We start from the raw sequence: 56,340 nt of genomic DNA on the forward strand, positions 1-56,340 counted from the left end.
GAGAAGCCCTCGACACCCATCAGTTCCTCGGCGTACAGGCCCCCGTCGGGCTTGCGGAACGCCGTGTGGCGCTTGTGCGGGATCTCGCCTACCTGCCGGTAGTAAGGCATCGGAATCTCCCCGGAACGTGTCCGTTGTGCGAACGATTTTGTCCTGATGTCGTACGCTACTAGCGTGTCAGTCGTGTCAAGCGCTGTGGAACTCACGCCACCCGGCCCCCGAGGAATCCCTCCCCTGTTCGCGCGGCTCGTCGACGACTCGGCGTTGTTCCCGCCCGGTGAGGCGTCCATGCCCGAAGCGCTGCGTGCGCACTTCGCGTCGAGGGCCGGTGAACACTCCGGCGTCCTCGGTGTGTTCCTGTGCCAGGCGTCGAGGCTGCCCGAGCTCATCACCGAACTCATCAAGATCAAACCCAAGGAACCGCTGCCGCTGTCGCTGATCATCGACACCGGCCTCGGCGGGGTCCCGAAGGCGATCTCGATCGTCGAATCGCGCAGCGAGATCCTCAGCCTGCGCATGGTGGAGATGCCGGCGCCGTCGGACGTCGACGAGGTCTGGCTGGAGCGCGTCTCCGAGTTCGTGCCCGAGGACGTCATCCGCGTGGTCGAGCCGCGGCGCGGCGTCGGCTGGCTGGACGGCGTGCGGAAGGTGATCGAGCACGGCAGCTGGCCGAAGATCCGCTGCGGCGGCAAGGCGGGCGAGAACTTCCCCAGCGTCGACGAGGTCGCGGACTTCCTCGCCGTGGTCAGCGGCTCGACCGGGGCGTCGTTCAAGGCGACGAACAGCCTGCACCGCGCCGTCCGGCACACCGAGGAGTCGAGCGGCTTCACCCACCACGGGTTCTTGAACCTGATCGTGGCGTCCGCACGCTGCCTCTCCGGCGGCGACGTGCGCGCCGCCCTCGAATCGACCGACGGCGCCGCGCTGGCCGCCGAGGCCAAGGGGATGTCGGAGCCCGCCGCGAAGGCGGTTCGCGGGCTCTTCGCGTCCTACGCGGCGGCCTCGTTCGACGAGCCGGTCGCCGACCTCGGGGAACTCGGGCTCTTGTGACTCGTGAAGGGTCGCTGACCCTGGACAGAGGCCTCGCGCTGCTGCAAGCGGTCGCGGACGCCGGTGGCGAGGCGGCGACGATCTCCGAACTCGCCGTCACCATCGGCGCGAGCCGGGCCGCCGTCTACCGGCTGCTCGTCCCGCTGTCCGAACGCGGTCTGGTGTGGCGCGACGGCAACAAGGTGCGGCTGGGGGTCGGCCTGCTCCGGCTCGCCGGGCAGGTCCTCCCGCAGCTGCGCGAGGCCGCGCGGCCGGTGCTGCGCGAACTGGCGGAGAAGGTCGGCGCGACGGCGCATCTGTCGGTCGCGCAGGGGGATCAGGCGCAGGCCGTCGCGGTCGTCGAACCGTCGTGGACGAGCTTCCACGTCGCCTACCGCGTCGGCACCCGGCATCCGCTGTCCGCCGGCGCGGCGGGCAAGGCGATGACGCTGCGTCCTGGCGGCGGCGAAGGCTGGGTCACCTCGTCGGGTGAGCTGGAGGCGGGCGCCTCCGGGGTCGCCGCGCCCGTGCGCGGAGTGCCCGGACTGAAGGCCAGCGTCGGCGTCGTGTCCCTCGAGCCGCTCGATGCCTCCGTGGTGGGCCCGGCGGTCGTGGCGGCCGCCGTCCGGCTGGCCGAGGTGCTGAAGCAGCCCGAGTAGCGCTCAGCGGTGGCTGAGCAGCGGGCGGACCATCGTCGCCAGCAGCGTGAGGTCGACCGCGAACAGCAGCCGCTCGAACAGGCCGAGCGTGACCTCCTGGTGCGACGGGCCGGTGAGCATCGTCCAGACGAAGCCGCCGAGCACGATCACCACCGCGGCGAAGCTGGCCACCGAAAGCCGCCGGATCGTCGTGCGGCGCGGCTCCCACGGGCAGCGCGCGCGGCCCGGGCGGGTCAGCACCCAGGCGGCGGCCGGCAGCGCGAGGAAGGCCGCCAGCGCGGCGTAGTTGTGGATCTGGCCCGCCAGCGACCGGGCCTGGCCCTCGGGGTCGACGGGCACGAGCGCGAGGACGAACAGCCCGGCGCACCAGACGCCGAGCAGGACCAGAACGGACTCGTAGCCCTTGCGGTGCGCCTTCGCGATCCCGCCGAGCAGCGCGAGCGAACCGAACCCCAGCGCCAGGCACATCGCGCCGAACAACGGGGCCGCCGTCGAACCGGGCGAGAGGTAGCCGTAGACGTACTCCGACAGCGTCTGCCAGATCGGGCTGACCTGGCTGGAGAGCCTCAGGTGCAGGTCGATCGAGATGGCGACGGCGACGGCCATGCCGAAGACCGCGAGCCTGCCGTGCACAGGGGAGACGGCGAGTGTCTTCGGCGAGGTCACGACCGGTTTCTCCAGGCACGTCGGGGCGGGTGTTCACCTTTTCGTTCCCGAAAGGTTACCCGGCGAACCTGTGAAAACCCCGTGCGCCTCAGAAGGCGAGCTGGGCCAGCGCGAACAGCGAGAAACCGGCGAAGACGAAGCCCGCGACGCGCTGGATGAGCTTCGGGCGGATCCGGCTACGGACCTTCGCGCCGATGAAGACGGCCAGACCGGCGACGGCGACCAGTGCGCAGAAGGAGCCGAGGCCGACCGCGAACGGGTTGCCGAAGCGGGCCGTGAGGCTGGCCGTCGCGAGCTGGGACGCGTCGCCCCACTCGGCGGCGAAGAGCACGCCGAACGACGTCAGCGCGGAGCGGAGGAAGGTCGCGGGGCCGGGGCCGGAACGCGAGGCGTCCTCTCCGCCGTCCTTGGCGGGACTGAACCCTTCGCGAAGAAGCATGTACGCGCCGACACCGAACATCGCGGCGACGATCGTGGTCACCAGCGCCTCCGGCAGCAATGTGAGCACACTGCCGAACGTGGCCGCGATCGCGGATTGCACGGCGAATGCGGCGGTGACGCCGACGAATACCGGCCACGCGCGGAAACGAGTGGTGAGAACCAAAGTGGCGACGAGGGTCTTGTCCGGCAGCTCCACGGCCAGTACCAGGCCGAACGCGCTGATCAGCGCCAGCATCGAGCTAGACATGATGGTTCTTCACCCCTTTCACTGCAACGATAAAGGGGCGATTCAGAGAAAGGCAAGCTGATGGCTTTTCCGAATCGGTCGGCATGCGCGGGCGAATTGTATTCCTCGGCCGGGCGGAATTGAGTTTTCGGCAAACCGAATTCTTTTTTCAGGCTTCGCTGGTAGCGTCGCCGGGCATGGACGAGAGAGCGCGGATCGACGACGTGTGCAGGCGCCTGCAGGACCACTACGTGTTCCCCGACGTCGCCGAGAAGCTGACGGTGTTGCTACGGGCGAGGCTGAGTGACGGCGCGTACGCGGGGCTCGACGATCAGGCGTTCGCCGTCGCGGTCACCGGAGACCTGCAGTCGGTCAACGGGGACAAACATCTGCGGCTGCGGCACCACGTCGACCCGCTGCCCGAGGTGGAGGGGGAGTCGTACGATCCTGAGGAATTCCGCCGTGAGGCGGAGTTGAACTGCCACGGCATCGCGTCGGCGCGGCGGCTGGCCGGGAACGTCGGCTACCTGGAGACCAAGCTGTTCTACGAGCCGGATATCGCGGGCGAGGCCCTCGCCGCGGCGATGACGCTGCTCGCGACCACCGATGCGCTGCTCATCGACGTCCGGGAGAACCGGGGCGGCGACCCGTCCACGGTCGCGCTGCTGATCAGCTACCTGGTGGGCGAGCCCGTCCACTTCAACAGCATCTATCTGCGCGACGGCGACGTGACGAATCAGCTCTGGACGCAGCCGTACGTGCCGGGTCGCAAGTTCGGCCCGGACAAGCCGGTGTGGGTGCTGACCGGGCCGACGACGTTCTCCGGTGCCGAGGACCTGAGCTACTCGCTGCAGCAACTGGGGCGGGCGAAGACGGTGGGCGCGGTCACCGGCGGCGGGGCGAATCCGCGGAAGCAGTTCACTGTGGACACCCATCTGGATGTCACCGTCCCGGGTGGACGGGCCGTGAACCCGGTCACGGGGACCAACTGGGAAGGCGTCGGCGTCCAGCCCGACATCGCCGTCGATGTCGAGGCCGCTTTCGACACGGCGTACGCGTTGGCGCTGGCCCACGTGCTGACGCTGGGGGACACGGGCTTGCGGCGGCAGGTCGCCGATGAGGCGCGTCTCACGCTCGCGAGCCTCGGCTGACCAGGGCGCGGGACCTACGTCCCGGCGAGATCGGGACCACTTGAACTGGCGGGCTCATCGGGCGTTGAGCAGGCTTGAGGCGTGGAGGTTCTCGATCTCGCTAGGTGGCAGTTCGGCATAACCACCGTCTATCACTTCCTGATGGTCCCGCTGACCATCGGGCTTTCGGTCCTGGTCGCCGGGATGCAGACGGCGTGGGTCCGCACGGGTGACGTGCGCTATCTGAAGATGACCAAGTTCTGGGGGAAACTCCTGCTGGTCAACTTCGCGATGGGCGTGGTCACCGGCATCGTGCAGGAGTTCCAGTTCGGGATGAACTGGAGCGCGTACTCGCGGTTCGTCGGCGACGTGTTCGGCGCGCCGCTGGCGATGGAAGGGCTCGTCGCGTTCTTCGTCGAGTCGACCTTCCTGGGGCTGTGGATCTTCGGCTGGGACAAGCTGCCGAAGAAGGTCCACCTGGCGTGCGCGTGGGCGTATTCGCTGGCGACCGTGGCGTCCGCGTACTTCATCCTGGCGGCGAACTCGTGGATGCAGCATCCGGTCGGGGTCGAGTTCGTCGACGGGAAGCCGACGATGAACTCGATCTGGGCGGTGCTGACGAACAACACCGCGCTGGCCGCGATCCCGCACACTCTCGCCGGTGCCTTCTCGGTGGCGGCGGCGTTCCTGGTCGGTGTGGCCGGCTGGCAGCTGTGGCGCAAGCGTTCGGAGGACGACGAGCACCGCGCGGTGTGGCGTTCGTCGTTGCGTCTCGGCGGCTGGACCGGTGTGGTGGCGTTCGCGGTACTGGCGATCACCGGCGACCTGCAGGGCAAGCTGATGTTCGAGCAGCAGCCGATGAAGATGGCCTCGGCGGAAGCGTTGTGCCATACGGAGAAACCGGCGAGCTTCTCGATCATCGCGATCGGCGACGTGCGGAACGCGAACTGCGAGGACGTCAAGACCTTCACCGTGCCCGCGCTGCTCTCGTTCCTGGCGCACAACGACTTCACGACCGAGGTCAAGGGCGTGGAGAACCTGATCACCGAGTACCAGGCGAAGTACGGGACGAACTACCCGGACGACCCGCAGCTCGGCTCGCTCGCGGGCAAGCCGATCGACTACGTGCCCAGCCTTCCGGTGACCTACTGGGGCTTCCGCGCGATGATCGGCTTCGGCGCGATCTCGGCCGGGATCGGGGTGCTCGCGCTGTGGCTGACCCGGCGCGGACGGATCCCCGGGCAACGCTGGTTCCCGTGGCTCGTGCTCGGCGGGATCGCGACGCCGTTCATCGGCAACAGCGCCGGGTGGATCTTCACCGAGATGGGCCGTCAGCCGTTCGTGGTGGTGCCGAATCCGACCGGTGTCGACGGGGTGTGGATGTTCACCGCGCAGGCGGTCTCGAAGTTGTCCACAGGCGAGGTGTGGACTTCGCTGATCGCTCTGACGACCGTCTACGCGGCGCTCGGCGTGGTCGAGGTCTACCTGATGCGCAAGTACGTCCGCGGCGGCGTCGACGCCGTCATGCCACCCAAGAAACCGACCTCGACCAGCAAGAACAGCGACTCGGAAGGCGGTGACGGCGATGACGACGCGCTGGCCTTCGCCTACTGATCGCCTCTTACCCTCACGTACCCAGCCCCCCGCCCTTCCCGGGGGACGGCCCCGCACCCAGCGTATCGGGGGTATCGCTCAGGCGGGTTACCCACAGCCGATCTGTGGACAACTTGCGCGGTTGTGGATAACTCAGGGCGACCGGGGGACGGGGAGCGTCGCGAAAGCCACTTTCGCGACGCTGGATGTCCCGAAAGTGGCTTTCGCGACATGCCGCGCGGCGTCCACAGGGCACGCGACCCGGCAGCGAGATGAAGGGGCCCTTCACCGCGTCGCATGCGGGCAAAGCGTCCTTCAGCCCCCGGAAGCCAGGAAAGTGAGCACCCGATGACCCTCGAAACGATCTGGTTCTGCGTCATCGCCCTGTTCTGGCTCGGCTACCTCTTCCTCGAAGGTTTCGACTTCGGCGTCGGCATGCTCATGCCGGTCCTCGCGAAGGACAACACCGAGCGCCGCGTCATGGTCAACACGATCGGCCCGGTCTGGGACGGCAACGAGGTCTGGCTGATCGTCGCCGGCGGCGCGATGTTCGCCGCGTTCCCCGGCTGGTACGCGTCGCTGTTCTCGGCCGCGTACCTCCCGCTCCTGGTGGTCCTGCTCGCCCTCATCGGCCGCGGCGTCGCGTTCGAGTACCGCGGCAAGGTCGACTCCGACCGCTGGCGCCGCAACTGGGACCGCGTCATCGGCATCGGCTCGTGGATCCCGCCGTTCGGCGTCGGTCTGCTGCTCGCCACCACCGTCCTCGGTCTCCCGCTCGACGCCGACGGTAATCGGGTCGGCGGCCCGTTCGCCGCGCTCAGCCTCGAAACACTGCTCGGCGCGATCGCGGTCGTCGGGTTCTCGCTGGTCCACGGCGCCGCGTTCCTCGCCCTCAAAACCGAAGGCGACCTCCGGCACCGTGCGCGGAATCTCGGCACCCGCCTGCTCCCGGTCGCCCTCCTGCCGCTGCTCGCGTTCCTCATCGTCGTGCAACTGCGCTCGGGCGACCTGTGGACACTGCTCCTCATCGGTCTCGCCGTCGTCGCGGCCGTCGTCGCGTGGTTCCGGATCCGCATGGGCCGCGAAGGCCAGGCGTTCGCCGCGCTCGGCGGGGTCATCGCGGCTTCCGCGGTCGCGATCTTCGTCGCGCTGTACCCGAACGTCCTGCCGTCCACTTTGGACGCCGCCAACACGCTGACGATCGCGGGTGAGGCATCGAGCCCGTACACCCTGACCGTGATGACCTGGGTCGCGCTGTTCGGCGCCCCGGCCGTCCTGATCTACCAGGGCTGGACGTACTGGGTGTTCCGCAAGCGCATCGGCACCCGGCACATCCCACCGGTGCACGCACCATGACCGAACTTCCCGGCCGCGACACCCTTTCCGCCACGGAGTCCACAATGGACCCAGCGCGACCGGGGAAGGGTCCGCTCGGCGCGCTGGCTCCGCTTTCGAGTGCGGCGCGCCGGGCGTTGATCCTCAGTGGAATTCTCTCTTTCGTCAACGCGCTTTTGCTGGTTGGACAAGCGTTCCTACTGGCCGACGTCCTCTCCGCGGTCGTCCGCGGAACACCGGGGGACCGCACCGCCCAGCTGGCCGTGCTGCTCGCGCTCGTCGCAGGGCGTGCGTCGACCGGCTGGGCGGTGCGGATCGTTTCCGTTCGCGCGGCCGCCCGCGCGAAGGAGGAGTTGCGCGCCAAAGCCCTCGACCACGCCTTGAAACTCGGCCCGGAATGGATCGCGCGCCGCGGCCACGGCGAGCTGACGTCGTTGACCACCAAGGGACTCGACGCGCTCGACGCCTACTTCACCCAGTACCTCCCGGCCCTGGTGACCGCCGCGATCGTGCCGCTCGCCGCCGGTGTCGCGATCCTGTTCGCCGACTGGCCGTCGGCCCTGCTCGTCGTGATCACCGTGCCGCTGGTGCCGTTGTTCGCCATCCTGATCGGCAAGCACACCGCCGAACGGGTCGCCGAAGCCGCCGACGCAGAACAACGGTTGTCCGGGCATCTGCTGGAACTCGTTCGCGCGCTGCCGATCCTCAGCGCGTTCCGCCGCGCAGGGGCGCAGGCCGAGACGGTCCGGAAGATCTCCGAACGTCATCGCCGCACCACGCTCAAGACGTTGAAGGTCGCGTTCGCGTCGGCGTTCGCGCTCGAACTGATCGCGACGCTCTCGGTCGCGCTGGTCGCGGTCGTCATCGGTGTCCGGCTGGTCTCCGGCGAACTGTCGCTGGCCATCGGGCTCGGCGTGCTGATCCTGGTTCCGGAGTGCTACCAGCCGCTACGCGCGGTCGGCGCCGCCTTCCACGCCAGCGAGGACGGCGTCGAGGCCGTGCGCCGGGTCGCGGACGTACTCGCGGAACCCTTGCCGCCCAACGGTTCCGAGACGCCGCCCAAGGGCGAGGTCCACGTCGGCGGCCTGCGTGTCGCCAGGCGCGGCGGATTCGCCCCCGACGGCGAGACGTTCATCGCCCGGCCCGGCGAGATCACCTGGCTGCGCGCGCCCAGCGGCGGCGGCAAGTCGACGACGCTCGCCACGCTGCTCGGTTTCGTGCAGGCCCACGACGGGACGATCACCATCGGCGGCACCGACCTCGCCGACGCCGATCTGACGAGCTGGCGCGAAAGCGTCGCCTGGGTGCCGCAGTCGCCGGTGTTCGGCGGAGGCACGGTCCTCGACGAGGTCGGCGCGGAGGACATCCTCGGCGAACTCGGGCTCACGGGGCTCGCCGACCGGCCGGTTTCGAAGCTGTCGCAGGGACAACGCCAGCGTGTCGCGGTGGCGCGGGCGCTGGTGCGGGTCCGGTCGGGCGCGTGGCTGCTGCTGCTCGACGAACCCACCGCGCACCTCGACGAGGTCAACGCCGCGCGTGTCATGGCCGCCGTCCGCAGGGCCGTCGACGGCGGTGCGGCCGCGATCATCGCCGCCCACGAACGCGGCTCCGGTGTCGACATGTCGACCATGGCAGGCGGCGAAATCGGAACCACCGAGGAAACCCGGCAAGCCCGGCCGCTGCCTTGGCGTGAACTGCTGCACCCCCGGTTCTTCGGTGGCGCGTCGCTCGGCGCCGCCGCGCTGCTCGCCGGGGTCGCGCTGACCGCGCTTTCGGGCTGGTTGATCGCCAAGGCGTCGCAACAGCCGCCGATCCTGACTCTGACGGTGATGATCGTCGGCGTGCGAACGTTCGGCCTCGGCCGCGCGGGGCTGCGTTACCTCGAACGGCTGGTCACGCACGACGCCGCGTTCCGGATCGCCGGAAGCCTGCGCGTCCGGCTGTGGGAGTCGCTGGTGCGGCTCGGTCCGGCTCGGGCGCTTCGGGCGGGTGAAGAGCAGCGTCGGCTGGTCGGCGACACCGACACCGTGCGTGACCTGCTTCCGCGCGTGATCACTCCGCTGATCGTGGTCGCGTTGGTGGCCGTCGGCGCGGTCGCGGTCCAGGCCGCCGTGCTGCCCGAAGCCGGGCTCGCGCTGGCGGCGGCCGTGCTGGTGAGCGCGTTCGCGCCGCTGCTCGCGCTCCGGGCGGAACGCCGCGCGACCAGTGCGCTGGCCGCCGGACGGCGTTCGGTGTCGGCGCAGGTGCTGAGCCTGTTCGAGGCCGCCGCCGAACTGATCGCGTACGGGGCCGACAAAGAGCGTCGTCGACGGATCGCCACGACCGACGCCGCTCTGACCGCCGAAGCCCGCCGACAGGCCTTCGGCGGCGGCGCGGCCGATGCCCTGATCATCCTGGCGACAGGGGCCGCCACCGTCGTGAGCACCGGGTTCGCCGTGAGCGCCGTCGCCGCCGGCGCGCTGAACCCGGTCCTCGCGCCGGTGGTCGCCCTGGTGCCGCTGGCGCTGGCGGAGGTCTTCTCCCTTCTTCCGCCCGCCGCGCAGCACTGGGACACCCTGCGCCAGGCCCGTCTGCGCCTCGCCGCGTGCGATGAAGGACTCCTTCATCGCAAAATCTGCAATGAAGGAGTCCTTCATCGCGCCGGCGGGGTGCGGATCCGGAACGCCGACCTCGGCTGGCCCGGCACCGAGCACCCGGTCCTCACCGGCGTCGACCTCGACATCGCGCCCGGCACGCACGTCGCCGTCGTCGGCCCGAGCGGCGCCGGGAAGTCGACGCTCGTCGCTGCCTTGCTCGGTTTTCTCCAGCCGAGCAAGGGTGACGTCGCCGCTCCCGAGAACGTCGCCTGGGCGCCTCAGGAACCGATGCTCGTCTCGACCACGGTCGCCGAGAACCTGCGCCTCGCCAAACCGACGGCGTCCGAGGCCGACCTGCGGAAAGCGTTGTACGAAGCCGTTCTCGAAGACGTCGAGCTCACCACGATGCTGGACAGCGCCGGTGCCGGTCTCTCGGGAGGGCAGGCGCAGCGGGTCGCGCTGGCGCGGGCCGTACTCGGCGCCGAGCAGGCCGATCTCGTCCTGCTCGACGAGCCCACCGCTCATCTCGACGAGCCGACCGCGCGCACCGTCCGCGAACGTCTCGGCGAGGCGCTCGCCGGGAAAACCGTCGTCCACGTCACGCATCACGCCGCCGAAGCCGAAGAAGCGGACATGATCCTGGAGGTCCGAGAGGGCCGCGTCACAGCGCGCGCGTTGGCCGGAGCCGACTAATGTCGATAGCGCTCATGGATCCCACGCTTGCCGCGCGCGCACTGTCCGCCGCCACCGAGATCACCGGCACCGCCCTGTCCGGCGACGACCCGGGTGACGTGCTGGAGACCGTGGTCGCCCGCGCCGTCGAACTGGCCGAGGCCGACCTCGGTCTCGTCATGGTGCGCGCGGACGACGGCCAGGTGGTCGCGGAGGCCGCGCACGGGGCCACCACCCAAGGCCTGCGAGGGCTGGCCTTTTCCGCGGATTCCGCGGCGGGCCAGGTCGCGCGCGGCGGGGAGCCGGTGGTCAGCGAGGACTTCACCGTCGATCCCCGCACGGCGCCGTTCGTGCCGCCGGAACTCCAGGGCTTCGGGCCTTTCGCCGCTTCGGCGTTCGGCGCGGGCGGGCGCGTCCTCGGCGCGCTCACCGTGTACCGCCGCCACGGTGGGGAACCGTTCTCCGCCAGCACGGTCGAGGTGCTCACCGCGTTCGCCGCGCAGGCCGGCGTGGTGCTCGCGCTCGCGGAGGGTGCCAACGCCCGGCACCGCGTGACCCTCTACCAGGAGCGCGAACGTATCGCGCGCGAACTGCACGACGTCATCGTGCAGCGTCTCTACGGCGCCGGGATGCAGCTCGACCGCGTTCGCAAGAACATGCGGAAACGCTTCGCGCAGGCCGACGGCGCGCGGCTGTCCGAGGCGATCGACCAGCTCGACCAGACCATCGAAGAGATCCGCGGCACCGTGCGCGCCCTGCGCAGCCCGGAACCCGCGAACGAGACCGTCACCGCGACCGACCTCGCCGAGTCCGCGCGGGGCGAAGTGCGCATCGCGGGCGAGCTGCTCGGCTACCCGCCGACCCTCGAACTGTCGGGAGAGCTCGCCGACATCCCCGCCGAACAGGCGGACCACATCCGTGCGGCCCTGCGCGAGGCACTGTCCAATGTGGTCAGACACTCCGGGGCGAGCGAGACCCGCGTGACGCTCAGCCGCGACGCGGAAGGCGTCAAACTTCGCGTGCGGGACAACGGATCCGGTGTCCCGCAGGGGGTCGCCAAACGCGGTCTGCGTCATCTCGCCGAACGCGCGACGACGTCGGGCGGGCGCTTTTCGATCAATTCTTCCCCGAGTTTGGGGACATTGGTCGCTTTCGACGTTCCGCTCGATCAAACCGTGTGAAATTAACGGCTCGCTTTTCCGATTAATCCGTAACAGCTGGGGTCCGCACACGACTCTATGTGCATCGAACGCGCCCCGAGCGCGGATTCCCAGCGAAAGGACTTGTCATGTCCTCGGTTCGTCGCGCCCTCGGCACGGCCGCCATCCTTGCCGGATTCTCCTTGTTCGGCCCCGCTTCCGTCGCTTTCGCGCTGGCCGAAGCGCCCGCGATCGCCGATCTGGACTGCGGTGACTTCAAGTATCAGGAAGACGCGCAGGCCGTGCTCGACAAAGATCGCTCCGATCCGCATCGCCTGGACGAAGACGGCGACGGAATCGCTTGCGAAAAGCTTCCCAAACGGGGGACTCCGCCGATCGTGACGAGCACGCCGACCCTTCCGTCGATCACCACGGAAACGCGGGCGCCGCAGTTCAAGGACAAGGATTGCGCCGATTTTCCCTCGCAAGCCGCCGCGCAGGCCGAGCTCAAGAAGAACCCGCGAGACCCGCACAAGCTCGACGCCGATCACGACGGGTACGCCTGCGAATCCCGGTTCGGCGAACCCGCGAAATCCGGCCAGGTGAAGGTCAAACCCGTCGGTGGCGTCGCGACCGGTGGCGGGGAGGCCGTCGAAAGCAACGGCGGGTTCCTGGAGGTCGCCGCGGTCGCGCTGACCGGCACCGCCTTGCTGACCGTGTCGGTCGCGGGCGCGTCCCTGGTCCTTCGGCGGCGTGCGGAGCGATGATCCGGCCTTCCTGGCGCCGGTGGCCGTTCCCGCTGGTCGTCGGCACGCTCCTCGGGGTGGTGCTCGCGGCCGCGCTGACCGCGTGCGCCGTCCCTCCCTCGGGCAAGATCGCCTCGCCCGCGTCGCCGCCGACGATGTCCGCGGCGGCGCCTTCGGCCACGGTGATCCCGCCGGTCTCGCCGCTCGCGCCCGCGAAACCGGCGAGGCTCGAGATCCCGGCGATCGGCGTCCGCACCGGCGAGATCGTCGACCTCGGCCTGGCCGGTGACGGCACTCTGCAGGTGCCGCACGACGCGATCACCACCGGCTGGTTCACCGGTGGCCCGGCGCCGGGCGAGGTCGGCCCCGCCGTCCTCGCCGGGCACGTCGACTACAAGAAGGTCCCCGGCGTTTTCGTCCGGCTCAAGGAGCTGAAGGCCGGCGACGAGGCACTCGTGCATCGCGAGGACGGGATCACCGCGGTGTTCACCGTGTACGCGGTCGAGCGGCATCCGAAGGCGTCCTTCCCCACGGAGAAGGTCTACGGCGACACGACCGGGCCGGAACTGCGGCTGATCACCTGCGGCGGGGATTTCGACTCCTCGACCGGCAACTATCTCGACAACGTCGTCGCCTTCGCGAAACTGACGCGCGTTTAGATTCTCCGGATGCGCACCGTCTACGTCGTCACGCATCCGGAGGCCACGCACCACGTCGATCACCTGGTGGGCGGGTGGTACGACTCAGAACTCACTCTTGAGGGCGAACGCGCGGCCGTCGCCGTCGCCGAGTCGCTGCGCGCGAAGGTGCCGGACGAGGTGGAGCTCTACGCCTCGGATCTGCGCCGCACCGCGCGGACCGCGGAACTGATCGGCGAACGGCTCGGCGTGACCCCGGTCCTGGACCGGCGGCTGCGTGAGAAGTCGTACGGGGAAGCCGGCGGCAAACCGCAGGCGTGGCTGGACAGCCGGTTCGTCCCGCCGCCCGCCGTCGGCGAGCGGCTGGGACACGACGAAGGAATCCCCGGCGCCGAAACGAAAGGCGCGATGGCGGCGAGGGTCTACGCGGCCATGGAGTCGATCCTGGAAAGCCCGTGCGAGCACCAGATCGTCGTCACGCACGGTGGCGCGCTCACCTTCGTGATCGCCGCGTGGATCCGGATGCCGCTCGAATCGGCCGGGTACGTCGACTTCCGCGGTTCACCCGGCAGCGTCACCGTGCTGCGTGAGGACGACTACTTCCACAACCGGCAGGTCGTCACCCTCGCCGGGAAATGACAGGATCTCCCCGGACAGTCGAAGACCATGTGGGGAGATGACATGCCGAGGTTCCTGCGAGCCATGGCCCTTGCCGCCGCCGTGGCGGTCGTACCGGTGGCCGTGCCCGGCGCGGCGACCGCCTCGACCGCGTCACCTTGTCCGCAGCTGCGGTTGGCCGACCACTGGTACGGCGACAACGCGGCGAAGATCCAGCAGGTCATCTGCGGTAAGAAGCACGGCGAGCGGCCGGTCGCCGTGTTCGATTGGGACAACACGGTCATCAAGAACGACATCTCCGACCAGACCGTCTTCTGGATGATCCGGCACGACAAGGTCCTCCAGCCGCGCGACCAGGACTGGCGCACGACCAGCCGCTACATGACCGACGCCGGCGCGAACGCGCTGAGCAAGGCGTGCGGTACCGCCACCCCGGCCGGGAAACCGCTTCCCACGAGCAAGAACATCGCCTGCGCCGACGAGCTGCTCTCGGTGCGGAAGAGCGCGAAGACGACCACCGGCGAAGAGGTCTTCGCGGGGAACAACCGGCGGTACATGGAGGCGGCCTACGCCTGGGTCGCGCAGATCAACGCCGGATACCGTCCGGACGAGGTCCGCGCGATCGCCCGGCAGGCCAGGGCCGCGGCGCTGCTGGCGCCGATCGGGGCGACCCAGAAGGTCGGTTCGAGCACGCAGGTCGCGTGGATCCGGTACTACCCGGAGATCAAGGACCTGATCTCGACGCTCACCAAGGCGGGCTTCTCGACCTGGGTCGTTTCCGCCTCACCCAAGGAATTCGCGGACGTCTGGGGTTCCGCCGTCGGCATCCCGCCGAGCCGCACGCTGGGGATCTACTCGCAGACCACGAACGGCCGGATCAACGGACACCTCGAAGGCTGTGGCGGGCACGCCGACGGCGCCGACGAGATCATGACCTACATCGACGGCAAGCGTTGCTACATCAACGAACGCATCCTCGGGATCCGCGGTGCGAAGGCGATGGAACCGGCTCCGGCGGACAAGCGGCAGGCGCTCGCAGGCGGCGACGCGACCACCGACGTCACCATGCTGCGCGACGCCACCGGAGTCCGCGTCACGCTCAACCGCAACAAGGACGAGCTGATGTGCCGCGCCTACGACAACGCGGACGGGAAATGGGCGGTGAACCCGATGTTCATCGAGCCCTTCCCGGCACTGAGCCGCACCTATCCGTGCTCGACGACGGCGTACGAAAACGCCGACGGCACACACGGTCCGGTGCTGCGCGACGACGGCACGGTCATCCCGGATCAGCGGGACACCGTGCATCCCTGAGCGGGTTCACGATGCGTGACGCTCGGTCGCCCCGCTGCTACCGTGGCGTTCTTGGCTGAGTGAGGGGGAGGCCGTGGTTGACCTGTTGCAGGTCGTCGTGGACGAAGCCGCGAAGGCGGCCGCGACCTCGGCGGTGGGCGCCGTGTCCACGGCCGGGCGGAACGTGGTGTCCCTGCTCAAGGAACGGCTCGGGACCGGTGATTCCGGAAAGGACGCGCTGAGTTCCCGTGCCCTCGCCGCCGCCCGCGCGGACAAGGAATGGGCGGATCGCCTGATCGAAGCGGTGTCGGAACTCCATTCCGAAAACGCGTCGACGGCCACGGCCGGTATCGAGAACTTCCGCAACCACTTGGCCATCCTCGCCGACCCGCCGCGGACGGGGCTGAAACTGATCGTCGGCCCCGGCGGTTCGGGGAAGACCGAACTCGCTCGCCAGATCGCCGACCAGGTCCAAGCGGACTTCCCGTCGGGCCGGGTCGAAGTGTCGCTCGCCCGGTATCGCGACGGCGACGAATTCGACGCCGCGGCCGTGAAGCGGTACGTGCTCGAGGAATTCGGGATCCCCCGCGGCGAGATCCCGGTCGACGACGAACAACTGGACCGGCAGTTCCTGTCGGTGCTGGTCACCAGGTCGTTCGTGCTGATCCTGGACGACGTCGAGCTGGCGGCCGAACTGGCCTTGTTCACCCGCTTCCGCACCAGCCTCGTGCTGGCGACGGCTTCGCGGTACGGCCGCGAGCTGAAGGCGTGCGATCCCCAAGCCATCGAGCTCCGAGGGCTCGACCAAGAGGGTGCGCGGCAGTTGCTCACCGACTTCTGCGGCAAGGTCCGGCCATCGGAGGAACCGGTCGAGAGCGATCTGCTGATCGGGCTCTGCGACCGGATGCCGCTCGCACTCCGCGAGGTCGGCGTCACCCTGGCCGGTCGCGCCGGGGAGACCAGGCCGGTCGCCGCGCTGCTCGACGAGTACCGCGCGACCGGCGTCGTCGACGCCGAAGGTGTCATCCAGGACTCCCTGCGGCGGACGTTCGCTCGGCTGTCGGACGCCGCCGTCGAGGCCTGTGCTCTGCTGGCAGAGCATCCCGGCGGGTTCTTCACCAGGGCCACCGCGGCGGCGATGACCGGCGACCCGAAGGTCCTCGACGAACTGATCGCCGCGCAGCTGACCCATCAGTTCGGTGACTGGTATTCGCTGACAATCCTGGTGGGGCAGTACGCGCGCGGGCTGACGGCGGATCGGAACGCGGGCTTCGACCGTCTGCTCGCCCATGTCCGGGACACCGCGGTCGCGGCGGATTTCCGCGAGAACCCCCAGCGACTGCGCACCTACGTCGTTCCCTCGAAGCGGACTTGGGACCTGCCGGTCGATCACATCGATTGGCTGGAGTGGCATCGCACGCTGATCGGCGAACTGGTGAAGCTCGCTTGGCTGCGCCATCGCCACAAGGAAGCCTTGCAGTTGGCCGGAGCCTTCGAAGCGCTCGTGAACAAACGGGGCTACTGGCGCGAATTCGTCGAGATCAGCGACTGGGCGGTGAAAGCCGTCGAAGCCGATAAGGACGCGAAGCCCGGTCAGCTGCCGCGGGCACTGATGATGCGGGGCAAGGCCCGCTTCCTGGCTCGCTGGTTCCCCGCGGCGCGCGAGGATCTCGACAAGGCGGCCGAAATCCTCGCCGGTCCGGCGGTCGGCATCGCGGAACGCCGATGGCACACGCTGCGGGCGTCGCTGGCGGAGTTCCGGGGACGGTTCCACGAAGAGCACGCGGATCTGCTCGTCCATCGCCGGGCCGGGAAAGCGGAGATCGATCGGGAACTCGGGGAGGCCGCGCGGCAGCTCCGGCTCGCGTGCGCGATCAGCACCGAGCTCGAGGACGGTCCTGCGCTCGCCATCCATCCCAGAATGCTCGCCAACGTCCTGATCAAACTCGGCGAACCGAACGAGGCGATCGCCGTCCTCGGCACGATGACCGCCGAAGGGCGCAACCGGGCACGGGTCGAAATGGTCTACGCCAACGCTTATCTGGCGCTCGGCGAACTCTCCGAGGCGCGAGCGCGGTTCGCGTCCGCCTGGAATCAGCTGACGTCCCAGCGGGCCACGCAATACGCCTGGGAGCTCAGGGAACTGCAGGCGCGCCTGATGACCGCCGAGCGCGATCCCGGCGCGATCGACATATGGGGGCGGCTCGCCTACGACGCCACCCAGATCGGTCACCCGCGAGCCGACCGGTACTTCACCGCACTCGAATCGTCACCGCCCGATCGCCGACGCTGAGCGGTTCGGCGGGCGGCAACCGGTCCAGATAAACCAGCGACGCGCCGATCAGCGGGTCGATCGTGCGGTCGGTCAAGGTCAGTTCCCGCCGGACACCGTCACGCGTGTGGACCAGGCACGTGCTCCGGCCGACGGTCGCCGCGGCCACGGCGGCGTCCGGCCACTGGCGGAGGATCTCCTCGGACCACCGGGGAAAGTGGTCGACGTCCTGATCGTCCAGCCTGCGGTAAACGATCCTCGCGGTGGACAGCTGCCGCAGCGTCGCCCGGGTTTCGTGCGCCACCAGGTGTTTGTCCGCGAGGTCGTGCCGACGGCCGGTGCTCGGGAACCGCACGATCTTCGTCGCCGCCCCGGCTTCCTCGGTGCCGACGACGAAGGTGGCGACTTCCCGCGGTTCGACGTCGGGCACGTCGTGGGGCGGGAAGGAGGCTTCGGTCGCGGGCTCGGAAAGCTTCATCAGCCGGTACAGCCGTGGCCGCAGCAGTTCGGCGGACAGGTCCGCGGCACCGACGGCCTGTTTCACCACGGCCGCGTGGTCGCCGGGGCTGTGCCGCCGGATCGCGAGATCGATCTGAGGCCCCAGTGCCTCGTCCGGAACGAGCCGCGCGGTTCGTTCGGCGAGTGCCGCGATGGGGGAGCCGGGAACCACGGTCTCACCGCCGTCACCGATCAGGAGCAGGGGCCGGTCGACCGCGGCGGCATACAGCGCCAGCGAACCGAAGTCCGAGATGACACACGAAGCGGCGGTGAGCGCGGCCTGCCAGCCGGCTTCGGGCGGAAGTACCTGGAGGCCCGCTTGGCGTGCCTCGGAGAGCCACGCGTCGACTTGCCAAGGGCTGTGGGCCGAGGTGATTCCCGGATGGAGCACGGCGCAGCAGCGATAGCCGTCGTACTCGAGCTCGGAGACCAGCCGCAGCGGGAGATCGGGCACCGTCCCCAGTAGTGAACCGGGCCCCCAGGTGGAGGCGATGACCACCAGGGTGTGGCCGTGCGCCCCGAACGCGGCGCGGTACGCGGGGGCGCGATGGATGCCCGCGCGCAGGCGGTCATGGCACGGGTCGCCGACCATCACCGCGCGTGCCGCCGCTTCGGGACCGGCTTCCCGCAGGTGGGCGCGCTGCTCGGGATGGGAGAGCGCGACCATGGCGGGGACGACCCGGCCGTCGCGGACGAGCCGGTCCGGATTCATCCCGGCGACCGTCCGGCTCCGCGGGTAGTACTTCTGGTAGCCGATTCCATGGGGCACCAGGACGATCGGCGCGTCGAAGAGATGGAGATCGTCGTTCTCGCTCGCCGCGATAACCAGGTCGAAGCGGCTTTGGAGGGCCTGCCGCCACGGAACGACGGAGGCGCGGAGCGTGCCGAGGAATTCAGGAACGCCGGCGCCGAAGATCGCGGTGCTGTCCGCGTCGTAGGTGAAGACCAGCTGGAGCCGTCGATCGCTCTCGATCAGCGACAGGATGTCCAGCAACCTCGTCAGCGTCGTGACCGTGCGGACGACGACCAGGATCTTGCGTTCGACACCGATGGTGAGCCACTGGTCGAACTCGGGATCGACCGGGACCTTCGCCCAAAACGACGGGGGGGGGGGTACCTTTTTCGCGCACTACCTGTCCCGGCGCGCGATCCATGCCGCGGCCTGCGTGCGGCGCTGCATGCCCAGCTTCGCGAGCACGGACGTCACGTAGTTCTTCACCGTCTTCTCGGCGAGGAACAGGCGCTCGGCGATCTCGCGGTTGGACATGCCCTGCCCGATCAGGTCCAGCACCTCGCGCTCGCGTTCGGTGAGGGAGCCGAGTTCGTCCTCGGGCGGATGCCGCAGCTTGTCGAGCACGCGCGCCGTCGACAGCGGGTCGAGCAGCGACCGGCCCGCCGCGACCTCGCGGACCGCGTTGACGACGTCCTGGCCGCGGACCTGTTTCAGCAGGTACCCGGCCGCGCCCGCCATGATCGCGCCGACCATGGCCTCCTCGTCGTCGAACGCGGTCAGCATCAGGCACTGCGGCGGGTTCGGCTTCGAGCGCAGCTCGCGGCAGAGCGCGATGCCGTCGCCGTCGCCGAGCCGCACGTCGACCACGGCGACGTCCGGCTCGACGTGCATCGCCACGGCGAGGGCCTCGTCGACCCCGCTCGCTTCGGCGACGACCTCGATGTCGGGCTCGTCGGTGAGGAGGTCACGCAGACCGCGCCGCACCACCTCGTGGTCGTCGATGAGCAGCACCTGGATCGGCATACCCCCACGTTACTTCGTCGCCTTGGCGACGGGAGACGCGAGGAACCGGGTGTCCGGTACGAGGCCGCCCATCCATTCCTCGGCGAAGTCCTCGACGATCACCGGATCGGGTTCGTTCCCGTACCGCTCGATATGCCAGGCGGCGAACGGGCGAGCCATTTCGGCCGGGTCCGCGTCGTCGAAGAAGGTCCGGTATGGCGGAAGCGGCGTCTTCCGTTTCTTCAGTGTCGCCTCGAGATCCTCGCGCCGGCGCTGGAAGCGGTACCAGTCGTCCAGCACGGTTCGTGATTCATCGCCGTTCACCAGGAAACCGCAGCCGACCAGGCCGGTCAGCCGCTCGGTGTCGGTCACCATCCGCGGCTCGGCGTCGCCGTGCTTCTTCCGCCACGCTTCGGCGGCTTGCTCGACGTCGTCGTAGACCTGGACGCCGCGTTGACGCGGGTGATCGAAGAGCGCAGCACCGGCACCACGCCGGGTGCCGAGATCGCGAGCAGGCCGTGAAGGAACCGCCACAGTGCTTCAGACGGTTCCGTCCTGGCCAGCACGGATACCTCGCCGACGAGGGCGGCGAAGAACAGGTCGAAGTCGAGGCCGTCGTTCGCCTCGTCGAGGACACGTTTCAGCTCGGCCCCGAGCAGTTCGCCGGTCGCCTGCTCGGCGATTTCGGCTTCTTGTTCCTCTTCTTGGGCTTCCGGCCACGTGATACGGGCACACCCGCACGTTACTTCGGGGCCGCCCAGTAAATCGCCTTGGCCACCTGCGAGTACAAGCCCTTCGGGTGATCGCGGAACAGCGGTTCGGTGCCGAACAGCACGGCCCGCCCGCCGAGCCCGGTGGTCCCGGACACGACGGCGGCCTGGCCCGCCGCCTGCAGCGGCCCGCCGGTACCGTCGTCCCGGGTCCGCCAATGCCCCGCGACCAGGGGATTCCCGCTCGCGTAGCGCTGCTCGACATTCACCGAAGAGCCGAGATCGGTAAACCAGAATGGCCCGTAGACGAACGAGTCCGGCAGCGCGCCGGTACCCACCGGGCCGGTCCCGTTGACGACCGAGACGACGCCGTTCCCGTCTTCCCAGCCCGCCACCGGACGTGCTTCGAGAAGTCCCACGTCCGTGTTGAACCGCGCGCCCGTGGCACCGCGGGTGACCACGCCGCCGCGCGCGAGGAAGGCGCGCAAACCGTCCTTCGCCGCCGGAGTGAGGTCGGTGTACCGCAGTCCGGAAGAGACGAACAGCAGGTCCACCCGTGACCAGTCGAAGCCCGCGTTGAGCACCGCCGCCGACACCGGCCGCACGTCGAAGCCCATGTCCCGCAGCGCTTTCAGCTCGTCCGCCCCGACGGCGGCCGCGATCGTCTTGCGGCTCAACGGGGTCGCCGTCCCGCGTGCCTCGGTGAATCGGACGCCGTAGCGGTCCGCCACCTCCGCGGCGGCAGGGCGTGCCGACGCCGGAACGACGATCGTGCCGTCGTCCGTGCGGCCGAGGGCGAGGCCTCGGTTCAGCAGGTCGTTGACCGCGCTGACGTCCTTGGCGTCGACCAGCTTCAGCGCGAGATCCCGGCCAGGCGCGGCGTCGACGCCACCGGTCGGCGACGCCGCGACGACGTCGTGCGTACGGACGTCGAGCCTGCCCTGCTTCACGATGTCGACCGAGGCGCCCCAGAGCAGGCGATGGCTCCAGCCGGAGATGTCGTACATGACCGGCACCTTCGCCGAGATGTCGCTGCCCTGCTCCAGCATCACGTTCGCCAGACCGCGTTTCGGCTGGTGCATGTCGACCACGTACGAACCGGCCGGATAGCGGCGTCCCGCCAGCGAGAACGGGCGATCGGCCTGCCGCACCCGGACGTCGTTGGCCACCAGATGGTCGACCAGCCGGGAAGCGGCGACGGCCGAACGCTGGTCGGCTCCGGCGGGGATGACGTACGCGCGCGGGAACTCCGTGCGGTAGCGGTCTTCCGGCCCGAAGCCGGGCACGAAGCCGTCGGGGATCTCGCGCTGCGCTTCACCGGCCGTGCCGCGGCGGAACATCTCGATCTGGTTCGCGATGAGCTCGCCGCGGTTGCGGTCGACGTAGTTCAGGGTGCTGCCGATGGTGGCCTCGACGACCTCGGTGTTGATCACCGCGCGCCGCTGGAGCTCCGGCACCGGCTGCGTTTCGTAGTCCGCGTTGTTCACCCGCATCGGGATTTCGATCGTGAAGGACACCGCGCCGTGGTACATCGCGTACTGGGCGGTGTAGATCGGCGCCCAGCCGTCCCAGCTGCCGGGGTCGTAGTCGCGGAACGGGATCTCGGGCTTCGCCGTCTCGGGGCGCCCGATCGCCTTGACCGCCTGCTCCATGCCGAGCCCGTTGGCGTAGCCGTGCTTGATGTAGAGGTCGAAGTCGTAGTTCTGGCCGTGCGGCGGCGTGGTGGGCTCGATGAGCGTGTTCGCGACGTAGCCGTGTTCGTCCAGCATCATCAGCGGCTGCTTGCCGATCGCGATCCCGCGCATGGCCCGCACTTCGGGCTGCGACGCGGTGACGAAGTCGCGGTTGGGGTCGAAGCCCTGCGACGTCTGCCGCGTGCCGGCGACGCGGCCGTCCGGATTGGCCGTGACGTTGAAGTAGAAGCGGTTCCGCTTCAGCAGTTCGACGGTCTTGGGATCGTTCGACGTCGCCAGCTTCTCGATGACGCGGAGCGCGCCGTCGGTGCCTTCCCATTCGTTGCCGTGGATGTTGTTGTTGATCCACACCGGCGCCTTGTAGCCGTGGCGCAGGAACGGGTCGCGCGCGGCCCGCGCCGGGTCGTTCTCGATCAGCGACCGCCAAGCGTCCTGCCGTCGCGTCTCGGACCGGCTCTCCGGCGCGGTCAGCGTCACCAGGTAGAGGTCGCGGCCGAGCCCGGACTGCCCGGCGATCTCGACCGAGATCCGGTCACTGCGCGCCTGCAACGCGTTCAGCTTCGGCGCGATCGCGTGATACGGCGCGAGCCCGAGTTTGATCGACTTGTCGGCCGTGTTCTCCGGATACACCCGCAGTTTCGTCTTGCGCGGATACCCCGAATGGTCACCCGCGACGTTCTCGCCCGCCGCGGCCCGCGCGACGCTCATCGGCTGGTCGGTCGCGGCGACCTCGTTGCGCTCCGGCCCGTTGCCGGGATCGCGATGCGGCGACGTCGGCGGTGGCGCCGCGTACGCCGGCGCGGCGACCGCGCTCAGTGACAGCATCAGGGCCAGGAACACGGTGCGAGCCGAACGCGACAAGGGCCACCTCCAGGGACGTCGGCACAGTGTTTCCGGTCGGCCGAACGGCCCACAAGACCCGAAAGGCGGCTAATCGGGCGCCGGGAACTACTTCTTCGGCTCGCAGGCGACGCCGTCGCCGTCCCGGTCGAGTTTGCGGTTGTAGCCGGGCTGGCCCGCGTACAACGGCGCCGCTCCGGCCGCCCGCACGGCGTCGCAGTTCGCGTAGGACACCGTCTTGGGCGGATCCGGTTCGGCCGCCGCCGGCGGCGGGGTCGACTTCTTCGTGGTGGGCTCGGCCCGGGTGATCGGCGGGGCGACCGGCTGCTGCGGTGGCGTGACGGAGGTGGGCGGGGTGTCGATCTTGCCGAAGCAGGGCGGCCCCCAGAGCCCGTTCCCCGCCGTCCGCGCGGTGTCTTCGGCGGCCTGCAGCGCGGTGCCGATGGTCTTCTCGACCGCCCTGCTCGCGAATTTCGCGTAGCCCGCTTTGAGCGCGGTGGTGGCGTAGTCGCCACCGTTCACCATGCTCACCGATGCCAGCGCGACACCGGCCTCATCGGATACCGATCGAATGATGACCTCTTGGTCGGCCAGTGTGTTCTTTGCCCACGTGAGGGTTTCCTCGGCGAAGCATCCGTTCGTATTCGGAGGGGTCGTCAAACCGAGGATCCTGACGATTTTTTCGCCGTCGGGACCGGTCACCTTGACCGTGCCGGCGTCCACGATTTCGGCGACCCGGTAGGTGCTCGGAGCGGTGGACGAGGACGTCGGCGGGGTCGACGTCGCCTGGTCGGCACTTTTGGCCGCGACGGGCTGCTCTTGTTGTGGTTGTGGGGTTTTCCCGAAGACTGCGCCGAGAACGAAAAGTACCGAAAAGGCGGCGAGGACGATCATCATCCAGCGGGGCATCCGCTTGTCGCGGGAGGGACCGGTGTGCATGGGCGTCCTCGGGATTCTTGCTTCGGGTGAGCTTCGCCGGTTTTTGTCGTTCCCCCGGCGAATGGTGTTACATGCTCGGCTTTTCCGTCACGAAGCGGCCACGAACGGGTCACCGTCGGCATTCGGGCGTTACGCGAACGGTGACGTCACGATCCACCGGTAGACGCTTCGAGAAAAGGAAACGAAATGGCGGAGACAGTCGAAAATCTCGCGTTGACTCCAGACGGCCGGTTCGCCGTGGGGACGACCGAATTCACCGCCATCGACTTCGAGACCACCGGCCTGCACCCCGGACACGTGGTCGAGGTCGCGGCCGTGCGCATCCGGGCGGACGGCACGGTCCTGCGTGAGTTTTCGACGCTGGTCAATCCGGGCCCTGGCGTGGATCCCGGCCCCGCCCACGTGCACCGGATCACCCGCCGCGAGCTCGACGGCGCTCCCTATCTCGGCGAGGTACTGGGCGACTTCCTCGATGTCTGTCAGGGCAGTGTCCTGGTCGGACACAACCTGCCCTTCGAGGCGCGCTTCCTCGACGGGGAGTCCGGCAGGTTGGGCGCGCGGATCCCGGCGATGCCGGGCGTGTGCACGCTGGCCGCGGCCCGGCGCGCGCTGCGGTTGCCGAACTATCGCCTGGCCACGGTGGCCGAGGCGGTCGGCGTCGGCGAGTTCGCGGCGCACACGGCGCTCGCCGACGCCTACGTGTGCGCCCGGCTGGTGACGACGCTGGTGACCACACACGGCCTCAGGTTCACGGAACGGCCGGTGTTCCCGGAACTGCCGCGATTCGCGCCCTCCACGCGCCTATCGCCTCGTCGTGTGGTGGTGCCGAGCGGTGGCACCTGGATGGCGGACTTCGTCGACCGGGTACCCGAGGCCGCGTTCGGAGCGACCGGCTCGCTGCAGGACGCCTACGTCGAACTGCTCGGGAACGCCTTGGCGGACCGTCATATTTCGGACGCCGAGGCGAGGGCACTCGGCGCGGCGGCCTCGGCGGCGGGGATGTCGGACACCGATCTGCACCGCGTGCACACCGGCTTCGTCAAAGCCATGCGCGAGCTCGCCGAAAGCGACGGCGTCATCACCGCGGAGGAAGAGCGGGATCTGCGCGCCGTCGCGGCGGCCTTGCGGGTGCCCGAAACGCTGCACGGGCTCCGGGCCACCGGGGCCGCATCCGGCGTGCGTCGCCGTGTCCTCGTTCTCGGCGACGGGCTGGCGGAGGATGATCTGCGCGCCGCAGTGCTCGATGCGGGCCTTCAGCTCGCGAAGAAGCTCACCGCGTCGGTGACCCATCTGGCCGTGGGCTCCGGAGTTCCCCCTGCCGAGCCACGGATCGCCAGGGCGGGTGAACTCGGTGCGAAGGTGCTCGGAGTCGCCGAGGCGCGTGAAGTGCTGGGTCTCGTTCCGCGGCCGGCGCCCGTGCCCGCCCCGATCCCCGTGCCGCCGCCCGCCCCGATTCCGGCTCCCGTGGCTCCGGCTCACCGGCCGGTCTACGCCGCTGAACAGCGGACGGCAGCCTTCGTGCCTTATCCGCAGCCACCTGTTCCGCACGGGCCCATACCGCCGGTGCCGTCCCCGCCGTCGGTCGCGCTGTGGGGAGGCAGGGTCCTCATGGGGTTCGGGATGCTGCTCATGTTCATCACGGTGCTCGCGTTGTTCGGCGGCGCGGGGCTCGCCGCGGGCGTTTTCGTGGGCGTGCTGGGTGTCGGTGGCCTGCTCGGCGGCTGGCAGATCGCCGTCAGGGCTTGACGTCGGGCGCGGGGAACCGGTGCTCGTTCCGATCGATCTTGGCGTTGGCCGCCTCGATCAGGTCCACCCCGAGGCTGTTCGCCAGCTGGAGGAGGTACAGCGTGACGTCGGCGATCTCGTCGACGACGTTGTGCGCCAGCTCGGGGTCGGAGCGCCACTTCGCCGATTCCTCCGGGGTGAGCCATTGGAACAGCGAAGTCAGCTCGCCGACTTCGCCGGACAGCGCCATGACCAGGTTCTTCGGAGTGTGGAACGGTTCCCAGGCCCGTGCCGCGGCGAAGTCGCGGAGGCGCTGGTTGAGGTCGTCGAGAGTCACGTGCCGTGCCTACCAGATCGTCACGGTGCGCTAACGGCCGTATGGCGGACGAGCGTTGACGTGCAATTTGCAACTTGCCTAGCGTCGCTGGGCGTCGGGGAACCGATCCGGAAGGAAAGCCTTGACGTACCAGCGAAGCCTTCGCTCTCGCATGCTCTCCATCGCGTTCGTGCCGAGCGCGGCCTTGGTGCTCGTCGCGTTGTTCATCGGCGGATTCCTCGTCCAGCAGGCCATCCAGGACCGTGACGACGCCGAGGGCGGGGCGGTCATCATGGCCGAGGCGAGCCGGGGGATCGCGTCGTTGCAGCGGGAGCGGGCGGTCGCGCTGCGGGCGCCGGGCAGTCGTTCCGCCACGTACACCGCGTATGCCGATCGCATCGACACCTCGCTTTCCTCGTTGCGCGAGATCGCGCGGGCCGCCCCGGACGCCGAAGTCGGCTATCAGCAGACGATCGCCGTCGAGCTGCTCACCGCCGTCGAAGGCATGGACCGCAGCGATTCCCTCGCGGTCGCCGGGATCGACGACGAGGGGCGGCGCGACTACGCCGCGGCCGTGGGCGCCTACCGGTCCAGGCTCGACGCCGTCGCCGGAAAGCTGACGGAAAGTAGCCGTCGGACCTACCGCGATCTCGTCGGGAGCGTGGACTGGAGCCGGTTCGGCGCGGTCGAAACCGCGTTGAGCGCGGCCACGCCGCCGCCCGTCGGCCAGGACGCCTGGCGCGTGGCGGCCGGCGTCGTCGGCCGGACTCTCGGCGATCTCGCCGCACGCCAGATCGAGTACTCGGCGCAGCTCGCGATCGACGGCGGACGCCGGGTGCTGAGCGGCGCGCTCGCCGCCGCCGCGGCGATTTCGCTGCTCGCGGTGGTGGTGATGGCGATCGTCATGCAGCTCGCCAGCCGGCTTCCGATCCCGATCATCCGCTGCCCTTCGCGGCTCGACGCGGCCCCGCTGGCCTGGTCACACCTGGTGAGCGATTACGCCGAAAAGAGCACGCTGTTGGCCCACACGAGTCGGCGAAGCGGTCGGGCAGACTTGTCCGGGTGAGTTCCCCGACGGATCTGCGCCCCTACCTGCGTACTTTGGACGCGGAAACGCTGGCGGACCTGCTGCACGCCCAGGCCGAGCGTGACCCTGAGTTACGGCAGGCCCTGGAGAACCGTTTCGCCACCCAGGGGAGTGACGTCGCCGAGGCGCACCGCCTCCTCGACACCGCCGTGCTGGCGAACAACGTCGAGTACGCCGCGAAGGTCGGCTCCGTCCTCGACACGCTTCAGCGGCTTCTCGACGCCGGAAGCCGGGCCGATCTCGCACCGCTCGCCCGTCGGACCGTGGACGACATCAGCGAGATGCTGGAGCAGATCGACGACACCTCGGGCGAGGTCGCGGACCGGCTGGACCGGGCCGTCGAGCTGTACGCGCGGGCCTGCGTGGCCCGTCCGCCGGATCCCGAGAGCCTGGCCGCCTGGATCCTCGAAGTCGAGTTCGACGGGCCCGGCTGGCCTGCCATCGAGCTGGCCGACTTCGCCGCCGCCTTGGGGGAAAAGGGAATCGCGCGGATCCAGTCCACTGTGGACGCGGTGCTGGCGGAGCAGCCGTCCGGCGCGAAACGCGAGACGGCCGAGCGGTTGCGCGAGGAGTTGGCGGAGGTGTCCGGCGACGTCGACGCGCTCGTCGCGATCCTCGCCGCCAAACCGCCGCGGGTGGACGTCAGCCTCAAGATCGTGCGCGTCCTGCGCGCGGCGGGGCGGCACAGCGAGGCCATCGCACATGCGGCGCGGGCGCTCACGCACGACAAGAAGGAAGAGCCGCCACCGCCGGAAGCTGAGCCGGTTCCCTTGTCGCGCAAGGAGTTCGACGAGAATCCCACGGCCGCCACCTACCTCGCCCTGCGTGCGGAGTCGCTGGAAGCGGGGCGCTGGGTCGCGCAGCGGAAGACCGCGCTGGCCCGTCTGCGCGAACTCGCCGCCGGGAGCACCCAAGCCGCGGATGAACTCGTCCGCGCGTTGCTCGGCGAGGATCGCGCCGACGAGGCTTGGCGGGCGGCGGTGCGGTTCGAGGCCTCTTTGCCGGTGCGCGTCGAACTCGCGGACGCGCGTTCCGTCGCCCATCCGGCCGAAACCATTCCCGTGTATCGGGACCATGTCGAAGAATTGATCACGCGGAAGGATCCGAACTCCTACCGCGAGGCGGCCCGGCAACTGCGCAAACTGCGCACGGTGCACAAAAAGGCCGGTATGGCTGAAGAATTCAGCTCGTACCTCGGCACATTGGTGGAAATACACAAACGCAAGACCCGGCTGATCGCCGAGGTCAAGGCGGCGAGAATCGCGATTCCGAAACCGGTCGGCGCGTAACCGCGCCCGGCGGCCGTCGTTATTCGAGTGAACCGAGGAAACCCGGCGAAGAAGGTCGAAGTCGCGGTGGTCCTGTAACCGGTTTCCGTCCGCGTCCTCCCCGCGGACGGGACCCGTGTTCCGCGCCCGGGACCACCGCGACGAGCCCGATCGGGTCCGCGTGAAAACATGTCGCCATGAGTCCGGTCAGCCGTGCCCGCAAGAAGGCAGCCCAGCCCTCCACTCCGAGTGTGACGGGCCTCTTCAAGGACGTCCTCCGGGACTTCTCGACCCTTGGCGCCGAACCCGAGGTGCTCGACGTCGAGCTGCTGACCTCCGAGGTGCTCGGCCAGTGGTGGGAGATCGAGGTCGAGGAGGACGAGACGCCGCTGGGTCTGGAGCTCATCGCGTTCGCCGAGCGGAAGATCACCCCCGCCGCGGCCGCGCTGCTCGCCGGATTGCGGGTCTTCGCCGAGACCGAGGAAGAGCGCGAGGCCGCCGCCGCGGCGCTGAACACCGTGCTGGGCCGCGGGATCCCGGAACCGGACTGGATGGGAGACCTCGCCGCGGTGACCGTGGGGGACTGCTGGCGGACCGGCGACGTCTTCGGTGACGAGTCTTCCCTGCTCTGCGTCTTCACCCGCGGCGGTGTCGAGCACGGCCTGCTCGCGCTGGTCGACTTCACCGAGGGCGGCCGGATCCGCGACGTCGTCGTGGTCGACAAGCCGCAGGACGTGCTGGCCGAGATGCGCCAGCAGGCCACCGACGACCCTGAGCTGGTGACGCTGGAGCGGGTCTTGCCCGAGCGCGCCCACCAACTGCTCGCGGACGGCCTCGCCGCGACGGACGTCGTCGAAGAACCCGACGTCAGCGAGGATTACGCGCGGTTCCATGCGCTCGCGCTGGCCTGGATCCGGGCGATGCCCGCGCCCGAACCGTCGCCCGAGATCTCCGAATGGCCCGAGCAGGTCCGCGAAGAGGTCGTCGCCGACTTCATCGGCTCCGGGCTCGTGGAGGACACGGACGCGACGCGGTTCTACGCGCGCCTGCTGGTCGACTACGGCTGCGAGACCGAGCCGGGCAGTCCGCTGCGGGTCGGGCCCGAGAAGCTCGCCCGGTTCCTCGAGTCGCTGCTGGACGGCGAGTTCGAGATCGACGAGGCCTACGAAGACGCGCTGGAGCCCGCCCTGCTCGGCTGGGTCACTTGGGCCGCCGACCGCGCCGGGCTCCCCGAGGCCGCGCGGGTGGCGCTGCTGGAGAGCGCGACCGAGTTCCTGGAGGAGTTCGCACAGGACGAGGACTCGGCGCTGGACGTCTACTTCGACGGCTCGGAAGGGATCGAGGACCCGGCGGAACTCGCGGACGCCCTGGCGCGCCGCATGTTCGCCGTCCCGACGGTCTACGCGGAGATCGGCGACGAGGAGCTGGAACTCGAGCCCGCCGACCCCGAGCAGCGCCGCCTGCTGGTGATCGGCGAGCACCCCGAGTACCACGAGGCGCTGGCCGAGGAGACCTTCGACGGCGAGCCGAGGATGCGGCTCGCGCTCAAGACCACGATCGTCGACCAGCTCTGGGACGACGAGCCCGCCGAGGTCTGGCAGGCCGTGCTGCGGCTGAGCGAGACGGGACAGGAACGCGAGGAGATCTTCGATCGCCTCATCGACGCGCTGTCCGCCCAGCTCGCCGAAGCGGGCGAACACGAGATGGACTACGACGTCGACGACTACCGGAAGGCGCTCGGCGAACTCTGAGCGCGGGAGGCTCAGCCGAGCGGAGCCGCTGGGGTGCCCTTGGACTCGGTGACTTGCGGCTTCTTCCGGCGCCGGTCCCCGCGGGCGTCGTCGAAGTCGACGACGAAGGCGCCGGCGGCCATGGCCACCAGGAGTGCGAGTCCGAGAATCGAGCCGACCCAGGTCAGGATGATCGAGAACATCGTGAGCCTCCTCCCTGCTCAAGGTCTGTTCGAGACCTCTTGTTCCCCTGACACAAGGGTCGCTGTGGGGGCCTGTAGCCGGTATCGGCCAACCGGTTACACGTACTGAGCGTGGATCGGCCGATCGGCCGAGGAAAGCCGCCCGGCGACAGCGGTGTGCGACCGGCGGGCCCCAGCGGCTCGCAGGTGGTGCGAAGGCTCCTGCTTGTGAGGGAACGGCGGGGAGTGGGAAACCCGCGATCGTCCGGTTACGCGGTGTGCTCGCTCAGAGCTTGCGCAGCCGGACCCGGTTGATCGTGTGGTCGGCGTCCTTGCGGAGCACGAGGGTCGCCCGCGGCCGGGTCGGCTTGATGTTCTCCATCAGGTTCGGCTCGTTGATCGTGTGCCACAGATGGCGCGCCTCGGCACGGGCCTCGTCGTCCGGGAGGCCGGCGAAGTGGTGGAAGTGCGACGCGGGATCCGCGAAGGCGGTGTGCCGCAGCTTGAGGAAGCGCTCGATGTACCAGCGTTCGATGTCGCTCGTCGGCGCGTCCACGTAGATCGAGAAGTCGAACAGATCGGACACGGTCAGCCGGGGGCCGGGCTGGAGGACGTTCAACCCTTCGAGGATCAGGATGTCGGGCTGCTGAACGACCTGTTCCTCGTCGGGAAGGATGTCGTAGGCGAGGTGCGAGTACACCGGCGCGCTGACCCGTTCGGCCCCGGACTTCACCTCGGTGACGAACCGCAGCAGCGCCCGCCGGTCGTAGCTTTCCGGGAAACCCTTGCGGTGCATGATCCCGCGCCGGACGAGCTCCGCACGCGGGTAGAGGAACCCGTCGGTGGTGACCAGGTCGACCCGGGGGTGATCCGGCCAGCGGGCGAGCAGCGTGCGCAGGATGCGCGCGGTGGTCGACTTGCCGACGGCGACGCTCCCGGCGATGCCGATGATGTACGGCACCTTGGTGCCCCGGCTGTCTTCACCGAGGAAGGTGGTGGTGGCTTCGTACAACCGCTGCCGGGCGGCGACCTGGAGATTGATCAGCCGGGAGAGCGGGAGGTAGACCTCGGCGACCTCGGCCAGATCGACCTGTTCACCGAGACCGCGCAGCCGCAGCAGTTCCGCGGCGGTCAGCGGCAGGGGAGTCGACCTGCGCAACTCTCGCCACTGCTCACGGTGCAGCTCGACGTAGGGACTGAGCTCACGGACCCGCGGCATCGCACACTCCTCGCCCGTCGCCTGCGCTGGCGCCGTACAAAACCGTGTTGACGAGTTCTCGGCGGGTGAACGTGCCTCGAACCGGATGAAGCCGCTTTAACGGTAGGGCTTACGGCTCGTGAACGCGCTGCGATGTGATGTAGCCCGCTTCGGGGCGTTACCGTCCGTTACGGGAACGGCCGGGCGTGAAGACCTCGTCCCAGGCCGCGGCGACCTGCCGGGCGCAGGACGCGGGGGCGACCCCGCCGACGCCGGTACCGAGCCCCGGCATCGCGATCGTGTGCACGAGATCACGGACGCGGCCCTGGTCGAGGCTGGCGTCGCGCCACTGCTGGAACACCGCGCGGGCGGCGAGGTACGGGTGCACGGTGTCGCGCGGGAGGCGTTCGCCGGGTTCCCGCATGGTCGGCGCGCTGATCAGCCAGGCGGGCTCCGCCTCGCCGGTCGGCACGATCACCGCTTCGCCGATCGGCAGCTCGCCGCCGTGGTAGGCGAGGACGGCGCTGCGGACGTTCTGCTCGACGCCGGGATACGCGCGGGCGTAGACGGCGTCGATGCCGCCACGCATCCAGCCATAGGAGTTCGCGGGGCTGACGACGGCCTGCGCGACGACGTCGAGCACGGATCCGCGGTGCACGAAGACCCGGCCGTCCACGGTGTCCGCGACGGTCGTCCAGGCTTGGGCGAGCAGGTCATCGACGGCGCACAGCACCAGCTCCGGAGTGGGATGGTCCGGCACGGGAGCGAAAGACGAGCCGACATCCTCGTGGCCGGTGTGCGTGCCCGGTTCGGCGGTCACGCCCTAAGCATGGCAAAAAAAGCCACCTGGCGTAACCGGCGCGCATACCGGCTGTCCGAGTGAAAGTCGCCACCCGCGCCGTGCGTAATCTGGCGGGGTGTCACGGATCGCCTATTTCGGCCCCCAGGGAACGTTCACCGAACAGGCCGCGCGCCGGCTCACCTCCGGTGAGGAGCTGATCCCCGCCGAGACCATCCCGGCGGCACTGGCCGCGGTGCGCTCGGGCGCGGCCGACGCCGCCTGCGTCCCGATCGAGAACTCGGTGGAGGGCGCGGTCACCGCCACCCTCGACAGCCTGAGCGAGGCCGAGCCGCTGGTCGCGGTGGCGGAGGTGCTGCTGCCCGTCCACTTCAGCGTGCTGACCAGGCCGGGTACGACCGAGATCCGCACCGTGGCGAGCCACCCGCACGCGCTCGCGCAGGTCCGGCACTGGGTCGAGGCGAACCTGCCCGGCGCGCATCCGGTCGCGACGTCGTCCACGGCGGCGGCCGCGGTCGCGGTGGCCGAGGGTGAGTTCGACGCGGCCGTCACCGCGCCGGTCGCGGTCGAGCACTATCCGCTGGAGGTGCGGGCCACCGAGGTCGCCGACGTCCGCGACGCCAAGACCCGGTTCCTGCTGGTCCGCGCTCCCGGTGAACTGCCGGAGCCGACCGGGGCCGACCGCACGTCGATCGTCGCCGCCGCCACGAACCGGACCGGTGCCCTGGCGGAACTGCTCACCGAACTGGCGGTCCGCGGGATCAACCTGACCAAATTGGACGCCCGCCCGACCAGGAACAACTTCGGCGAGTACCGCTTCTTCATCGACTTCGAGGGGCACGTGGCCGAGCCCCGGATCGGCGACGCGCTGGCCGCGTTGCGCCGCCGGTGCCGCAACCTCCGGTTCCTCGGCTCCCACCCGCGTGCGGACGACGGCAAGACCGAGATCGAACTGGACGCCGCCAACGAGGACTTCACCGACGCGATCGACTGGGTCGCCTCGGTACGGAAGGGAGCACAGGCGTGAAACTCCTCCTCGTCCGCCACGGCCAGACCGAGGGCAACGTGCGCGGCGCGCTCGACACCGCGCTGCCGGGACCGCCGCTCACCGAGCTGGGCCGCGAGCAGGCGCAGGACCTCACGACGCGGCTGGACGGCGAGCCGATCGTCGCGGTCTACGCCTCGCAGGCGGTCCGCGCCCAGCAGACCGCCGCGCCGCTGGCCGCCAAGCTCGGCCTCGACGTCCAGGTCCTCGACGGCGTTCACGAGGTCGCCGCGGGCGACCTCGAAGGCAAGACGGACAAGGACTCGATCACCACCTACATGAGCGTCGTGCGCCGATGGACGCTCGGCGAACTCGACCCGCCGATCCCCGGCGGCGAGACCGGCGCGCAGGTCCGCGCTCGGCTGCTCGACGCGGTCGCCCGGCTGCGCGCCAAACACGAGCAGGCCGACCCCGACGGCACGGTGGTGCTCGTGAGCCACGGTGGCGCGATCCGGCTGGGCGGCGAATGGCTCGCCGGGAACGTGACCGCCGAGATCGCCAACCAGGGCCTGATCCCGAACACCGGCGTCGTCGAGCTCGCCGGGACCGCCGACGGGTGGACGTGCCTCACCTGGGCGGAAACCCCCGTCGAACCCTGAGCGGGGACGTTTGCCTCACGACCACCCGTCGCGTGGGGAAGGCGCCCTTCACCGCGTCTCATGTGGGTATGGCTCCTTTCAGCCCGTTTGCCTCCGCCCCCGCCGGGGAACACAGCACACAAGATCGATTAACACCTTGTGGGGAATTAACCGGTGGGGCGCAACCTCGTCGGCGGACGACACGTCTACTGGACGGTGGGTCACCCGGATACAGGGAGGCGAATGGCCATGGTTCGTTCGAAGTTGATCTCCATCGGCGGTCTCGTCGCGGGTACCGCCGGACTGCTCCTGTTCAGCGCGTGCGGTTCGGGGACCGCGCCCGTCGCGCAGAACACATCCGCGTCACCGTCGAGTTCGGTGCCGGACACCTCGGCGGCGCCCAGCGCGACTTCCTCGGCTTCGGCGCCGGCTCCGCAGCCCGCCCAGCCGCCCGCGCAGGCGTCGAAGAACGACGGGCTCTGCAAGGCGGGCGACGTCAAACTGTCCATCAAGGACAGCGACGCCGCCGCGGGCACGGTGTACCGGAAGCTCGTCATCACCAACGCGAGCGGGCACTCGTGCACGATCCAGGGCTTCCCTGGCATCTCCTACGTGACGGGCGCCGACGGTCACCAGGTCGGTGAAGCCGCGTACCGCGACGGCGCCAAGGGCGACCCGGTGCAGCTGGCCAACGGTGAGAGCGCGATCGCGGACGTCGGTTTCGCGAACGTCCGCAACTACCCCGAGGAAGTCTGCAAGCCGGTCGAGACCAGGGGCCTGCGGGTGTACTTGCCGCAGGAGACCGCGTCGAACTTCCTGGCGGTGCAGGGGCTCGGCTGCACCGGGAAGATCTCGGGCAACCAGCTGACGGTGAAGACCGTCCACAAGGGCTAGAGCTGGGTGCAGAGCTGTTCGGCCTGCACGAGGTGCCGCTGCCCCGAGATCTGGTTGAAGTGCAGGCTGAACACCATTCTGCTGACGCCGTCGATGTGCTCGGCCAGCGGCCGGTAGGTGTCGTTGGCGGCGGCCGCCGCGGCGGAGAGTTCGCGCGCGGCCGTCATCCGGTGCAGGACCTCGGGCGCCAGGACCGCCACGGTCTGGTCGCCGGGCGCGGAGTCGGTGGTGTCGGGGATCGTGCCGACCCTGGCCAGCGCCGAGCATGCCGCCTGCGCGTCTTCGAGCGCCCCCGCGTTGACGCCCGAGAGCGCCCAGAGCATGCCGATCACGCCGCCACCGATCACGAAACCGGCGACCGCGGTGAGCACCTGCGGGCGTCTGGAAGGTTCTGTCGTCCCCACGCCGGCCTCCGGCACCAGTGTCTGCTGCATCGCGGACCTCCCCGTCACCCGTGGCGGTGATGGGCTATTTCAGCACCAAAGACCTTGGTTTTCACCGGTCTTGGTGGAGAACCCGCTCCTCCGTGGCCGATTCGTCATCGAAGGCGCCGGGCCGTAACGAGACGAACGCGAAACCGGCTACGCCGAACAGCAGAAGCCCGGACGTGAGGAACGTCCGGGCCGCGGAACCGAGGGCGTGGGTGAGGACGCCGCCTAGGAGGGCGCCGATCGGGATCGCTCCCCAGACGACGGTCCGCCACACGCCCAGCACCCGGCCGAGCAGGTCGCCGGGGACGAGGGTGTGCCGTGCCGTCCCGAGCACGATGTTCACCGCGACGACGGCCGCCGCGAACAGGCCGAACAGCGCCGCCCCGGCCACCGGCGAGCTCGTCAGGCCCATGCCGGTGAACGCCGCGCCGCAGCAGGCCGTGCCCCCGAGGAGCACCGCGCGACGGCTGGACACCTTCACCAGCCGCGGGGCGACGGCCGCGCCGAGCAGGCCACCGATGCCGCCGACGAACGCGAAGAGCCCGAAGGCCGCTTCGCTGAGATGCAGGTACTCGATCGCGTACAGCACCAGCTGTGCCTGCGCGAGTTCGCTGACCAGGCTGATCGCCCCGGCGAGGACGACCAGGCGCAGCACCAGCCTGCTCCGCTTCAGCCAGCGGAAACCCTCCGCCAGTTCGGTGCGGAGGTCGGTGGTGGCGCGCTCGGCGGAGCGCGGACGGTAACTCCCGGCGAGGCCGATCAACACGACCGCCGCGATCGCGAAGCCCACCGAGTTGAGCAGGAACGGGAAGGTCGCGAAGAGCGCGAAGGTGGCGCTGCCGACCGGTCCGCCGAGGAAGGTCTGGCCGACGATTTCGCAGGCCTGGAGCTTGCTGTTCGCGCCGTCGAGCGAACCTTCGCCGACGACCGCCGGGATGAGCACGTTCGCGGCGCTGTCGGCGACCACCTCCGCGAAGCCGATGAGCAGCGCGGCGGTGTAGACCATCCAGATCGTCACCCCGCCCGCGGCGACCAGCGCGGCCGTGCCGCCGACGACCACCGCGCGGGCGCTGTTCGCGAGGATCATCGCCCGCCGCCGGTCGACGCGGTCCAGCAGCGCGCCCGCCGGGAGCGCGAACAGCAGCCACGGCAGGAACTGGGTCGCCGAAAGCCCGGCGATGAGCAGCGGATCCCTGGTCAGGGTGACCGCGAGCAGCGGGAACGCGACCTTGCCGATGCCGTCGCCGAGGTTCGACGCCGCGCTGGACGCGAGCAGCCAGCGCAACCGCCGGTCGCTCCTCCTCCGCACCGTCGACTCGGCCATGCACCGCCTCCCCAGGCATTCGCCGGCGAAGGCCGGCGACAACGTGTCGAAAAGTTTAGCGGGGCTGTCGCCCAAAGTGGCGGGGTTGTTACACGCAGTTAAGAATCCGGAGAACCCTTGGTGCTCCACGCACAAAAATCACCGACCATGCCACCGGCGGCGCGGAATCCGTCGCGAGGAGAGCAAGGGACCTTTGCTATCACCCGCGCGGCGGCTCAGCCCCAGCCGAGTTCGTGCAACCGCTCGTCGTCGATGCCGAAATGGTGCCCGACCTCGTGCACCACCGTGATCAGCACCTCCTCGACGACGTCCTCCTCGGTGTCGCACATCTGCAACAGCGGGCGCCGGTAGATCGAGATCCGGTCGGGCAACACCCCTCCGTACTCGTGGGTCCGCTCGGTCAGCGCGACCCCGTGATACAGCCCGAGGATCGTGGGCGACTCCTCGTTGAACTCCTCCACGAGCACCACGACGTTGTCCATGGCGTCCGCGAATTCGGGCGGGAGCTCGTCCAGCGCCTCCGAGACCAGCTCCTCGAAACGCTGCTGGGTCATCTCGACGGGCACGCGATCACCCTCCGGTCTTCGGGGGCGAGGAGGACGACGGCGGCGGGGCCTCGCCGTTGCCGACCTTGACGCTCCCGGTGACCGGCGCCAGCCCCTTGTTGTCCGGCAGGACCGCGGCGACCTTGCAGTTCACCAGCGTGGACCCGGCGTCCCAGCTCTCCTGCTCGCGGACGTCCCAGCTGAGGATGAGCTTCTTCGCCGCCAGATCCGCGTTGCCGGTGTATTCCTGCGAGGCCGTCGAGCATTCGGTGTCGAGCCAGGTGTTCTGCTGCTCCTGTGAGGGGTAGCCGTCCTTGAACTTCGTCTTGAGGTCGAGCGTCGCGATGATCTCGTACGAATGCGCCTGCGCGCAGTCGATCGGGTCGCCGAAGCTGTTGTTGAGCAGCGCGAGACAGGTGCCCGGCTCCCACACCGCCGACTGGTCCTGCTCCTTCGCGGGCCCCTTGGTCGGCTGGAGCTTGCCGCCCTGGCCCGCCCATTGCAGACCGCACCGCAGCTGCCGGTCGCCGTCGGCCCACTGCGCGGGCGTCGGCCGGAGCAGGTTCATGCTCAGCTTGCCGTAGGGATCGAGGTTGCGGCCGAGGTACGGCTTGACGTCGATCGTGCAACGCGAGCGGGAGATCTCCTGCCACTGCTCCAGGTTCGGGCTCGGCACCCCCGGCGGGTACTGCGCGCCGATGTCGACGATGCTGGTGACCTCGAACAGATGGGACTCCGCGCACGGCACGCGCCGCGCGTCGGTGGCGTCCGGATTGTTCCAGGTCAGACAGGTGCCAGGGGGAGATTGGAACGCCTCGGCCGCGGCGGGCGACAGTTTGGGGGCGCCGCCGCCCGCACCGCCCTCCGGGCCCACGTTCCACGAAAACGCCACACTCAGCGAAAGCGCGATGATCGCGCCCGCGAACACACCGGCCATGACGAGCCGGGTGCGCAGGGTGCTCAGCGCGTTTCGCGGATCACGGAACCGCTCGGCCTGTTGAGACATCCACTCCATGATGCCCGCGCCGCACGTAAGGTGCGCGTACCGGGTGGTTAGTGTTGGACACGAGTTCGGGCCGGCGGGCGATTACGGAGCTTCGATGACGCAGGATGACAACCAGGGGGCACAAGCGCCTCAGGAGCCGCCCAAGCGCGGCACCATGCGCTTTCAGGACAGCAGCACGCAGGCGCGGCAGCCGTCGCTGGCCGAGCAGCGGGCACGCCAGCAGGCGCTGGCGGAACAGCAGCGCCAGGAGGCGATGGCGGCGGAGGCCGCTCGCGTCGCCGAGAAGAAGTCTTCGACCAAGAAGAAGCTCCTGATCGGCACGGGCGTGACCGTCGGCCTGGTCGGGCTGGTCGCGACGTTCTACACCGTCGCGAAGCCGGAGAACGTCACGGCCGTCTGCACCACCAAGGACGGGATCGTCGACCAGGACGACAACTGCGACGAGCGCTACGTGACGTCGCACGGTGGCTACCACTCCGGTGGCTTCTTCTTCATCCCGATCGGCGGCGGCGGATACAACAGCTACCGCTACAACTACGGCGGTACCGGGACCATCGGGCAGCGAGTGTCCGGCGGCTCGTACACCGCGCCGTCGAACGCGAACGTCAGCACGAAGTCGGGCAAGTCCGTCCAGCGCGGCGGGTTCGGCATCAGCGGCAAGAGCGGCTCCGGCGGCAGCGGCAAGAGCGGGGGCTCGTAGGTGTACCGGGATTCCAAGCCGCCCCGGCGGGATTGGCAGAACATCGTCGAAGAGCAGGGGCTGGTCTTCGGCACGCCCGCGCGCGACGGCTCCGGCAAGTCCCGGCCGTACTGGGACGAGTCGGTCCACTACGTCTTCGACATGGACGAGATCCTGTCGGTCGAGGCGGACGTCGAACTGCTGCACTCGATGTGCCTCGAAGCGGTCGACAACGTGATCACCACCGAGCAGTACCACCGCTTCGGCATCCCGGAGTGGGTCTGGCCGCATATCGCGGAGTCGTGGAAGCGGCAGGATCCGCACGTCTACGGCCGGTTCGACCTGCGCTACGACGGCAAGAGCCCGGCGAAGCTGCTGGAGTACAACGCCGACACCCCGACCTCGCTGCTCGAGGCCGCGGTGCTGCAGTGGCACTGGAAGACCGCGGTCTTCCCGGAGAACGACCAGTGGAACTCGATTCACGAGAAGCTCGTCGAGCGCTGGGGCGAACTCGCCGACAAGCTGCCCTCGAACGAACTGCACTTCACCTGGTCTTCGGCCGATCCGTCCGGTGAGGACCACGTCACGACGGCGTACCTGCAGGAGACCGCGGCCGAGGCCGGGCTCGACACCGTCGGCCTGTCGATCGAGGAGATCGGCTGGGACCCGGTGCTCAAGCGGTTCGTCGACCTCGAAGAGGCGCAGATGGCGACCGTGGTGAAGCTCTACCCGTGGGAATGGGTGGTCGACGAGGAGTTCGGCCGCTTCGCCGTGGAGACCATGCCGCGCACGCTGTGGGTCGAGCCGCTGTGGAAGATGATCCTCTCCAACAAGACGCTGCTCGCGATCCTGTGGGAGAACTACCCGGGGCATCCGAACCTGCTGCCCGCCTTCGCCGACGACCCCGGTCTGCTGACCGAGTACGTCCGCAAGCCGAAACTCGGCCGCGAGGGCGCGAACGTGCAGATCGTCGCCACCGGCTACGAGACGCAGACCGACGGGGTCTACGGCGCGGAAGGGTACGTCTACCAGGCGTTCGACCCGCTCCCGGAGTTCCAGGGTTACCGGCCCGCGCTCGGCGCGTGGATCGTCGGGGACCAGGCCGCCGGTCTCGGTATCCGCGAGACCGCGGGACTCGTCACGGACGACGGTGCGGCGTTCGTCCCGCACCGCATCGTCGAGTCGTGATAGAAGCAACCGCACAAACCTGACATTTCCTGACTTCTGGAGAACCCCTGTGACCACCACCCTTGCGCTGTCCGACACGTTCGGCTCCGACCTCGTGCGAGGGATCGGCGCGATCCTGCTGTACGGCGTCGTCGGCCTGCTGATGATGTTCGCCGGGTTCTGGGCGATCGACTGGACCACGCCCGGCAAGCTGTCCCAGCTGGTCACCCGCGGCCTGCCGAACGCGGTCATCGTCACCGCGTCGGGCCTGCTGTCGATGGCGTTCATCATCGTCGTGGCGATCGCGAACTCCGCCAGCGACCTGACCGAGGGCCTCATCACCTCGCTGGTCTACGGCCTGCTCGGCATCATCGTGCAGGTGGCCGCCGTCCGGCTGCTGGAGTGGGCGACCCGGATCGACATCCGCTCGACCATCGAAAGCGAGAAGTTCGCCCCGGCCAGCGTCGTCGTGGCCTCCGCGCACCTGGCCCTCGGCCTGATCGTGGCCGTTGCCATCTCGTGACTTTCTGACGTACTGAAAACGGCATAGGCGCACGATTCCCACTAACGTGGGAGTCGTGCGCCTTTTAAGGACACCGGACGACCGGTTCTCGGACCTGCCCGATTTCGACTTCGAACCGCGCTACGCGGAGCTCGTCGACCTTCACGGCGGCGTGATCAGAGTGGGATACGTGGAGGCCGGACCCGAGGACGGACCGCCCGTTCTCCTGCTTCACGGCGAGCCGACCTGGTCCTACCTCTATCGCAAGGTCATCCCGGTGCTCGCCGACGCCGGGCTGCGCGCCATCGCGCCCGACCTGGTCGGCTTCGGCCGCTCCGACAAACCCGGCGACATGGTCGACCACACCTACCAGCGGCACGTCGAGTGGATGCGCGCGTTCGCCTTCGACGTCCTCGACCTGACCGACGTCACCCTGGTCGGCCAGGACTGGGGCGGCCTGATCGGCCTGCGGCTGGTCGCGGAGAACCCCGACCGTTTCGCCAGGATCGTCGCGGCCAACACCGGCCTCCCGACCGGCGACACCGACATGCCCGAGCTCTGGCACAAGTTCCGCGACGCCATGGAGAACGCCCAGGTCATCGACGTCGGGCGGTTCGTCCAGTCGGGTTGCCAGACCAAGCTGTCCGAGGAGGTCCGCGCCGCCTACGACGCGCCCTTCCCGAACGAGATGTACAAGGCCGCGCCGCGCGCGATGCCGTCCCTGGTGCCGATCACCCCGGACGATCCGGCGTCGGCGGCCAACCGGGCCGCGCTGAAGGTGCTGTCCGAACTGGACAAGCCGTTCCTGGTCTCGTTCTCCGACGGGGACCCGATCACCGCGCCGTGGGGCCTCGAACTGCGGGGCTCGATGCGCGGCGCCCGCGAACTGGAGCATCCGACGATCACCGGCGCCGGGCACTTCCTGCAGGAGGACGCCGGCGGGCGGCTGGGCGAGGTCATCGCCCGTTTCGCCCGCTCCTGAACGCCAGGAAAGGACCGTTCCTTGCAAAATTTGCAAGGAACGGTCCTTTCCTGGCGTTCGTCAGGAGATGGCGGCCAGCGCGTCCACGATGATCCCGAGGCCCTCCGCGGCCTCTTCGGCGGTCAGCGTCATCGGCGGCGCGATCCGCAGCACGTTGCCGTGCAGCCCGCCCTTGCCGATCAGCAGCCCGCGCGCCTTGGTCTCCTCCATCATCCGCGCCGCGGCGCCCGGGTTCGGGGTCATGCCGCCCGGCTCGACCAGCTCGACGCCGATCATCAGGCCCTTGCCGCGCACATCCCCGATCAGCGGGTTCCCGGCCGCGCGCAGGCCGTCGAGCAGTTCGTTGCCGCGGGCGAGCGCGTTGGCCTGCAGGTCGTGGTCGGCGATGTGGTCGAGCACCGCGGCCGCGCCCGCCATCGCGACCGGGTTGCCGCCGAAGGTGGAGATCGAGTTCGCGGTCAGGCAGTCGACGAGGTCGCCGCGCGCCACGAGGCCGCCGATGGCGAGGCCGTTGCCGAGCCCCTTCGCGAAGGTCATCGCGTCGGGGACGACGTCGTGCGCCTGGATCCCCCAATAGTGTTCCCCGGTCCGTCCCCAGCCGGTCTGGACCTCGTCGGAGATGAACAGGATCCCGTACTGGTCGAGGACCTCCTTCATCGCCTTGAACAGGCCGTCCGGCGGTGAGCTGAAGCCGCCGACACCCTGGATCGGCTCGGCGATCATGCAGGCGACGTCGCCCGAAGTGCCCGTCTCCAGGACGTCCACGAGGTCCGCGACGCACGCGTCGATGTACTCGGTGTCCGAAAGCTCACGGAACGGGCTCCGGTACCGGTAGCCGCCGTGCACGTAGCTCACCTTCACCGGGCTGAGCGACGACGCCGACCAGCCGCGGTTGCCCGTGATGCCGACCGTCGCGAACGACCGCCCGTGGTACGAGTTCCGCATCGCCAGCACCTGGTTGCTGCGCCGGTACTGGGTGGCGAGCATGAGCGCGGTGTCGTTGGCCTCGGTCCCGGAGTTGGTGAAGAACACCTTCGCGTCGGGGATGCCGGAGAGTTTCGCGATGCGCTCGGCCAGCTCGACCTGCGAGCGGATCAGGTACAGCGTCGACGTGTGCAGGATGCCGGTGTCGAGCTGCTTGCGCACGGCGTCGCTGATCGCCGAGACGTCGTAGCCCATGGAGTTCGTCAGGATGCCCGCGAAGAAGTCCAGGTAGGTGCGCCCTGTCGAGTCGATGACCCGGCGGTCCTGCGCGTGCACGATCTCGATCGGCTCGTCGTAGTAGAGCGCCAGCCACGACGGCAGTACCGCCTTGTGCCGCGCCAGCAGGTCCGCATCGGTCATCGGGTTTCTCCGTCCGCAGCAGGGAGATCTCAGTATGGGGAGCGGCCGAAACGGGCGGCAACGATCAGACTGTCGGGTTATCCGCCCGGACCCGCACATTTTGTTCGACCAGCACGGACTACCCTCAGCACTCGTGATTGACCCCAGGACTCTGCGCGATGAACCGGACGTCGTGCGCGCATCGCAGCGCGCCCGTGGCGAGGACGAAGGAGTGGTCGACAAGCTGCTCTCCCTCGACTCCCGCCGCCGGTCGTCCATCGCCGCCGCCGACAAGCTGCGCGCCGAGCAGAAGTCGCTGGGCAAGCTCATCCCGAAGGCGCAGGGCGACGAGCGGGCCGAGCTCCTCGCCAAGGCGAAGGAGCTCGCCGCCCAGGTCAAGACGGCCGAGGTCGAGCAGACCGAGGCGTCGGAGGAGTTCGAGCAGCTGCACCGCCTGGTGCCGAACCTCGTCCACCCCGACGCGCCCGAAGGCGGCGAGGACGACTACGTCGTGCTCAAGCACGTCGGCGAGCCGAAGAAGTTCGACTTCGAGCCGAAGGACCACCTCGAACTCTGCGAGGGTCTCGGCGCGCTCGACATGGAGCGTGGCGCGAAGGTTTCGGGCTCGCGGTTCTACTTCCTCACCGGCGTCGGTGCCCAGCTCCAGCTCGGCCTGCTGAACATGGCGATCGCGCAGGCGACCGCGAACGGCTTCACCCCGATGATCACGCCGACCCTCGTGCGGCCGGAGATCATGGCGGGCACCGGGTTCCTCGGCGCGCACTCGTCGGAGGTCTACCGGCTGCGCGACGACGACCTGTACCTCGTCGGCACCTCCGAGGTCCCGCTCGCCGGCTACCACGCCGACGAGATCCTCGACCTCGGCAAGGGCGCGAAGCGGTACGCGGGCTGGTCTTCCTGCTACCGCCGCGAGGCCGGTTCGTACGGCAAGGACACCCGCGGCATCATCCGCGTGCACCAGTTCGACAAGGTCGAGATGTTCGTCTACACGCGTCCCGAGGACGCCGAGGCCGAGCACGCGCGCCTGCTGGACTGGGAAGAGCAGATGCTCGCCAAGATCGAGGTCCCGTACCGGGTGATCGACACCGCCACCGGCGACCTCGGCACGTCGGCGTACCGGAAGTTCGACTGCGAGGCGTGGGTGCCGTCGCAGGAGACCTACCGCGAGCTGACCTCGACGTCGAACTGCACGACGTTCCAGGCCCGCCGCCTCGGCATCCGCTACCGCGACGACGACGGCCGCCCGCAGACCGTCGCCACGCTGAACGGCACGCTCGCCACCACCAGGTGGATCGTCGCGATCCTGGAGAACCACCAGCTCGAAGACGGTTCGGTCCGGGTGCCGGAGGCGCTTCGTCCCTTCCTCGGCGGAACCGAGGTGCTCACGCCGACATCGAAGTAGGGTCCGCACCGAGGAGGGACCCCGATGAACCGCCGTCGCACACCGATCACCGCGTTGTTCGCGGCGGTCCTCCTGCTCGGCGGATGTTCCGAGACGATCTCGGGTACGGCGTCGCCGGTGCCCGGCCAGGGGCCGGTGCTCACCAAGGCGGCGCCGTGCTCGTTGCTCACCCCCGAACACGCCGACGCCCTGGCGCTCAAGCTGCCGGGCGTCGAGACCAAGGGCAACCAGGCACAGAAGCTCCCGCCGATGTGCCTGCTGTCCGAACGCGACGATTCGCCGCGCGGGGTGTCCCTTTCGATCACGCAGAGCGTCGACATCCCGCTGAACGACTTCTACGCCGGTGCGCAGCCGGGTGAGAAGTACGGGATCGGCGGCTTCACCTGGACGCGCTACGCGTCCCCGCTCGGCCCGACGGCCTGCTCGCTGAGCACGGAACTCGGGCCGTCCTCGTTCGTCGAAATCGGCAGCGAGACCCAGACGGGCGCGCCCGAGTCGACGGCCTGCGATCTCGCGCTCGCCGCGGCCCCCGCGATCGCGTCGAGGCTGCCCGGTGGCGAGCCGAACCCGAAGATCGCCGCGCCGCCGGGGCAGAGGAAACCCGAGCCTTCCGGGCCGTTGCTGCAGGTCGACCCGTGCACGCTGCTGAAGCCCGACGAAGCCGCGAAGCTGGCCATCGCCCAGGGCACCCCGGTCGATCCGGCCAACCTGGCCAATCCCGAGGACAAGGGCTGCGAGTGGAAGGACTCCGACGGCGACAAGGGGCAGCGTCCGCTGAACGTGACGTTCTTCCCGTCGACGGCCGTCGCCGACGTCGCCGGGCTGCAGGGCACCCCCGAGGAGACCGACCTCGCCGGTCGCAAGTGGACGGTCCGCTCCGACGCCGCCACGAAGTACTGCACGGCCGCACTGCCGATCACCGCGACGTCCACCGTGAAGGTGTCCAGCGGCCACTGGGACGACGAGACGAAAGCCTGTGACCTGCTGCGGGCCGCGCTGCCGACGGTGAGCGCCGCGCTGCCCGCCGGTTCGTGAACGGCGGCCGCGCACAAGTAGTGTGCGAGCCGATGAGGAGGGGACGCATGCGGTTTCGGAACTCGCTCGCGATCGGGCTGGCGGTGCTGACGCTCGGCGGCTGCACGTCGACGATCGCCGGTACGGCCGCGCCGGTGCCCGGACAGGGACCGGTGATCACGAAGGCCGAGCCGTGCACACTGCTCTCGGAGGAACACGCGAACGCGCTGGGAGTCACCTATCCCGGAGCGGAGCGCCCCGCCAAACCCGAACAGAAGGTGCCCGCGGTCTGCCGGTTCCGCGAGCTGGAGGGCGTGCGCAAGGCGTCGAGCCTCGAGGTCGCGTTGAGCAAGGACCTGTCCGTGAACGAGTACATGAACGGCGCCCAGTCCGGCGAGAAGTTCGGCATCGGCGGCTTCACCTGGACGCGGTACGCCACCATCCTCGGGCCGACCTACTGCTCGCTGAGCACGGAGCTCACGCCGGACTCGTTCGTGGAGATCTCCAGCGAGAGCCCCGACCACACCGAGGGCAACGCGTGCGACCTCGCCAAGGCGGCGGCCCCGGCCGTGGCGTCGAAGCTGCCGGGCGGGGAGCAGAACCCGCAGATCACCGCCCCGCCGGGGCAGAAGCCCGCCGAGCCGGGCGGTCCGCTCGTGAGCACCGACCCGTGCGCCATGCTCAAGCCCGAGCAGACCGCCCAGCTGCGGCTCGCCCCCACCGGCGAACCGATGAAGTCCACCTCGGATCCGAACCAGGTCGGCTGCGAATGGGCCGATACCGACGGCGAAAAGGGCGAAAAGGCGCTCGACCTCTGGTTCTACCCGGCGACGGCAATGGACGAGACTCCGACGCTGATCTCGCAGGGCGAACCGCAGGACTTCGAGTCGGGCGGTCGCAAGTGGAAGATCTACACCGAGTCGGGCAGCAAACTGTGCGCGGCGGGTATCGCGATCACCGCGACGTCGACGGTGGCGATCATCGCGGGCAACCTCGACGACCCCGCGAAGGCGTGCGAAGTGATCAAGGCCGCGGTTCCGCTGCTGAACACGAACCTGCCGCCGTCCTCCTAGGACACGGCCTGGCCGGTCACCTCGTCGGCGATGTGCTTCGCGATCTCCAGCGCGCTGGTCGCCGCCGGTGAGGGCGCGTTGAGGACGTGCACCTGGTTCCGCGCGGTCTCGATCAGGAAGTCGTCGACGAGGGCGCCGTCCGGGCGCAGCGCCTGTGCCCGGACCCCGGAGCCGTGCCGCACGATGTCGTCCTCGGTGACGGCGGGCACGAGCCGCGCGAGGCTTTCGGCGAAGCGGCGGCGGGAGAACGACCGGCGGACCTCGTCGAGCCCGGTCGGGTACGCGTACTTGCGCGCGAGCCGCCAGACACCGGGGAAACGGGCGACCTCGGCGAGGTCTTTCGCCGACACGTCGCGCCAGGTGTAGCCCTCACGCCGCAGCGCGAGCACGGCGTTGGGGCCGGCGTGCACGCTGCCGTCGAGCATGCGGGTCAGGTGCACGCCGAGGAACGGCAGCGACGCGTCGGGGACCGGGTAGATCAGGCCCCGCACCAGATGGCGGCGTTCGGGCTTCAGTTCGTAGTACTCGCCGCGGAACGGCACGATCCGCGCGCTCGGGGTGAGCCCGGCGAGCCGGGCGACCCGGTCCGCGTGCAGGCCCGCGCAGTTGACGAGGGCGTCCGCGTGGATCACGTCGTCGCCGGTCGCCACCTCGACGCCGCCGGTGCGGCCGGGCCGGATCCCCAGCGCGGGCGTGCCGAGCCGCAGGTCGGCGTCGGACTCGTCGAGCAGCCGCACCAGCGCGGTGCAGACGCCCGCGAAGTCGATGATGCCGGTGGACTCCACGCGCAACGCGGCGACGCACGAGACCTCGGGCTCGTACTCGCGGGCCTCGCTCGGGGTGATCAGCTTGGCCGGGACCCCGTTGGCCTCCGCGCGTTCGGCGAGCACCTTGAGCGCAGGAAGCTCCGCTTCGGAGGTGGCGACGACGAGTTTGCCGCACACCTCGACCGGCACCCCGTACTGCCGGGCGAAGTCCACAATGGACCGATTGCCCGCGGTGGACATCCTGGCCTTGAAGGAACCCGGCTTGTAGTAGAGCCCGGCGTGCACGACGTTGGAGTTGTGCCCGGTCTGGTGGGCCGCCCAGTGCTCCTCCTTCTCGAGCACCGTGACGTCCAGACCCCGTTTGGTCAGTTCCCAGGCTGTGGCGAGACCGACGATCCCGCCCCCGATGACTACGACTGTGCGCACGATCGACCAGGTTACCCGGAGCGCTACCTGACAGCTGTCAGGTTAGATGATAGCGTACCTGACCGATGTCAGGTAAGCGGTTGAGCAGGGAAGAACGCCGGGAGCGCATCCTGGCCGCGGCGGCGCGGGTGTTCGCCGCGTCCGGGTACGACGCGGCGGGGATGCGCGAGGTCGCGACGGCCGCGGGGATCAGCACGCCCGTGCTCTACGACCATTTCCCTTCCAAGGCGGCGCTGTACGCCGGCCTGCTGGAGTCCGAAGTGGACAGTCTGCTGGCCGGCTGGGCCGACCTGCCGCCGTCGGACACCGCCGAGGGACTGCTGCGCGCCAGGGTGGCGGCGATCTTCGCCTGGATGGAGACGAACGAACGCGGCTGGCGGATGATCTTCGCCGAGACGCCGTCCGACGAGGGCGTCGCCGAGGTGCACCGGCGCGGTCAGGCCAGGTCGACCGCGCGATTGACCGAGGTGTTCGCCCAGGTCCCCGGTCTGGCGCTGACCGCGGACCTGCCGCGCGACCGCGCGAACGAAGCGCTCGCCGAAGCGGCGAAGAGCGCGCTGAACGCCATCGCCACCTGGTGGTGGGACAACCGCGACATCCCGCGGGAGCAAGTCGTCGCGCTCACGACGGATCTGTTGTGGCGCGGACTGGGGAATCTGATCCAGGAGGACCGATGAGCATCGAAACCACCGAGCGGTATCGCCGCGCCCTCGAGACCCGGGACGTGGACCTGGCGCTGAGCGCCTTCGCGCCGGACGTCGTGGTGCACTCACCGCTGACGAGCCGGGTCCGGTTCACCGGGCACGCGGAACTCGGGCCGCTGCTGGAAGTCGCGTACACGCATCTGCGCGATGTCCGGTTCCACACCGACACCGGCGACGGCGAGACGCGCGTCGTCGTCTACACCGCGCGTATCGGCGACGAGGAGATCGAAGAGGCGGCGGTGCTGAAAATCGGCGAAGACGGGCTGATCACCGAAGTGACGCTGTTCGTGCGGCCGTTGCCCGGGCTCGTCGCGCTGATGGACGCCTTCGGCCCGGACATCGCGCGCCGCAACGGCCGCACCTTCGCGGCCCGGCTGCTCGCGGTGGCCGCGAAACCCCTGCTGGCCATGGTGCGGTCGGGCGACCGGCGCGCCGTCCCGCTGGCCGGGCCCCGCTGACGGATGTCATGAACGACCCTTTTCTGACGAAAAACGTCAGGAAAGGGTCGTTCATGACACTTCACGCGGCCACGGGGACCGGAGCAGGCTCCTCTTCGGGGTCTTCGAGGACCTTCGGCACCCCGCGCAACGTGAACAGGACGCTCACCGCCAGCACCGCCATCAACCCCGCCGAGCACAGCATCGTCACCTGCAACCCGTCGACGAACGCCAGTTTCGCGTTGGCCAGGACCAAAGCTCCCTGCTCGGGCGGCAGCTGAGCCGCGAACTGGACGGCCCCGCCGAGGGTGTCCGAGATCGCCTCCGGCGGTACGCCCGGCGGGATGACGAGTTCGCTCCGGTACAGCGCGCCGAGCGCACTGCCGAGGACGGCGATCCCCAGCGCCCCACCGAGTTCGGTCGCCGTTTCGGAGATCGCCGACGCCGCGCCCGCCCTGGCCTTCGGCACGACGCCCAGCACCGTGTCCGTCGCGACGGTGAGGATCAGCGCCAACCCCACGCCGAAGACGATCATCGCCGCCAGCAGATCCGTGTACACGATCGTCACGCCGATTCCCGAGTACAACGCGAACCCGATCGCCGACAGCGCGCAGCCCAGCCCGATGGTGATCGCGCGCCCGAAGAGCTTGATCCCCATGGGCGCGAGCACCCCGCCGACGATCGCGCCGCCCATCCCTGGCAGCCCGGCGAGCCCGGACTTCAGCGGCGACCAGCCCGCCACCAGCTGCAGGTACTGCGCGAACATCAGCGAGACCGCGAGCTGCGCGAACATCGCCAGGATCGTGGTGCCGACGGTCGCCGAGAACGCCCGCCGCGCGAACAGCTTCAGATCCATCAGCGGTTCGGCCAGCCGCGGTTGCCGCAGGACGAACGCCAGCAGGCAGCCGAGCCCGAGCACCGCGGCGACCGCGACGTCCCAATGCCCCCAGCCCTTGTACGCGACTTCCTTGATCGTGTAGACGATCCCGACCATGCCGGCGATCGACAGCAGCACGCTGACGACGTCGATCCGGCCAGGGGCGGGGTTCTTCGATTCGGGCAGGATCAACGCGCCCGCGATCACCATGACCACCACCACGGGCACGTTGACCAGGAACACCGAACCCCACCAGAAATGGTCGAGCAGGAACCCGCCGACGAGCGGCCCCATGCCGAAACCGAGGATCGTCAGCCCGCTCGAAACCCCGATCACGGCCGCGCGTTCCTTGCCGGTGAACACGTTCCGCACGATCGAGAGGGTCGACGGCATCAGCGTCGCGGCGGCGACCCCGAGCAGCGCGCGGGCGGCGATCAGGAGTTCCGCCGTCGGCGCGTACGCCGTGATCACCGAAGCGGCCCCGAACAGCGACGCCCCGATCAGCAGCAGCTTCTTCCGGCCGACGCGGTCGCCGATGTTCCCCATCGTGATCAGCAGCCCGGCGAGCGCGAAACCGTACGCGTCGGCGATCCACAGCAGCTCCGTCGTCGACGGGTGCATCTGCTCCGAAAGCGACGGCAGCACCAGATGCAGCACGGTCAGGTCGATCGCGATCAGCAGCTGCGCCAGCACGCAGACCGCGACGGTGCCGATCTTGCGGCCCTTGCCGATGGTCACCGCGACACCCCGAAGGTGAGTTCCGGCGAGTGCCGCGCGGTGCCGTTCTCGCCGTCACCCAGGTAGAACCGGGTGCTGAGGGTGCGGGCCGCCGGGTCGAGGACGCTGCGCCACAACGTCCGCCAAGGTGCGCCGGGCTCGACCGCGAACGACACCGTGTCGAGCGCGGCGCGCGGCCCGGAGCCGGCTTCCTTGGTGACGGTGCGCAGCCGCTCGTAGGTGCGCATGGTCTCCGGCGTGTCCTCCGGCAGCGAGTCGACGTCCGGGTGCAGGTGCAGCAGGTGGTTCGTGACGCACAGCGGCCCGTCGGCGACCTCGACGAAGTACTCGATGTCGTTCGCCCCGCGCTCGTAGACGAAACCGCGGCCCGAGGCGTCGGCGACGATGTAGTGACAGGGCGCGCCGTGCGCGTACTGCTTGGCGAGCATCAGCGCTTCTTTGGCCTGGTCGAGGTTTTCGGCGGTGTCCAGCAGATACCGGCACACCTGCATGACCGAGAGACCCGCCTGCGGGCCCGGATCGTGTTCCAGCGGCGCGGCCGTTTCGACGTCGGCCATCAGCAACGCGACGACCAGCCCGGCCTCGTTGACCCCCTCGGTCGCACCGTCCATTGTGGACATGGTGAGCACGGTCGAGGCGATGCCGTCGTCGGGGATCGTCGTCAGGACATAGGGGCGTGACGCCATCGGCACGGTCCCGTCGTCCACTGGCTCCTCCCCGGCCAGCACCGCACCCAGCTGGGTCCAGCTCATGGTGAAGAAGTCGTAGTTCCGGCCGAGCGCGCTCCCCGTCCACAGCGCCGAGCACCCCGACCCGGCGGGCAGCGCGCTCGCGTCGTCCAAGGAGACCGCCGCGTCGGCCGGGAGCCCGTAGGCCTCGGCGAACCCGGCCAGGCGTCCGGCGTACTCGGGCCAGTTCCGCGCGAACCAGGTGCGCCGCGCCCTGGCCGCGATCGGGTCGATCGATGACGGCGACCAGTCCGAGCGCGCCTTCACTTCGGCACCGAGCGCCCGGCCGATCTCGGCCTGGGAGCCGCGCAACGTCAGATGCCGCACGGCGAGGAAGTCTTCGGGAGATCCAGCTGCGTAAGTCATGTCCGGAGGGTCTCCGCGACCGCTGACCGTCCGCGCACCGATGGCTGACGGCCATGTCAGTGCTTGACAGTGTTTGTCATCGGAATGTCATGTGCCCCGCGCGAAAGTGATCTCACCAAGGCAACGACAAGCGAGGGAAACCATGCTCAGCAACAAGGTGTACATCATCGGCGGGGCCGTCATCAGCGTCCTCTTCGTCGCGCTCGCGATGGTCGAGTTCTCCACCGGCTACCCGGAGGACGGCCTGCAGGACCTGCTCTACGCCGTCGTGAGCGCCGGTGCCGGCGCCCTGCTGTACGTCCTCGACCGCCGCCAGCGTGAGCGTCGCGCGGCTGCCGAAGCTCAGCGTGATGCCCGATGAGGAACATCGACGGCGGCTTCCTCGCCGCACCGGACCAGGCCTCGCTCCAACGCCGCGAACAGGACGTGCGCAAGGGAAAGCTCGCGCTGATGCTGACCGTCGTGGGCGGCTTTGTCGCATTGATCGCGGGGTACAACGTCTTCGCGGACTTCTCGCCGGTTTCGCTGGTGGTGACGATGCTCGGGCTGGCCGCCGCGGTCGGGGGCGGGGTGCTCACCAAACACCTGACGCGCAACGTGCGGTTCCGGGTGCACAAGCCGAACGCGGGCCTGGTCGGCGCCGCGAAACTGACCGGGCTCCTGGTGGCCTTCTTCGGGATCGCCGCCCTGCTCGGTTCGATCGAGGCGCCCGGTGCGCTGCGCGTCGTCCTGATCGCCGGCGGCGTCGGCACCATCGCCTACGTGAAGTCGCTGCACGACCAGCAGTGGGTGCTCTTCGAACTGGACGCGGTGGGCGTCCGGATCGAGCGGACCGTCGTGCCATGGCGTGACGTCGCCCGGCTCACCATCGATCCGGTCGGCCCCGGGATGACCCGGCTCGGCGCCGTCCCGGTCAACGCGGCACCGCTGTACGTCGCGGTCCAGGACAGCGAACTCGACCAGCGTCACCTCGCCGATGCCATCGGCCGCTTCGCGCCGCAGGGGATCCAGCTGGCCGGCGGTCAGAGTTTCCCGGTCAATTGAGCGGCGCCGCGCACGCCGAGCCCCCGGCGGTAGGCCCGGTCGAAATCGTCGCCGAGCCGCTCCCGCACGGTCGTCCTGAGCAGGGCGGCGTCCAGGTCGACGGCGAACGAGGTGCCCCGGATGGTCACCGCCGCCCCGATCAGGACCGCCGCCCGCTCGGCGTCGCCGCGCAGCAGCGCGACCCCGGCGAGGCCTTCGACGGCGCAGGCCATGGTGGTGCTGTCGTGCCAGCGGTCCGCCGACACCAGCGCCAGCCGGTGCAGCTCCTCGGCCCCGTCGACGTCGCCCTCGGCGGCCAGCACCCAGCCGAGGGAGATCTTCGCGCCGGCACGCACTCCTTCGGCCGCGAACGAACCACCGGAACACTCCGCGAGCGCGCGTTCGCTCAACGCGCGGGCCGCCGCCAGATCGCCCTCGTGCCGGGCGAGGAACGACAGCCCGACATATCCGGCCGCCCGGCTTTCGGGCATCCCGGCCCGGCGCGCGATCTCGATGGCGAGTTCGAAATCCGCCCGCGCGCCCGCCGCGTCACCGTGAAGCAGTTTGCTGCCGCCGCGACGGCACAGCAGGTCCGCGTTGTCGTCGGAGGCGCCGAGCTCCCGCATCAGCCGCAGGGCCTCGTTCATCGTTTCGAGGGCTTCGGCCTGCCGGTTCGTCCAGATCAGGACCTGTGACAGGTGATCGAGGGCCATGGAAAGGCCCCAGCGTTCCCCGATCGAGCGGAACGCCTTTGCCCCCTCGCGCAGGAATTCCTCCGCCGTTTCGAGATCGCCCTGCATCAGCGCGCGGAGGCCGTAGCCGGTCGGCGAGAGGGCGAGACTCCAGTCGTCGCTGTTCGCCAGCAGCACCCGGCTGCGTTCGAGCAGCGCGTCGTCGTCACCGGGCGGGCCGGTCACGACACCCATCAACAGCAGCAGCGCCGGGTTCCGGGGTGCCTTGACGAGGCTCGACATGAGGCCTTCCACCAGCGGCAGGTGCCGGTCGAGCGCCTCATGGCCCCGCAATCCCGCGGCGGCGGTGAGCACGCAGAGCTGGTGCTCCTCTTCGAGACCGTCCGGCGCCCGTTCGCCGAGGCGTTTGACCACTTCCAAGCAGAGCGTCGAGCCCTCGAACCGGCGACCGCGCATCCACCAGTACGTCACCATCGAAGCCGAAAGCCGGAGCGCGACGCGCACGTCGGATTCCGCGCCCCAGCGCAACGCGGCGAGGAGATCGTCATAGGCGGCGTCGAGGCGGTCGAGCCAGCGCAGCTGGTCGCCGGTGCGCAGCATCGGATCCGCTTCCTCGGCGAGGGCGAGGAAATGCTCGGCGTGCGCGCGCCGCATCCGGTCGGCTTCGCCCGCTTCGGTGAGCTTCCCGGCGAAGAAGGCCCGGATCGTTTCGAGCATCCGGTACCGGTCGCCGCCGCGTTCGACGAGTGATCTGTCCACAAGGGACGGAAGCAGTTCAGCGGTGTCCGGCACGCCGCAGACCGCTTCGGCGTCGGCCAGCGTCGTCCCACCCGCGAAGACCGTCAGCCGCCTGCCCAGCAGACGCTCGTCCTCGTCGAGTAGATCCCAGCTCCACTCGACGACACCGCGCAGGGTGCGATGCCTGGTCTCGGCGGTCCGGCTGCCTCGCGACAGCAAGCCGAACCGGTCGTCCAACCGGGCCGCGATCTCACCGATCGGCAGCGTCCGCACACGTGCGGCGGCGAGTTCGATGGCCAGTGGCAACCCGTCGAGCGCGGCACAGACCCGCTGGACGTCGCCGGCGGTGGTGTCGTCGACGGCGAATCCCGGAGCACCCGCCCGCGCGCGGTCGGCGAACAGCCGGACGGCGGCGAACTCCAGCGACCGGGCGGGCGGCGTGCCCGGCGGCGGCACGGCGAGCCGCGGCACGGGGGAGACGATCTCGCCGGTGATGCCCAGCGGTTCGCGGCTGGTGGCGAGCACCCGCAGCGCCGCGGCGGCGCCGAGCAGCCGGGCGACCAGTTTCGCGGCGGCCTCGACCAGATGCTCGCAGTTGTCGAGCACCAGCAGTACCGCCCGATCGGCCAGCGCGTCGATCAGGCGCTCCAGCGGCGCGTTCTCCACCGGCGCGGTGACCGCCCCGAGCGCGACCGTCCGCAGGCCGAGGGCGGTCAGCACGGCGTGCGCGACGTCGGCGTCCTCGGTGTACGGCGCGAGTTCGACGAAGACCGCCGGAAGGCCCATCGCGGCCGCGGTCTCGATGGCCAGCCGGGTCTTGCCCGTCCCGCCGGGGCCGGTCAGCGTCACCAGGCGCGAACGGTCCAGCTGGTCGAGCACGTGCCGAAGGTCGCCTTCGCGGCCGATGAAACTGGTGAGCTGCGCGGGAAGCGGCGCGGTTGCGGTCTTGACGGGCGGCGTCTCACCCCGCAGCACGGCCAGATGCGCGGCGGCGAGGTCCGGTCCGGGGTCGGCGCCGAGTTCGTCGGCCAGGACCCGGCGGGCGTCCTCGAACGCGGTGAGCGCGTCGGCCTGACGGCCCGCGGCGTGCAGGGCGCGGATCAGCAGCGCGCGCGGCCGTTCCCGCAGTGGCTGTTCGTCGATGACCTCGCGAAGCTCGGCGAGGACGTCTTCGTGTCTCCCGAGCTTGAGTTCGGCCTCGACGCGGTCTTCGATCGCGGACGTCTTCAGCTCGTTCAGCCTCGTGACCTGCGGATCACGGAACGGCGCGTCGGTGATGTCCGCGAACGCCGGACCGCGCCAGAGACCGAGAGCGTCACGAAGCAGCTCGGCCGCCTTCGCGGCGTCTCCCGCAGTGAGAGCGCGCCGTCCTTCGGCGGCGAGCCGCTCGAACCGGTGGACGTCGACGTCGTCGCGGTCCACGACGAGGCGGTAACCCGCCGGGCTGAACTCGACGGGCGCGAGCTCCTTCAGCGCGCCACGCAGCCGCGAGACCTGCGACTGCAGCGCGTTCGCCACTCCATCGGGTGGCTGCTCGCCGTAGAGACCGTCGATGAGCCGTTCCGCGGGGACGACGCGGCCCGCCTCCAGCGCGAGCAACGCGAACAGCGTCCGGACCCTCGGGCCGCCGACCGGGACGGTGGTGCCGTCCTCGCGGCGCACCTCCGTCGCCCCCAGAACGCCGAATCGCATGAGCTCAAGAGTAGGACGTCGTTTACCTGGGCGGATCCAGCCCGCCCGAGATCCGCCGAATGGCGTCTATACACTTCGCCGGGTCCCCACGCAATGGGAGAGGTATGTCTGAGCAGGAACCCGTGGTCCTCGGTCAGCCGACCGTCGGCGACGAAGAGCTCGCCGCGGTGGCGGAGGTGTTCCGGTCCGGCTGGCTGGCCGGTGCCGGTCCCGCCTGCCGCCGTTTCGAGGAACGCTTCGCGAAGACCGTCGGCACCGCGCACGCCCTGACCACCAGCAACTGTGGCTCGGCACTCTTCCTCGGGCTGCGTGTGCTCGGCGTGAAGCCGGGCGACGAGGTCATCGTCGGCGACTACACGTTCCCCGCCACCGGCCACGCCGTGCTCCAGGCGGGCGCGACACCGGTGTTCGCGGACATCCGCCCGGACGTGTGGAGCGCCGATCCGGCGTCGATCGAAGCGCTGATCACCCCGCGCACGGTCGGCATCCTCGCCGTCGACGTGGCCGGGCAGCCCGGTGACTTCGACGAGTACCGCGCCATCGCCGACAAGCACGGCCTGTGGCTCTTCGAGGACGCCGCCTGCGCCGCGGGCGCGACGTACAAGACCCGCCCGGCCGGCAGCCTCGCCGACCTCGCCGCGTTCTCCTTCCACGGCCGCAAAGGCATCACCGCGGGCGAAGGCGGCGCGCTGGTCTCGGACCGCGAAGACCTCATCGCGCACGCGCGCAAGCTGCACACGTACGGCATCGAGCCCGCCATCACCCGCGAGGGTTCCGGCGCGCTGCCGATCCCGGAGTTCCACGAGCTGGGCTACAACTTCCGGCTCTCGGACGTGCAGGCCGCGATCATGAACGTCCAGCTCGACCGCCTCCCGGACCTGCTCGCGGCCCGCCGTTCGGTGGCCAAGCGCTACCACGAGGCGTTCGAGAACCTGCCCGGCATCGACGTCCCGGTGGAACTGCCGGACCGCGAACACCCGTGGCAGGCCTACATCCTCACCGTGGCCCCGGAGATCGACCGCGACGCGCTCGCGCTGCGGATCCGCGAGCAAGGCGTGCAGTGCAACTTCGGCACCTACGCCTCGCACCTCCAACCCATCTACGGCAAGAAGCAGACCTTGCCGGTATCGGCGGACCTCTTCGCCCGTCATCTCGCCATCCCGATGCACGCCAACCTCACCGATGCCCAGGTCGACCGGGTCATCGGGACCGTCAGCGCCGCACTGCCGAGCTAGGAGAGAAATGCCCGACAAGAAGGTCCTCTTCACCGGGGGCGGCGGTTTCATCGCCGCGCACGTCATCCCGATGCTGATCGAAGGCGGCTACACCGTCCGCGTCTTCGACAACATGACGCGCGGAGACCGCGCCAGGATCAACGAGTTCGTCGCCACCGGCAAGGTCGAACTGGTCGA

54 protein-coding genes (2 of these 54 only partly in view) are annotated in these 56,340 nt (G+C 69.6%); 33 read left to right on the forward strand and 21 right to left on the reverse strand.

Going from position 1 to position 56,340, the window contains the following annotated elements; all coding sequences use genetic code 11:
- Positions 1-110: the start of a homogentisate 1,2-dioxygenase gene (locus tag AMK34_RS17550; protein WP_038507338.1), read on the reverse strand. 1,066 nt of this gene lie to the left of the window's left edge; only the first 110 of its 1,176 coding nucleotides appear in the window; its start codon is at positions 108-110; its stop codon lies beyond the left edge, outside the window.
- An 85-nt stretch (positions 111-195) separates the two neighbouring features.
- Between AMK34_RS17550 and AMK34_RS17555 the strand changes: the two genes are divergently transcribed.
- A complete protein-coding gene (locus AMK34_RS17555; RefSeq protein WP_007030543.1) occupies positions 196-1,050 on the forward strand; it encodes a hypothetical protein in 855 nt (284 codons plus the stop codon).
- Positions 1,047-1,688 (forward strand): IclR family transcriptional regulator, encoded by a 642-nt coding sequence (locus AMK34_RS17560; protein WP_073846011.1) that lies wholly within the window; start codon positions 1,047-1,049, stop codon positions 1,686-1,688. The genes AMK34_RS17555 and AMK34_RS17560 overlap by 4 nt, the downstream gene beginning before the upstream one ends.
- 3 nt (positions 1,689-1,691) lie before the next feature.
- Here AMK34_RS17560 and AMK34_RS17565 read toward each other — a convergent pair whose 3' ends face one another.
- Both AMK34_RS17565 and AMK34_RS17570 read right to left on the reverse strand, forming a co-directional pair.
- Positions 1,692-2,354 carry a DUF998 domain-containing protein gene (locus tag AMK34_RS17565; RefSeq protein ID WP_016330608.1) on the reverse strand — a complete coding sequence of 221 codons (663 nt, stop codon included), beginning with the start codon at positions 2,352-2,354 and terminating at the stop codon, positions 1,692-1,694.
- Positions 2,355-2,442: 88 nt separating this feature from the next.
- Positions 2,443-3,030: a TMEM165/GDT1 family protein gene (locus AMK34_RS17570; RefSeq protein WP_038507345.1), complete on the reverse strand. Its 588-nt coding sequence runs from the start codon at positions 3,028-3,030 to the stop codon at positions 2,443-2,445.
- A 188-nt stretch (positions 3,031-3,218) separates the two neighbouring features.
- Here AMK34_RS17570 and AMK34_RS17575 point away from each other — a divergent pair, with 188 nt between their 5' ends.
- The 10 genes from AMK34_RS17575 to AMK34_RS17620 all read left to right on the forward strand — a co-directional run bounded on the left by AMK34_RS17575 (position 3,219) and on the right by AMK34_RS17620 (position 17,054).
- Entirely contained in the window at positions 3,219-4,172 is a 954-nt protein-coding gene (locus tag AMK34_RS17575) for a S41 family peptidase (RefSeq protein WP_073846012.1), read from the forward strand.
- Between the two features lie 81 nt (positions 4,173-4,253).
- The gene (locus tag AMK34_RS17580) at positions 4,254-5,765 is read left to right on the forward strand and encodes a cytochrome ubiquinol oxidase subunit I (protein ID WP_073846013.1); all 1,512 of its coding nucleotides are present in this window, start codon (positions 4,254-4,256) and stop codon (positions 5,763-5,765) included.
- Positions 5,766-6,092: 327 nt separating this feature from the next.
- A complete protein-coding gene (gene cydB, locus AMK34_RS17585) occupies positions 6,093-7,100 on the forward strand; it encodes a cytochrome d ubiquinol oxidase subunit II (RefSeq protein WP_073846014.1) in 1,008 nt (335 codons plus the stop codon).
- Positions 7,097-10,348: a thiol reductant ABC exporter subunit CydD gene (gene cydD / locus AMK34_RS17590; RefSeq protein ID WP_083649886.1), complete on the forward strand. Its 3,252-nt coding sequence runs from the start codon at positions 7,097-7,099 to the stop codon at positions 10,346-10,348. Before cydB ends, cydD begins: the two co-directional genes overlap by 4 nt.
- Before the next feature lie 14 nt (positions 10,349-10,362).
- Positions 10,363-11,508, forward strand: coding sequence for a GAF domain-containing sensor histidine kinase (locus tag AMK34_RS17595; protein WP_038507361.1), 1,146 nt, complete (start codon positions 10,363-10,365; stop codon positions 11,506-11,508).
- A gap of 107 nt (positions 11,509-11,615) precedes the next feature.
- On the forward strand, positions 11,616-12,233 hold the full coding sequence (locus tag AMK34_RS43850; protein WP_038507364.1) for an excalibur calcium-binding domain-containing protein: 618 nt from the start codon (positions 11,616-11,618) through the stop codon (positions 12,231-12,233).
- Positions 12,230-12,871: a class F sortase gene (locus AMK34_RS17605; protein ID WP_073846015.1), complete on the forward strand. Its 642-nt coding sequence runs from the start codon at positions 12,230-12,232 to the stop codon at positions 12,869-12,871. The genes AMK34_RS43850 and AMK34_RS17605 overlap by 4 nt, the downstream gene beginning before the upstream one ends.
- A gap of 9 nt (positions 12,872-12,880) precedes the next feature.
- Positions 12,881-13,489: a histidine phosphatase family protein gene (locus tag AMK34_RS17610; RefSeq protein ID WP_073846016.1), complete on the forward strand. Its 609-nt coding sequence runs from the start codon at positions 12,881-12,883 to the stop codon at positions 13,487-13,489.
- 42 nt (positions 13,490-13,531) lie between these two features.
- Positions 13,532-14,782, forward strand: a complete 1,251-nt coding sequence (locus AMK34_RS17615; RefSeq protein WP_073846017.1) for an HAD family hydrolase — start codon at positions 13,532-13,534, stop codon at positions 14,780-14,782.
- A gap of 73 nt (positions 14,783-14,855) precedes the next feature.
- Positions 14,856-17,054 carry a tetratricopeptide repeat protein gene (locus AMK34_RS17620; protein WP_073846018.1) on the forward strand — a complete coding sequence of 733 codons (2,199 nt, stop codon included), beginning with the start codon at positions 14,856-14,858 and terminating at the stop codon, positions 17,052-17,054.
- On the opposite strand, the gene AMK34_RS17625 is transcribed toward AMK34_RS17620, so the two are convergent.
- The 3 genes from AMK34_RS17625 to AMK34_RS17635 all read right to left on the reverse strand — a co-directional run bounded on the left by AMK34_RS17625 (position 17,014) and on the right by AMK34_RS17635 (position 19,800).
- The gene (locus tag AMK34_RS17625; RefSeq protein ID WP_241832787.1) at positions 17,014-18,525 is read right to left on the reverse strand and encodes a hypothetical protein; all 1,512 of its coding nucleotides are present in this window, start codon (positions 18,523-18,525) and stop codon (positions 17,014-17,016) included. The two genes, AMK34_RS17620 and AMK34_RS17625, sit on opposite strands and share 41 nt — an antisense overlap.
- A gap of 135 nt (positions 18,526-18,660) precedes the next feature.
- Entirely contained in the window at positions 18,661-19,287 is a 627-nt protein-coding gene (locus AMK34_RS17630; protein WP_016330621.1) for a response regulator, read from the reverse strand.
- Between the two features lie 9 nt (positions 19,288-19,296).
- Positions 19,297-19,800, reverse strand: coding sequence for a hypothetical protein (locus AMK34_RS17635; protein ID WP_073846020.1), 504 nt, complete (start codon positions 19,798-19,800; stop codon positions 19,297-19,299).
- On the opposite strand from AMK34_RS17635, the gene AMK34_RS17640 reads away from it, so the two are divergent.
- Positions 19,785-20,030, forward strand: coding sequence for a hypothetical protein (locus AMK34_RS17640; protein WP_073846021.1), 246 nt, complete (start codon positions 19,785-19,787; stop codon positions 20,028-20,030). The genes AMK34_RS17635 and AMK34_RS17640 overlap by 16 nt on opposite strands.
- Here AMK34_RS17640 and AMK34_RS17645 read toward each other — a convergent pair.
- Both AMK34_RS17645 and AMK34_RS17650 read right to left on the reverse strand, forming a co-directional pair.
- A complete protein-coding gene (locus AMK34_RS17645) occupies positions 20,009-22,531 on the reverse strand; it encodes a M14 family zinc carboxypeptidase (RefSeq protein ID WP_083649888.1) in 2,523 nt (840 codons plus the stop codon). The genes AMK34_RS17640 and AMK34_RS17645 overlap by 22 nt on opposite strands.
- An 87-nt stretch (positions 22,532-22,618) precedes the next feature.
- Entirely contained in the window at positions 22,619-23,449 is an 831-nt protein-coding gene (locus AMK34_RS17650) for a thermonuclease family protein (RefSeq protein WP_038507388.1), read from the reverse strand.
- A 186-nt stretch (positions 23,450-23,635) separates the two neighbouring features.
- On the opposite strand from AMK34_RS17650, the gene AMK34_RS17655 reads away from it, so the two are divergent.
- Complete coding sequence (locus tag AMK34_RS17655; protein ID WP_073846022.1) at positions 23,636-25,195, forward strand: 3'-5' exonuclease; 1,560 nt, start codon at positions 23,636-23,638, stop codon at positions 25,193-25,195.
- Here AMK34_RS17655 and AMK34_RS17660 read toward each other — a convergent pair.
- Positions 25,185-25,511 carry a nucleotide pyrophosphohydrolase gene (locus tag AMK34_RS17660; protein WP_037333591.1) on the reverse strand — a complete coding sequence of 109 codons (327 nt, stop codon included), beginning with the start codon at positions 25,509-25,511 and terminating at the stop codon, positions 25,185-25,187. The two genes, AMK34_RS17655 and AMK34_RS17660, sit on opposite strands and share 11 nt — an antisense overlap.
- Positions 25,512-25,662: 151 nt before the next feature.
- On the opposite strand from AMK34_RS17660, the gene AMK34_RS17665 reads away from it, so the two are divergent.
- From AMK34_RS17665 to AMK34_RS17675, 3 genes are all read left to right on the forward strand, one after another.
- Positions 25,663-26,556, forward strand: a complete 894-nt coding sequence (locus AMK34_RS17665; RefSeq protein ID WP_073846023.1) for a nitrate- and nitrite sensing domain-containing protein — start codon at positions 25,663-25,665, stop codon at positions 26,554-26,556.
- Positions 26,553-27,866 carry a hypothetical protein gene (locus AMK34_RS17670; RefSeq protein WP_143202468.1) on the forward strand — a complete coding sequence of 438 codons (1,314 nt, stop codon included), beginning with the start codon at positions 26,553-26,555 and terminating at the stop codon, positions 27,864-27,866. The genes AMK34_RS17665 and AMK34_RS17670 overlap by 4 nt, the downstream gene beginning before the upstream one ends.
- Positions 27,867-28,042: 176 nt before the next feature.
- Entirely contained in the window at positions 28,043-29,596 is a 1,554-nt protein-coding gene (locus tag AMK34_RS17675) for a DUF1841 family protein (protein ID WP_073846024.1), read from the forward strand.
- Positions 29,597-29,607: 11 nt separating this feature from the next.
- On the opposite strand, the gene AMK34_RS43180 is transcribed toward AMK34_RS17675, so the two are convergent.
- The 3 genes from AMK34_RS43180 to AMK34_RS17685 all read right to left on the reverse strand — a co-directional run bounded on the left by AMK34_RS43180 (position 29,608) and on the right by AMK34_RS17685 (position 31,775).
- Positions 29,608-29,778 (reverse strand): hypothetical protein, encoded by a 171-nt coding sequence (locus AMK34_RS43180; RefSeq protein WP_167551706.1) that lies wholly within the window; start codon positions 29,776-29,778, stop codon positions 29,608-29,610.
- 265 nt (positions 29,779-30,043) lie between these two features.
- Positions 30,044-30,976, reverse strand: coding sequence for a type I pantothenate kinase (gene coaA / locus AMK34_RS17680; protein ID WP_038507400.1), 933 nt, complete (start codon positions 30,974-30,976; stop codon positions 30,044-30,046).
- Between the two features lie 157 nt (positions 30,977-31,133).
- Positions 31,134-31,775: a macro domain-containing protein gene (locus AMK34_RS17685; protein WP_038507403.1), complete on the reverse strand. Its 642-nt coding sequence runs from the start codon at positions 31,773-31,775 to the stop codon at positions 31,134-31,136.
- Positions 31,776-31,872: 97 nt separating this feature from the next.
- Between AMK34_RS17685 and pheA the strand changes: the two genes are divergently transcribed.
- The 3 genes from pheA (at position 31,873) to AMK34_RS17700 (ending at position 34,271) form a co-directional block, all read left to right on the forward strand.
- Positions 31,873-32,781 carry a prephenate dehydratase gene (gene pheA, locus AMK34_RS17690; protein ID WP_038507406.1) on the forward strand — a complete coding sequence of 303 codons (909 nt, stop codon included), beginning with the start codon at positions 31,873-31,875 and terminating at the stop codon, positions 32,779-32,781.
- On the forward strand, positions 32,778-33,398 hold the full coding sequence (locus AMK34_RS17695) for a histidine phosphatase family protein (protein WP_073846025.1): 621 nt from the start codon (positions 32,778-32,780) through the stop codon (positions 33,396-33,398). The genes pheA and AMK34_RS17695 overlap by 4 nt, the downstream gene beginning before the upstream one ends.
- 222 nt (positions 33,399-33,620) lie before the next feature.
- Positions 33,621-34,271, forward strand: coding sequence for a DUF4232 domain-containing protein (locus AMK34_RS17700; protein ID WP_038507413.1), 651 nt, complete (start codon positions 33,621-33,623; stop codon positions 34,269-34,271).
- On the opposite strand, the gene AMK34_RS17705 is transcribed toward AMK34_RS17700, so the two are convergent.
- From AMK34_RS17705 to AMK34_RS17720, 4 genes are all read right to left on the reverse strand, one after another.
- Positions 34,268-34,705: a hypothetical protein gene (locus AMK34_RS17705; RefSeq protein ID WP_037333564.1), complete on the reverse strand. Its 438-nt coding sequence runs from the start codon at positions 34,703-34,705 to the stop codon at positions 34,268-34,270. The genes AMK34_RS17700 and AMK34_RS17705 overlap by 4 nt on opposite strands.
- A gap of 61 nt (positions 34,706-34,766) precedes the next feature.
- A complete protein-coding gene (locus AMK34_RS17710) occupies positions 34,767-36,026 on the reverse strand; it encodes an MFS transporter (RefSeq protein WP_073846026.1) in 1,260 nt (419 codons plus the stop codon).
- 215 nt (positions 36,027-36,241) lie between these two features.
- Complete coding sequence (locus AMK34_RS17715) at positions 36,242-36,592, reverse strand: metallopeptidase family protein (protein ID WP_037333558.1); 351 nt, start codon at positions 36,590-36,592, stop codon at positions 36,242-36,244.
- 4 nt (positions 36,593-36,596) lie between these two features.
- Complete coding sequence (locus AMK34_RS17720; protein WP_038507421.1) at positions 36,597-37,577, reverse strand: septum formation family protein; 981 nt, start codon at positions 37,575-37,577, stop codon at positions 36,597-36,599.
- Between the two features lie 94 nt (positions 37,578-37,671).
- On the opposite strand from AMK34_RS17720, the gene AMK34_RS17725 reads away from it, so the two are divergent.
- From AMK34_RS17725 to AMK34_RS17740, 4 genes are read left to right on the forward strand one after another with little or no spacing between them, the layout of a single operon-like run.
- Positions 37,672-38,277 carry a hypothetical protein gene (locus AMK34_RS17725; protein ID WP_241832788.1) on the forward strand — a complete coding sequence of 202 codons (606 nt, stop codon included), beginning with the start codon at positions 37,672-37,674 and terminating at the stop codon, positions 38,275-38,277.
- Positions 38,278-39,444, forward strand: a complete 1,167-nt coding sequence (locus AMK34_RS17730; RefSeq protein ID WP_038507428.1) for a glutathionylspermidine synthase family protein — start codon at positions 38,278-38,280, stop codon at positions 39,442-39,444. It begins immediately after the preceding gene.
- A 49-nt stretch (positions 39,445-39,493) separates the two neighbouring features.
- Positions 39,494-39,946, forward strand: coding sequence for a DUF350 domain-containing protein (locus AMK34_RS17735; RefSeq protein WP_016330638.1), 453 nt, complete (start codon positions 39,494-39,496; stop codon positions 39,944-39,946).
- A 55-nt stretch (positions 39,947-40,001) separates the two neighbouring features.
- Entirely contained in the window at positions 40,002-40,907 is a 906-nt protein-coding gene (locus AMK34_RS17740; RefSeq protein ID WP_038507431.1) for a haloalkane dehalogenase, read from the forward strand.
- A gap of 60 nt (positions 40,908-40,967) precedes the next feature.
- Here AMK34_RS17740 and AMK34_RS17745 read toward each other — a convergent pair whose 3' ends face one another.
- Entirely contained in the window at positions 40,968-42,251 is a 1,284-nt protein-coding gene (locus AMK34_RS17745; protein WP_016330640.1) for an aspartate aminotransferase family protein, read from the reverse strand.
- Positions 42,252-42,384: 133 nt separating this feature from the next.
- On the opposite strand from AMK34_RS17745, the gene serS reads away from it, so the two are divergent.
- The 3 genes from serS to AMK34_RS17760 are packed head-to-tail and all read left to right on the forward strand — an operon-like array spanning position 42,385 to position 45,740.
- Positions 42,385-43,653 (forward strand): serine--tRNA ligase, encoded by a 1,269-nt coding sequence (serS, locus tag AMK34_RS17750; protein ID WP_073846028.1) that lies wholly within the window; start codon positions 42,385-42,387, stop codon positions 43,651-43,653.
- A 24-nt stretch (positions 43,654-43,677) separates the two neighbouring features.
- Positions 43,678-44,688 (forward strand): DUF3558 family protein, encoded by a 1,011-nt coding sequence (locus tag AMK34_RS17755; protein WP_073846029.1) that lies wholly within the window; start codon positions 43,678-43,680, stop codon positions 44,686-44,688.
- Positions 44,689-44,735: 47 nt separating this feature from the next.
- Positions 44,736-45,740, forward strand: a complete 1,005-nt coding sequence (locus AMK34_RS17760) for a DUF3558 family protein (protein ID WP_038507440.1) — start codon at positions 44,736-44,738, stop codon at positions 45,738-45,740.
- Here AMK34_RS17760 and lhgO read toward each other — a convergent pair.
- On the reverse strand, positions 45,737-46,933 hold the full coding sequence (gene lhgO, locus AMK34_RS17765; protein WP_073846030.1) for an L-2-hydroxyglutarate oxidase: 1,197 nt from the start codon (positions 46,931-46,933) through the stop codon (positions 45,737-45,739). The two genes, AMK34_RS17760 and lhgO, sit on opposite strands and share 4 nt — an antisense overlap.
- 65 nt (positions 46,934-46,998) lie before the next feature.
- Between lhgO and AMK34_RS17770 the strand changes: the two genes are divergently transcribed.
- On the forward strand, positions 46,999-47,610 hold the full coding sequence (locus AMK34_RS17770; protein WP_241832789.1) for a TetR/AcrR family transcriptional regulator: 612 nt from the start codon (positions 46,999-47,001) through the stop codon (positions 47,608-47,610).
- Complete coding sequence (locus AMK34_RS17775) at positions 47,607-48,095, forward strand: nuclear transport factor 2 family protein (RefSeq protein WP_073846032.1); 489 nt, start codon at positions 47,607-47,609, stop codon at positions 48,093-48,095. The genes AMK34_RS17770 and AMK34_RS17775 overlap by 4 nt, the downstream gene beginning before the upstream one ends.
- A 61-nt stretch (positions 48,096-48,156) precedes the next feature.
- Here the strand turns inward: AMK34_RS17775 and AMK34_RS17780 are convergent, their stop codons facing one another.
- Together AMK34_RS17780 and AMK34_RS17785 are read right to left on the reverse strand one after the other, a co-directional pair.
- Positions 48,157-49,689: an MFS transporter gene (locus AMK34_RS17780; protein WP_073846033.1), complete on the reverse strand. Its 1,533-nt coding sequence runs from the start codon at positions 49,687-49,689 to the stop codon at positions 48,157-48,159.
- Positions 49,686-50,783 (reverse strand): C45 family peptidase, encoded by a 1,098-nt coding sequence (locus AMK34_RS17785; protein ID WP_073846034.1) that lies wholly within the window; start codon positions 50,781-50,783, stop codon positions 49,686-49,688. Before AMK34_RS17785 ends, AMK34_RS17780 begins: the two co-directional genes overlap by 4 nt.
- Before the next feature lie 142 nt (positions 50,784-50,925).
- On the opposite strand from AMK34_RS17785, the gene AMK34_RS17790 reads away from it, so the two are divergent.
- Both AMK34_RS17790 and AMK34_RS17795 read left to right on the forward strand, forming a co-directional pair.
- On the forward strand, positions 50,926-51,144 hold the full coding sequence (locus AMK34_RS17790) for a hypothetical protein (RefSeq protein WP_038507458.1): 219 nt from the start codon (positions 50,926-50,928) through the stop codon (positions 51,142-51,144).
- Positions 51,141-51,827: a hypothetical protein gene (locus tag AMK34_RS17795; protein ID WP_073846035.1), complete on the forward strand. Its 687-nt coding sequence runs from the start codon at positions 51,141-51,143 to the stop codon at positions 51,825-51,827. Before AMK34_RS17790 ends, AMK34_RS17795 begins: the two co-directional genes overlap by 4 nt.
- Here the strand turns inward: AMK34_RS17795 and AMK34_RS17800 are convergent.
- Positions 51,806-54,928 (reverse strand): BTAD domain-containing putative transcriptional regulator, encoded by a 3,123-nt coding sequence (locus AMK34_RS17800; protein WP_073846036.1) that lies wholly within the window; start codon positions 54,926-54,928, stop codon positions 51,806-51,808. The two genes, AMK34_RS17795 and AMK34_RS17800, sit on opposite strands and share 22 nt — an antisense overlap.
- 104 nt (positions 54,929-55,032) lie before the next feature.
- Here AMK34_RS17800 and AMK34_RS17805 point away from each other — a divergent pair, with 104 nt between their 5' ends.
- On the forward strand, positions 55,033-56,163 hold the full coding sequence (locus tag AMK34_RS17805; protein ID WP_073846037.1) for a DegT/DnrJ/EryC1/StrS family aminotransferase: 1,131 nt from the start codon (positions 55,033-55,035) through the stop codon (positions 56,161-56,163).
- Positions 56,164-56,170: 7 nt separating this feature from the next.
- Positions 56,171-56,340, forward strand: the 5' end (the start) of a protein-coding gene (locus AMK34_RS17810) for an NAD-dependent epimerase/dehydratase family protein (RefSeq protein WP_037333500.1). 763 nt of this gene lie beyond the right edge of the window; 170 of the gene's 933 nt are visible here — the first part of the coding sequence; it begins with the start codon at positions 56,171-56,173; its stop codon lies beyond the right edge, outside the window.

It is taken from the genome of Amycolatopsis sp. CB00013, assembly GCF_001905755.1.
Classification (GTDB): domain Bacteria; phylum Actinomycetota; class Actinomycetes; order Mycobacteriales; family Pseudonocardiaceae; genus Amycolatopsis; species Amycolatopsis japonica.

What these genes read in the sequence shown, in the direction of transcription:
- AMK34_RS17570 (WP_038507345.1), bottom strand. Translation starts at nt 3,030, where the DNA reads ATGCTGGCGCTGATCAGCGCGTTCGGCCTGGTACTGGCCGTGGAGCTG.
- AMK34_RS17575 (WP_073846012.1), top strand. Translation starts at nt 3,219, where the DNA reads ATGGACGAGAGAGCGCGGATCGACGACGTGTGCAGGCGCCTGCAGGAC.
- cydB (WP_073846014.1), top strand. Translation starts at nt 6,093, where the DNA reads ATGACCCTCGAAACGATCTGGTTCTGCGTCATCGCCCTGTTCTGGCTC.
- cydD (WP_083649886.1), top strand. Translation starts at nt 7,097, where the DNA reads ATGACCGAACTTCCCGGCCGCGACACCCTTTCCGCCACGGAGTCCACA.
- AMK34_RS17595 (WP_038507361.1), top strand. Translation starts at nt 10,363, where the DNA reads ATGGATCCCACGCTTGCCGCGCGCGCACTGTCCGCCGCCACCGAGATC.
- AMK34_RS43850 (WP_038507364.1), top strand. Translation starts at nt 11,616, where the DNA reads ATGTCCTCGGTTCGTCGCGCCCTCGGCACGGCCGCCATCCTTGCCGGA.
- AMK34_RS17605 (WP_073846015.1), top strand. Translation starts at nt 12,230, where the DNA reads ATGATCCGGCCTTCCTGGCGCCGGTGGCCGTTCCCGCTGGTCGTCGGC.
- AMK34_RS17610 (WP_073846016.1), top strand. Translation starts at nt 12,881, where the DNA reads ATGCGCACCGTCTACGTCGTCACGCATCCGGAGGCCACGCACCACGTC.
- AMK34_RS17615 (WP_073846017.1), top strand. Translation starts at nt 13,532, where the DNA reads ATGCCGAGGTTCCTGCGAGCCATGGCCCTTGCCGCCGCCGTGGCGGTC.
- AMK34_RS17630 (WP_016330621.1), bottom strand. Translation starts at nt 19,287, where the DNA reads ATGCCGATCCAGGTGCTGCTCATCGACGACCACGAGGTGGTGCGGCGC.
- AMK34_RS17650 (WP_038507388.1), bottom strand. Translation starts at nt 23,449, where the DNA reads ATGCACACCGGTCCCTCCCGCGACAAGCGGATGCCCCGCTGGATGATG.
- AMK34_RS17655 (WP_073846022.1), top strand. Translation starts at nt 23,636, where the DNA reads ATGGCGGAGACAGTCGAAAATCTCGCGTTGACTCCAGACGGCCGGTTC.
- AMK34_RS17665 (WP_073846023.1), top strand. Translation starts at nt 25,663, where the DNA reads ATGCTCTCCATCGCGTTCGTGCCGAGCGCGGCCTTGGTGCTCGTCGCG.
- AMK34_RS17675 (WP_073846024.1), top strand. Translation starts at nt 28,043, where the DNA reads ATGAGTCCGGTCAGCCGTGCCCGCAAGAAGGCAGCCCAGCCCTCCACT.
- AMK34_RS43180 (WP_167551706.1), bottom strand. Translation starts at nt 29,778, where the DNA reads ATGTTCTCGATCATCCTGACCTGGGTCGGCTCGATTCTCGGACTCGCA.
- coaA (WP_038507400.1), bottom strand. Translation starts at nt 30,976, where the DNA reads ATGCCGCGGGTCCGTGAGCTCAGTCCCTACGTCGAGCTGCACCGTGAG.
- AMK34_RS17700 (WP_038507413.1), top strand. Translation starts at nt 33,621, where the DNA reads ATGGCCATGGTTCGTTCGAAGTTGATCTCCATCGGCGGTCTCGTCGCG.
- AMK34_RS17705 (WP_037333564.1), bottom strand. Translation starts at nt 34,705, where the DNA reads ATGCAGCAGACACTGGTGCCGGAGGCCGGCGTGGGGACGACAGAACCT.
- AMK34_RS17710 (WP_073846026.1), bottom strand. Translation starts at nt 36,026, where the DNA reads ATGGCCGAGTCGACGGTGCGGAGGAGGAGCGACCGGCGGTTGCGCTGG.
- AMK34_RS17720 (WP_038507421.1), bottom strand. Translation starts at nt 37,577, where the DNA reads ATGTCTCAACAGGCCGAGCGGTTCCGTGATCCGCGAAACGCGCTGAGC.
- AMK34_RS17725 (WP_241832788.1), top strand. Translation starts at nt 37,672, where the DNA reads ATGACGCAGGATGACAACCAGGGGGCACAAGCGCCTCAGGAGCCGCCC.
- AMK34_RS17745 (WP_016330640.1), bottom strand. Translation starts at nt 42,251, where the DNA reads ATGACCGATGCGGACCTGCTGGCGCGGCACAAGGCGGTACTGCCGTCG.
- AMK34_RS17755 (WP_073846029.1), top strand. Translation starts at nt 43,678, where the DNA reads ATGAACCGCCGTCGCACACCGATCACCGCGTTGTTCGCGGCGGTCCTC.
- AMK34_RS17760 (WP_038507440.1), top strand. Translation starts at nt 44,736, where the DNA reads ATGCGGTTTCGGAACTCGCTCGCGATCGGGCTGGCGGTGCTGACGCTC.
- AMK34_RS17770 (WP_241832789.1), top strand. Translation starts at nt 46,999, where the DNA reads ATGTCAGGTAAGCGGTTGAGCAGGGAAGAACGCCGGGAGCGCATCCTG.
- AMK34_RS17775 (WP_073846032.1), top strand. Translation starts at nt 47,607, where the DNA reads ATGAGCATCGAAACCACCGAGCGGTATCGCCGCGCCCTCGAGACCCGG.
- AMK34_RS17785 (WP_073846034.1), bottom strand. Translation starts at nt 50,783, where the DNA reads ATGACTTACGCAGCTGGATCTCCCGAAGACTTCCTCGCCGTGCGGCAT.
- AMK34_RS17790 (WP_038507458.1), top strand. Translation starts at nt 50,926, where the DNA reads ATGCTCAGCAACAAGGTGTACATCATCGGCGGGGCCGTCATCAGCGTC.
- AMK34_RS17795 (WP_073846035.1), top strand. Translation starts at nt 51,141, where the DNA reads ATGAGGAACATCGACGGCGGCTTCCTCGCCGCACCGGACCAGGCCTCG.
- AMK34_RS17800 (WP_073846036.1), bottom strand. Translation starts at nt 54,928, where the DNA reads ATGCGATTCGGCGTTCTGGGGGCGACGGAGGTGCGCCGCGAGGACGGC.
- AMK34_RS17805 (WP_073846037.1), top strand. Translation starts at nt 55,033, where the DNA reads ATGTCTGAGCAGGAACCCGTGGTCCTCGGTCAGCCGACCGTCGGCGAC.